We start from the raw sequence: 57,671 nt of genomic DNA on the forward strand, positions 1-57,671 counted from the left end.
ATCTAGGGTTAATGAAAATCGGTATATCTCCTCTAAATAATCTTCTAAGCTGGGTGTTAGCAATTGACACACCTCTTCTAAAACGCACCTTAAATCAAACAAGTGTTTTATCCAAGGAAGTGAAGTGATATTTGATTGATGTCAATTCAAGTTACATTATTATATTCGCTAATTTCATAATTCTTACAAATTATTTGTCGCGTTTAAAAATCTTGTTAAAAAATCGGGTTGTCATTAGGATGACTATCAAGGAGGTACAAATTCCATGAGTGATGGATTGAATATTTCTCAGGGCGTAACTCGTAATGTTTCCATTCCCTTAAAGTTAAATGATACCAACAAAACTATAGAGGCTTGCCGTGCAGCTATCACTGGGAAGAGCAAAGGGATCAGGGCCTTGCTCCCGTTTTTAGGTCCCGCTTTTATCGCCTCTGTAGCTTACATTGATCCAGGAAACTTTGCTACTAACATTCAAAGTGGCTCCTTGTTCGGATATAACATGTTATGGGTTGTGGTACTTGCTAATTTGATGGCGATGCTCTTACAAAACATGTCAGCTAAACTGGGTATTGCAACGGGCAAAAACTTGCCAGAACTTTGCAGAATTCACTTTTCGAAACGAATGTCCTATTCCATGTGGGGAGTATCAGAAATCGCTGCGATGGCGACCGATCTTGCAGAATTCCTAGGTGCAACCCTCGGGTTAAATTTATTGTTTGGCATTCCGATGCTTTACGCCACCATTTTGACCGGTTTGGCCACGTATTTGATTCTGATGCTGGATCGCTTCGGATTCAGGCCCTTGGAAAAATTCATAGCCGCCTTTGCGGTCATGATCGGTGCGTGTTATATGATCGAAACATTCCTTTCTCGTCCTAACTTTTCTCAGGTTGCTTACCATTGTGTTGTGCCTTGGCTTGGTAACAGTGAAAGTATAATGCTTGCCGTGGGAGTTATTGGAGCAACCGTCATGCCCCATGCAATCTATCTCCATTCGGGATTAACCCAAAACAGAGTTGTGCCACAGAATGATCACGAAAAGATTCAACTTCAAAAATTCAACACTAAAGAAGTATTAATAGCCTTGGGCTTTGCCGGATTGATTAATATTGCCATGATGTACATGGCTGCAGCTGCATTCCATTCAACGGGTAATAGCGGTGTCGCTGATATTCAATCGGCATATAAAACATTAACTCCAATTCTCGGATCGGCATCGGCAAGTGTCTTCTTGATATCATTACTTTTCTCCGGTATTTCCAGTTCTGTGGTCGGTACTATGGGCGGTCAAGTGATCATGCAAGGATTCGTAGGATTTAGCATTCCTGTCTGGGTACGCCGTATTGTTACTATGTTGCCCACAGTGATCATTGTGGCATTAGGAGTTGATCCCACCCAGACATTGGTTATTAGCCAAGTAGTATTAAGTATTGTTTTGCCAATCCCAATCATAGCCCTGATATATTTTACGAAACGTAAGGATATTATGGGAGTCTTGGTCAACAAGAGACTGATAACTTCTTTATCAATTATATGTGCCGTGGTCATCTCGTTTCTAAACCTTTTACTGATCTATCAAACACTCGGAGGTAGTATACCATTTATCGGAAACTAATCAAGGAATCAACAAAATGTTAATAAGCCGGGGATACCCCGGCTTTCTTAAAAATACTAGTGATGGTGTGCCTACATGGCTTGGACATTACTCATAGGTGTCTTATTCACGGCACTGATCGGATGGTAGTGGATTGACTCGCTTATTGCTTTAGCCCTTGTATATTTTGTTGTTAATGAGGGCCTGAAAGCCATTCAAGATGCGAAAGGACTCAGTCCTGATACCTGAGGCGATTGTTAAACCTCGGTGAGGTTTATAGTTATGGATAGTAGTTACCCTATTTTTTGATTTGTAAAGTGAGAAAACAAGGAGGATGTATGCTTATGTCTGAACTTAACATTTATCAGAGTCAAAAGAAGATCTTGATATCAGTAGGACTCGTCGGTTTAATTTTATCGACAAAACTGGTTCTCGCATATATCACCAAGAGTCTTGCACTTCTTAGTGACTCTTGGCACTTAATGACCGATTTCGCAGCCCTAATCCTCAGTTGGTGGGGACTCAAAATAGCCTCGAAAAAGGCCGATTGCAAAAACACTTATGGATACCATCGTTATGGTGTGCTCTCGGCATTAGTCAATAATATATCTCTTATCACCATTTCCCTTTTCATATTCTATAAAGCAGTTGATCGTTTTCTTAATCCTGTCACTGTAGAACCTAAAGGAATGATCATAGTGGCAATCGCTGGGATGATTGTTAATCTTCTGATTGTCCTTAATCTTAGGCAAAATACTCAAAATTTAAATGTCAAAAGTGCCTTTCTGCATTTTACTGGAGATGCTCTTGCCGATTTAGGAGTTTTAATAGGTGGCATAATCATCTATTTTACTCACTGGTCAAGGATTGATACCCTATTAAGTGCAATTCTCGCCTGTCTTATCTTAAGAAGTGCTGTTAAGATGACTAAAGAATGTTTACATATCTTCTTAGAATCGGTACCAAACCATATTTCCATTGAAGAACTGCGTACAACAATCTTAGCAATTGACGGCGTCCAAGGAGTAAGTGATATACACGTTTGGGCTATATCGCAGGAGGTAATATCTATGACAGCTCATATCTGGGTTAAGGACTTAAACAAAGAGCATTCGGCTGATCTTTTACATAAAATTCAACATGTAAGTTATGATCAATATAGAATAGAACATACAACGATTCAATTTGAAGATTGTCCCTGCAGTAGTTGTTTTCACAGTAAACAAGATCATCAACATCAATGTTCCTTGTGCATTGATTTGTGTCCAACAGCTTAGTTACGTTTAAACATGTAATTATGAAAAACCGCTTAAGCGGCCATCTTACAATAACTTTATTTTTCCGTACCCTCAAAGAATTTCTGTATCTTTCCAAAGTCATATTCAGAGGCAACCCTGAAAAAGCACAGTTCATAATCAATTTAGCAACGACACTCCGTAATTCTTGTTCCATTGAATACTAATATTCGATCCCTTGCCGTGCCATTATTCCCTTTTGCATAGGATGTTTCCGGGCAGTTATTTCCGAGACATAATCAGCCAGCTCAATCAATTCTAATGGTGCATCCCTTCCGGTCAGGACGAGTTCCACTGTAGGGGGTTTCTCCTTAACGAGCTCGGCTACTTCCTTAAGGGGAAGGAACCCCAGATTCACCGCTGCCATGATCTCGTCCATAATAATCAAATCCCATTCCCCGCTAATCACGGCCTCAATGGCATAATTCATAGTTATCCTTGTTTCCCCTTTAATTCCTCCCAACTCGTTAGCTGTCATTTCCCAAGTGAATTTGTCATTCTTATTATGCCTAAATTGTTGAAACTTCGGACCGAGCTTAGCGATGGTCTCCATTTCGCCTGTTGACTGTCCCTTTAGAAACTGGATCATAAGAACCTTAAGTCCCTGACCACTCGCCCTGCTCCCCAACCCAACCGCTGCTGTCGTTTTTCCTTTTCCTGAGCCTGTGTAAATATGGACTAATCCTTGTTGCATTTTTTGGTCCTCCTTGTTTTTAATCGTTCTACGGAAAAACAGAAAACCTCTCGACAGGTAATGTCAAGAGGTTCCAAAACAACGCAAACCATGTTCAAAGAACACTGCACACACCCCCTATCTGCCGTAGAGTCTTTTGGTGTACAAATACAGGCAGGTTTCCTGACTTAAGTGTCATCACTCTCTAGACCCTTCTCGGTTACCCAGTGGTTTTCTAGGAGGATTCTTCTTTTACAGTGGCGGGACCGCGTGGGATTTTCACCCAACTTCCCTTTTAACCGTTATAAGAACATAAACGGCACCTGATTTGTTTTTATTAAATTATCATTTAGTTTAAATTTAGTACAGTTGCTTGTTCAAATCCTTCTTTTTCGGCCCAACCGCCCTCTGTTAAGAAACGTTTCCATCTCTAAAATTATATAGCATTCAAAGCTTAAACCAGTGATTACATCCAGGATATAACGACAAGGGCTTGGAACTAATGTGCATGTCTATGGTAAATGTCAGGTGTATGTTGGTGTTCATGAATTATTAGTTGGTGTTCATGAATGTGGGAATGGTAGCCCGTTTTTGGTGTTTCCTCATCAGAATGGCAGTGTAAATGGTGTGCATCGTTGTGACAATGCCTATGCTCATGTACGGTTGATTCGTGTTCGTGTAAATGTGCATGCTCTTCCTTGAGCAAGAAAACTGCCCCAATAATCATGCTAAGAAGAGCAAGAAAAAACATTGTGCCTTGGCTTTCTTTGAATAAGAGCAAAGATAATGCCGCTCCAACAAAAGGAGCCGTTCCGAACAAAGCACTTGTCCTGGCAGAACCAAGTTCGCGCATAGCCCATATAAACAATACAATACTCAGCCCGTAGCTGAAAAAGCCTAGAAGCATGGCCAAAAGAACGAAATTCAATGAAGGCAACGAAAACCCTATTTTAAGGGATAGAACGAATGAGAAAGCACCAGCACTCAATCCCTTGATTGTTACAATCGAAAGAGGGTCTTTGGCTGAAACGTTTCGGGTAAAATTGTTGTCTATCCCCCACAAAATGCAAGCGCCAAGTACTCCAATTGCACCCAGCGAAAAACCCCACTGCCCTGATGAATCCCACGAAAGCAAGATACTTGCCGTTGTGATCAATAGTACTGCCATCCATATCCGTTTTCCGATGGCCTCTTTAAATGCAATGGCAGCAATGACGGTCGTTGCTACACCCTCGAAATTGAGCAAAAGGGAGGCTGTAGAAGCCGGTGTATTTTTCAGACCAACCATCAGTACGATGGGGGCTGCAATCCCTCCGGCGAGTACAGCACCAGTGATCCAGGGCCAATCCTTTTTGGTAAGTCCGGCCTCATCACTGAAACGGGTGTCTGAACCTTGGAAGCGTCTCAGGAGGAAAAGCCCAATACCACTGCCTAGGTATAGTAAGGATGCCATTAAAATTGGGGCAATTTCACCTAAAAGGAATTTAGAAATTGGGGCACTCGCTCCAAACAAAGCGGCAGCAATTATGGCTTTTAGCATTGGGGTAATGTTTCTATTCTTCATTTATTTACCCCCAACTACCCATGTGAGAGAAATCTCTCAACCCCGCAATAGATTACGCTATCGATAAATGTTATAAGCAAAGTCAAAAGCTAGTATTATCTTCTAAAAGATGCTTTGCCTGACCAATAGTCAAGGGAAGGTTAGTCATGTTTAAATTACCATCACGGGCGAGCAGTTCCGCTAAATGGGCGACTCTTGGCAATCGCAAATCAATCTGACGAATGGTTTCTTTATGACGAAAAACTTCTGCAGTTGTGCCGTCCAAAACAATTTCACCTTTGCTTAAGAGATAGACCCGATCAGCCAGCAAGGGAACAATATCCACATCATGGGTCGCAAAAATCAGCGTGATGCCCAGATCACGGTTAATGGAATTGAGTAATCGAACAAGTTTGCTGACACCTCGCGGATCTAAGGCTGCAGTAGGCTCATCTAAAACCAAGACTTCCGGTTTCATAGCCAGTACGCTGGCTAAGGCAATTCTCTTTTTTTCACCGCCACTTAAATTATGAGGACTTTTAGCCTCAAAGCCCTGCATACCCACAACTTTTAGAGCCCAGGCGATCGCATCTTCTAATGCCTGGCCGGAAATACGCATGTTCATTAGGCCATAGGCAATTTCCTGGCGAACTGACGAATTAAAAAGTTGGTCATCAGGGTCCTGAAAAACCATACCGATGCTACGGCGAATTTCCGGTAAATTTTCTTTTTGTACAGGTAAGTCTTTTATCGAAACCTTACCTGAAGTTGCTTTTAAGAGACCATTAAAGAGTTGAAAAAGAGTTGATTTTCCGGCACCATTTGGCCCCAGAATAGCAATTCTTTCGCCTTTCCTTATACTCATGTTGATATTTTTGAGTGCCTGGTGACCGTCGTTGTAAATATAGCTAACTTCCGAAACCTTAATAAGTTCCATGTTTGTTCCTTTCTTTCACTAGATTGTTATGTTCAAAACCACTAAGCCAGCCAATAGAGTGACACCAAGCAAACCGATCTGCCAATCCGCTATGGAAATTGATTCAGTAAAAAAGTCAGCACCAGTACTATCTTCGTTGTATCCTCTCGAAAGCATCGCCTTATAAATTCTGATACTGCGATCCAATGAATTTGTTAAGACATAACCTGCCACCTTACCGATATCCCGCGCTTGTTGCAGCCATGAGCTACTGTCACCCATCCTGCTTAATTGTGCCTGTCTCATGTTATGACTGGTTTCAGTCAAAATAAAGACATAGCGATACATCATGGCGGCAAGATCAATCATCATATTAGGAACTCTACATAGGCGTAGGGTTTCCAAAATTTCAATCATGGGAGTGCTAAACGAGAGAATACTACCCAACGTTATCGCAGCCATAATACGCAATGCTATTAGGAAACCTAACTTTATGCCTTCCTGGTACGCAATGAGTCTAAACGGTCCAACAGAAATTGCGAATAAAGCATGACTGCCATTCGTAAAGATTAAGCTGAGGAACACCAACCAAGCTACACCGAAAGGGATGTAAAGGCGGATAAACAAGTGCCGCCATGGCAGGTTCAAGGTACTAAACAATACTAGAGCAATCAACCAGAGGCCTGCTACCAAATACCAATGATTAAGAACCGTTGAAACAATAATGGCACTTAGAAACAAAACGGTTTTAACCCGGCTATCCCAACGATGCAACGGGCTATCAGCGGAGGCAATTTTGTCTAAGACAGCCAATTCCATGTTCATTCCACCTCTAAAGATTGTTCTTCATTCTTTGGTCTGCCGAAAAGTTTTTCCCAGTGGTGACCGACGATTAAACCGGCAAAGAAGTTGGCAACCGAAAAGGCTCCAACTTGGGCATCGCCTGGTAATTCTGCAAAGGGGTGGTGTTCCCCTTTGGTTACCTTGGTCGCCAAGTTATTGACTAAGTCATCCGTCCCACCAGCTTCCATGTTATGACTAGCCATGTATTTACCAGCACCGAAGATAAAGAGTAATAGAACAAACATTACGGAGAGCATGACTTTTGTAAACGAATCGAACCATTTTATTTGTTGGTTTGATGTTTGTTCTTTAGTGATTGACATTTGGTTTTACCTCCCGGCTGGATTTTTGACGTAGTTTAATCCCAGGCAGCAAATCAGGCCGACGATTAACCATGACTTGAAGTACGGCTGCTGTAAAGGCAGCCTCCGCGATGGCCAAAGGCAATTGGGTGGGGCCGTAACCCATAAAAAAGATCATCCATTGTTTAAGCAAAGGCACATGGCCATGTAAACTAAGGGCAAGTTCAAAAGAACTGGTTAAATAGGTTAATATGTCACCAACGAAACCTGCTACCCCAGCGGCCAACCAGAGAGGACTACGGAGGGAACATAATATTTTCCAACTTAAGTAACCAGAAATACCGCCTACAATTCCCATAGAAAAGGTATTAGCACCAATGGTAGTGATACCACCATGGCCCAAAAAGATAGCCTGAAAAAAGAGAACAATCGCGGAAATTACAGCAGTAGCCAGGGGACCGACAATAATTGCCGCTAGGGGCGTACCACAAGGATGGGAACATGAACCAGTCACTGGCACCGGCAAGTGCATCGCCGAAATAACAAATACCGCCACACCAGTCATAGCCAAGAATGGTTTGTAGGATAAGTTTTCTTTAACCTTCTTTTGAATTTCTCTTAAGCCTGGGATAACAAATGCGGTGGTAACAGCGTACCATGAACCCCAGGCCAAAGGTGATAAAATGCCATCTTCAATATGCATATATAAAACCTCCATCAATTGATCTCAAAGTTAAAAACACAAAATAAAAAATCCTTCACCAACAGAAGGATTAAAAAGTTCAACCAGTATCCGGTAGAATTACCAAGAACACAAGTATACACCTCCCTAACATCCCGTAGGTAGTATCGACTTCGAAATAAGCAGGTCTCCTGGCTCAAGATCATCGTTAACTTACGTCTTCCCGGATTATTCCAGTGACAATATGTAAGATAACTCACTCATACAGTGGCGGGTACCGCGTCAGCTTCAACTGACTTCCCTTTTCAATTCTTCCCCTCGGAAAAGAATCACTCATTCCTTGATATTTGATTATACATATATTAACACACAGTCAAACCGACTGTCCAGATAATTCAGTCAAAAATTAGATGTCATTTCCCTAGGATCTTCCTCCCTCAGCCTTAGAATGTACAAGCACCTTTTCAACTATCTGTCAAAATGAACATCAATAATCCTTACTATATTATACAATGTTCTTAATTACACGAGAAGTACTTTCTTTTCCATTTTTCTCGTTGCACTGCGTAACTATAACACTCAATCGTCGTGATTATTAATCCATAAGCTTTCGCTACGAGTCAATTCTTCGAGTTTGTCCTCAATATCTATAAATTTCAATAACCATTTAATTCTATGTTCTTTTTCCAAGTTAAGCTTCTCTAAGATTTTATTCCGCTCCTCCAGCAAGGCTTGTCTCTGTGCTTGAAACTCCCTCTCCTTCTGCTGTTGTCCCAATATCTGTGCCTCCTTTCAGAGTGGATATTTCGCATAGGACTTTATTTTTATTCAGACCAGCTTTTCACATTATGATTACTTATGTCTTGAAGCAAAATCACATCGTTTGTGAGATTAATGGCTTAGGAACACATGAAAGTGATACTGTTTCATATTTACCTTGCACAACTTCGATATCCGGAAACTTTCCTTCAATTAGAACCTGATAGTTATATCTAAAAGCACAATAAAAACTCAAACAATTAGTGAAATGAATTTTGTTAACGTTAAATTTTAGCAGATACTGAATTTGCACAATAATTCTTTCAGGGTCAATTTCAGCAGGACATCCTGGACAATTAATAATTCCGACGAGTTCTAAGTTTCGGGAACTATCATAAATTTTGTAAGGTCCTTTCCCGTTTCTTAGCTCATTCAAACAATCAGAACAGGAACACCCTAGTTTCTTGGTTACTTTTGGACAACTGAAAATTACAATATTAGTCACTAAAAGCACTTCCTTAATTCATGCCTTCTGTTCCATCACACTCTCACAGAACGCACAATGAATCGTTGAATTGAGTATTGAACCTGCAACCAGTTATAAATAACTAGGATTTCTGAAAAGAACCGCCTGTGAACAAGCTTGCAATACTGTCTCCCACTGTTCGAGCAAGCGGCTTCAAAAAGGAGGTGTATTACTAGATTCTGCCTAGCGAATCCAATAACCTAAACATTAGAAACAAACATCAAATGTGTTAAGAATTCTCGTTTTTTAAATAAAGAAACCATGTAAGTCTACAGTTTCTTTGTACTGATAGACCTTCATGGTCATGCTTCTTTATTATTCGAATTCATTTTTAATATCGTTGATACATTGATCTAATGAGTATGCATATGGTCGTGATCGTGCTCGTCACCCGGTTTGTGGTCATGTTCATGACTATTGGTATAGGCCTCGTGAATGTGTTCGTGGTCATGCATTTCTCCATTATGCATATGTGGGTGCTTATGACGGATCTCTGAATGGGTATGATAACTTTATGATCGAAGCTATTATGGACGTTCTTTTAGAATTTTTATACCAAAGAACTCATTTAGGCATCACTTAGGGATCACGACCATTTGATTTTGTATTCTTTCGACGGTAACCGGAACTCCATAGGCCTGAGCGATATTTTCTGCAGTCATTACCTCTAAACCGCCGGCTGCGAAGACCTTGGTATCCTGAAGTAACAAGAATTTATCTGAAAAGCGCAAAGCCAAGTTTAGGTCGTGCATAACGGCTATCACTGCGATATTTTTCTCTTTTGCTGCGGTTTGAATAGTTTTCAATACTTCCATTTGATTTTTTAAATCCAAATTACTTGTTGGCTCGTCTAAAAGCAAAACCTCTGGTTCCTGAGCCAAGGCTCTGGCAATAACCACTTTTTGCAATTCTCCACCACTCAGCTCATCTAAGTAACGCAAGGCAAATTTTCTTAAACCTGTTTTTGCCAAAATACCATGTACCAATGCCAAATCCGCCGCTGTCGCCTCCCACTTGATATGGGGTTTGCGCCCCAAGAGCACTGCATCAAAAACAGTCTGGCGGCAGCTCTCAAAGTTTTGAGCAACATAGGCCATTTTCAAAGCGATAGCTAAACGACCGAGCTTGGTCACTTCCTGTCCATCTAACAAAATACTTCCCTTTTTCGGCAGCAAGATCTTGTTTAAAGTCTTGAGCAACGTCGACTTCCCGGCACCATTATTACCTAAAATTGAAAGGAACTCACCTCTCCGAACTGAGAAACCTACCATTTCTAAGATCGTTCGGCTTCCGTATCTAAACTCAATACCGTTAACCGCCAAGATCATCTCAGCTTAGCCCCCCTTATCAAAAGATAGAGAAAGAGCGGAGCTCCCAGGAAAGAAGTTATCGCTCCAACCGGCAACACAATAGGTGCGATAATTCGCCGTGACAGAGTATCCGCAGCCAAAAGCAACAAAGCTCCCATCACACCGGAAGCAGGGATAAGAAAGCGATTGTCTCCGCCAATGATGCGTTTGACTAGGTGCGGAGCCACTAGACCAATAAAAGCGATAATTCCCAAAAACGAAACAACTGTAGCCGTGATCAATGAAGCAAAAAACATTCCCCACTGCCTCGTTTTTTCTACATTAACCCCTAAGCCTTTGGCTGTCTCAGCCCCACTGTCCAAAGCATTGTAATTCCACCGGTTAAACAAGAAAAAGATCAGTGCGACTAAGACAATACAAGTCATAATCCCCAACTCGCCCCATGATGCCCGCCCGATATCGCCAAAGGTCCAAAAGACGACGGCAGCTACGTTGACATCATTCGTAAAATACTGCAAAAGCATTGTAGAGGCTGAGAAAAGGGAGCCTAAAGCAACACCGGCTAATACCATTGATTCCGGCGACACTCCCTTGTACTGGGCCAGAAAAATAATGATCATAGTTGTTAACATAGCCGCCACAAAGGCAGTTATTGTAACAATATAGGGATTATTAATCAGAAGCTCTCCTCCGCTAGTACTTGAAGAGCTGCCTGCTCCCCAACCGATGATAGCAAGCGCAGCCCCAAAGGCTGCGCCTTGAGCTATCCCTAGGGTGCTCGGAGAAGCTAAAGGATTTCTGAGAATAGTTTGCATGACCGCACCGGCCACCGCTAAGCCTACCCCGGCTACCATGGAGGCTAACACCCTGGGCAAGCGAATTGACCATATAATAATCTCTGCATGCCCATCCGTTTGACCGAGCAGTGTTAGGACCACTTGCCACGGTGAAAGTTCGGCTGAACCGGCACTAATAGCATAAAGGGCAAGCATGCCTGTTAAAATTACCAAAACGCCCAAAATTAATTTCTTCTTCCAGGTATATTTTAAGTAATGTGTAAGCTCGCCTTTATGCACGCTTTCACCGTTAACCAACTCACTCACCTTCCCAATTCAAGCTTCTTAAAGCCGCCTAACTTCTGTTTCATTTCCGCGTACAATGGTTTACCTAACAAAAACTGATAAATCTCATCGCTCTTCTTGATGGGATCAATGTCTTGAAACTGTTTAGGAAATATAATCTTTCCCACAAAATAGGCATCGGCAAACGCCGTGTCAATATTGGCCGTATAGTTGTTATATGGAATCTGGCTATAGACTTGATTATTTTTCACTGCCCGCAATGATTGATAAAAAGCGGGATTCTTTTTATAATCATCCTGTACCAATGAGTATCCGAGTGCATCAAGGAACAAAAAATCCGGATTCCAACTGATAAGTTTCTCTTTATCAATCATTAAGCTGCCGCTTTTTCCCGTTTCATCAACAACATTTTTGGCCCCAATAAGCACAAAGGGAGGATATTGGGCCTGCGAACTTTCAATACCGTGTATCCCTTTCATCCCTACTGCCCCGACATAGACTTTTGCTTTTTCTCCATCAGGAATGTCTTGAGTTCGCTTCGCCAAATTCTTTTCATTTTGTTTAAGATAAGCAACTACATCTTGGGCTCTTTTCTCTTTCCCAATAATCGTGCCAACCAAGATTAAGGAGCGGAAAAGATTATCATCAAAGGACGTTGTCCCACTGCTATAGCTCAAAACGACTACCGGAATACCTGTTTTGGCTTGAAGCTGGTCAGCTTTTTCTTTGTCTAGTAACGTGCTGACTAAAATTACATCGGGTTTGACACTGACCAAGCTTTCTTCATTCGGAACAGTATCAGGTCCTCCCTGTCCAATGCTGGGCAGCTTTTTTAAGTCTGGATAGGCCATCATGTAAGATCTTCCTGGTGAAGCCTTTTTTTCTATGTCTTCAATACCCACAACCAGCGTTGTTCCATAATCATAGGTGACTAACCTCAACGCACCCGGTCCAATCGCCACGACCCTTTGAACAGGAAGCGTCATCTCAACCTCTCGGCCAGCCAAATCTGTAATTTTTTGTTTTTGAACCTGAGCTGTTGCCAAAACTGCTGCTTCTTTCGAGCTTGTTGTCCCGCTACATCCTGCTAAAAGCAACACTGACATAAGCAGAACTAATACTACAGCCGTCGCTTTTCTCATTTCTAACTCATCCTCTCAACTTCGCACAAGTATCTCTTACTTAACTCATTTCGAAATAGCTAATACAGTAGTCCAATATGTTTTTACTACTTATTTAGTACAAGAACTCGTGACTCATATTTTTCTACACATTCTGGACAGGCAATACGCCCATCACGGACTCTCGCCCGCTGTTCCATGACTCCCTCTCCACAGAATGCGCATTGTACCGTTGGATTGAGTTTTGGACCCTTTGGCAGCTCAAAGGAGATTTTTCGCCATTCAAAATGCTCTTCCGGCGGAGCTTCCAGCAGGTGTATGGAAATCTCTTCATGCAGTTTATAAAATTCCTCAGACTCGGCGGTCGTTGCAGCACCTTCCATCAATTTAACCCTCAGAGCTTGGTGCCGTTCATTGTCCATAGCTCCATATTTCAAGGCCACGCGTACACCATGTCCGTCCTGTCGACGAATGAAACTAAAAACATGCTTCCCATGATCTTTAAACATCAAATTTCCCTTGCCAAACGTGCTGGAAAATAAGGCCTGGACTGCATCCACGCCGCAAGCATCATTTTGGACAATGCTGACAATCCCTCTCTTGGAATCGTAGGGTTCGTCTCCTAAATCAGGAAGCATTTTCAAGGCAATCTGAGCTGCCACAAAGCCAATTGCTAACCCCGGGCAGACATGCCCATGAAATGCCACACAACGTTCCCAATCCATCTTAACTTGTTCATCCATCTTTATCCGCTCCTTATTTTTTTGCTTATTCCTAATTTAGAAACCACGTATTTCATTCAAATTAATTCAAAAACTCTTTTACATCTAATATCGTTATAGTTTTCTCCCTGTTAAGAGATAGCGCTGGGGTGCATCTTCGATCGTTATATTTTCAAAACCGGCTTCTAAAAATATTGCGTGCATCACTTCCTTTTCTGGAATCAGGCAATTCTTAACCGCACCGCCAAGAGAAGCGTGTAAATTATTAATATAATCTCTGCTATGGGGATGAATTACAGAAACTCTGCCTCCACGTTTCAAGACTCTGCTCATCTCTTTGGCAGCTTGCCAAAGATCATCAAAATGAGGAAAGGCTGAGTTGCACACGACTTCATTAACTGACTGATCTGCCATCGGGATATTCTCTGCCTTCCCATCCAAGATTTCCAAATTAGGCAATTGATACTTTTTGCGTGCTTCTGCCAACATCTTGGGAGAAAAATCCACAGCGATCACGACTCCCGACGGACCTATGTCCTTAATCAGCATGGGTATAAGCACTCCTGTTCCAGTCCCCAGATCAAGAACGTTGCTTCCCGGGGACAAAGCCAGTTCTTCTACGATACTCTGTAATCTAAGCAGTACCTCATCTTCAATTAAAGAATCCCAATTTGCTGCTTTTTCGTTGAAATAATCTTTTTTAGTATTCATATCCGGCCACCCCGCAATCTTTACTACATGCTCCCAGTTTTCTTTCGCAGCGATATAACGTTTCTTATCGCCTACGAATGAATCAAATCAAGCTTTTTGAATCCGCCATAATCCTTAACCATTTGTTCGTAGACGGGTTTGCCTAATAGAAACGTATAGATTTCATTCACTTTTTTGGCAGGATCAACATCCTGGAATTGTTTAGGGAAAATCACTTTTCCAGCATAATAGGCATCTGCCAAAGCCGTATCAATGTTAGTCGTATAAAAATTATAGGGAATCTGACCGTAAACTTGTCCGTTTTTAACCGCCTGCAGTGACTTGTAAAATTCAGGGTTCTTTTGGGCATCGGCAAGCACTTTACTGTATCCTCCTTCGTCAACAAAGAGAATGTCCGGATCCCAGCTTACCAACTTCTCGCGCTCAATCATCACGCTGCCGCTTTTTCCGGTTTCATCGACAACATTACGAGCCCCAATGTTCAGAAAGGGGGGATACTTAGCCTGAGTACTTTCAATACCCTGAGTTCCTTTTACACCTATAGCTCCCACATAAACTTTCGGCTTCTCTGTGTCGGCGATACCTTGTGTGCGCTCTGCTAAATCCTTCTGACTCTTCTTAAGGTAGTTGATAACTTCCCCGGACCTCTGTTGAGTTCCGATAACCTGTCCTATCAGGTCTAAAGAGCGATAAACTTGATCTTCATCAAAGGTTGCCAAGGGCCCATAACTTAAAACAACGACAGGAATTCCGGTTTTGGCTTGGAGATTGTCAGCCTTAACTTTGTCCACGAGGTAGCTGACAAAAATTACATCCGGTTTGACACTAAGTAACGCTTCTTCATCCAGCACTGAGTCTGCTCCGCCCTGCCCAATTGTCGGTAAATTCTTAAGCTCTGGGTGGGCAAATATATAAGGTCTACCCAGAGGAACTTTCTTTTCCATATCCTCGATTCCGACAACTTTATTTGTTCCATTAGTGTATGTAACCAACCTCAACGCTCCCGGCCCGATGGCCACAATCCGTTGAGCGGGAATTTTCACTTTAACCTCACGACCAACCAGATCAGTCACTACTAGGATTGCAGTGCTTTCTGCTTCTTGCGCTCTTGCAGCAGCTTGTCCTGTCTCAGAATTATTGGGATTACTTCCGGCCCGAGTAGCTGCACAGCCTATTAATGTTTGTCCAACTAGCATCAAGCATAGAAGCCAAATGCTTACCTTTATAATTTTTCTATACATTTTAACGCCTCTTTTCTTTTGCTTAGTATTTAAAAGAACCGCCTGCGAACAAAAACTTATACGTTGTCATGTTCGAGCAGGCGGCTTCAAAAAAGGAGGTGTATTACTAGATTCTGCCTAGTGAATCTAATAAGCAAATTAGTTAGGAACCTACGCCAAACTCTTATGAAATCTTTGCTTCTTCGAAAATGACGATAAAAAACCATAAAAATCTGATCAGCTTCATTGCACTGATAAACCTTCATGGTCAATTTATCCTAATTATTCTGTTTCAGTGCTCAAAAGGCGAGTTAGTTTTTCTGGCTTTCATGTTTAAGTACAAGACGTTGAACTATCACTGCAATGAACCCTATAACAAGCAAACCAACAAAAGCTGATAAAAGGTAACCCAGCGCCTGCTGCCAGAATGTTTGGTCGAACCCAGTAATGCCATAGTCTGGTAAAATTGTATGATGCCAAAAATCACTGAATTTCTGTAAACCACTTGGAATGAATCCAAGTTGCGACTGCAAATCTTCGCCTCCCCATTCACCCCATGCAGTTCCTGATGCCAGGAGTCCCAACGGAGTGAGGACAGCCATGACCAATAACCCTATCACAAAATTTCTTATACGGTAGGAAGCATTCATACTCTGTGATTTATTTCTCAGTTCTAACAAAGCCGGACTAGACCGTTGCAAATAAGCAATCACTAAGGCATTAACTACAGCCTCTACAGGACCTGCCACTGTCAAATGAGCAAAGAGCATTGCCGGTAATGCTACATTCAGCCCGTACGGGCTATAGAGTGGGTTCCGTTGGCCGAGTGGAAAAGAAGTGGCTGTAATCCGAACTCCGTTCCTGCAGATACTGCAGCAACTGTAAGCCCGATATAACCGGCTATAGCCGCACCTATCCAACGACGTTTTGATGAAATCTCGCTTTTCCCAGCAATTATGCTAAATATGGCATAACTTACAAAAGGCAGGATAATGCCCATGTTGAAGATATTAGCACCTAATGCCAAGATCCCACCGTCACCGAAAAAGATTGCTTGAATCACTAAAGCAATCGTAACGCCAATTGCGGCTGTCCAAGGCCCAAAGAGGATCGCTAATAACGAACCACCGATCGCGTGAGCTGTTGTACCGTCTGGAATGGGAACATTAAACATCATAATGGTGAAAGAAAATGCGGCACCAATAGACAATAGAGGGATGTTTTTAGCACTGAATGTTTTAGAGGTTTTCTTTGCTGCGGCTGCCAGAACAGATGCACTGATTAAACCGAGTACCGCGTCTGTTTGTGGACTTAAATACCCATCTGGAATATGCATAAATAATTCCTCCTTCGTAAAATAAAAAGACCATGAAAAATTGGGCACGACTTCTGTCATGACAAAACCTTCATGGTCTAATTTTCTGTAATTTACTTATAATGGGGACCATATTGATGAATGCCTAAATTGGAATACTACATTTTTTCAATAACGATTCTATGTTCCACCAAGGTCATCTCCACGATCTTTCCCTTAATGATTTTTCTTTGGCCAAAGATGTCTTCTAACACTAGAGTATCTGCTTCAGGAATAATTTTATCAACGGACTCTAAGATAAGCTCCTCTATGTCGCCATTTCTTATGTAAGCATTTGCTTCACACATTGGACTCAGACCTTTCAGACATTATTTTTTGTAACTGTTTAACCAACATCTCAGCCTGATGAGGGAGTGGTTCTGATTGAGAACCGATCACATTAACCTTAGAACGGTTAAGCGGAAGAAGTAACTTAACTGCTGTACTTGACCCAATTGCGGCAGCAATGTCAGGAGTCAACTCTCCCATCATAGAGTTTGCTATTATAATAGATATTGTACCTACAATGAAATCAACGTTATTTATATTATATTTTATTGCGTTTTCTCCTGTAGCACCTTGGTTTGCGCCGGCTTTAACCATTATCATCGTAGCAACAGAGTTCGTACCTAACCCCAAAATCTCTATTTTCTCCTGGAATGTTTGCCTTATCTTTGCTACTAAAACCTTCCCGATTCCTCCACCTTGCCCATCGATTACAGCTACTTTCATCTATTTATCGTATCCCCTCCAAAAATAAAACCATGAAAATCCGCCCCTTCCTGTAGGCAAGACCTTCATGGTCATGTTCTAAATTATAATTTTCTTTTAAAACGACTAGGATAAGAAATTGGTATCTTCTTGATACCTAATATTTTACTATTTTTATATTCTATATTTCTTTTAAAATTCCTTCTTAAAATTTGGCAAATTAATAAAAATGTACAAACCACAATTTTGTGGAGTTAATAGTCTGGTATTGACTCAAATCAGTGCTATTTTAGGCATTTTCCAACCTTAATACTTTCCATAATAGGAATGAGACTCCCCACGATAATACGAAAAGCCCAACCAGTATATAACCAATCCCGCCAAAATTAAGATTCTGAATCCATCCCCAGATTCCACCAGTAAGTCCTAGTTTCGGAATCATAATTTGGGCTAATTCGATAAATCCAATAAACAAGGCGGCTACAACAGATATACCAGTCACAGATAAATTATAATAAACCTTTCTAAGCGGTGTAGAGAAGGCCCAGTTATAGGCAGTCGTCATAAAAACCCCGTCGGCGGTATCCATTAGGCTCATACCGGCAGCAAATAAAATCGGTAACGATAAAATTGCTGTAAACGGCATTGCTTGACTAGCAGCATTAGCAGAAATAGCCAGTAAAGCTACTTCCGATGCTGTATCAAATCCTAAACCAAAGAGAAATCCAAGCGGATATACATGCCAACTTTTACTAATAAACCGGTACAGGGGTCCAAAAAACCGAGATATAAAGCCACGGTTTAAAAGGAGTTGCTCTAAATTCCCTTCATCCATTTCCCCTCTATGCATTTTTATGAACAATCGGTAAATATCAAACCAAATATATAGGTTAAATAGTCCAATCAGGAGAAGGAACCCTCCTGAGACTGCTGTTCCAATTAGGCCGCCTATGGTTTGAAGCTGTGGGATATTGTCCTTGGCCCAAGCCATTGAAAAAGCCGTCACCAAAGCCATTATAAAAACGACTGAAGAGTGACCGATCGAGAAAAAGAATCCTACCCCCGTTGGTTCTTGTTTCTGTTGCATCATTTTTCGCACTGTATTATCAATAGCTGCTATATGGTCAGCATCAAAAGCATGACGTAATCCTAATGTATAAGCTAACAAGGCAATTCCCATCAATTGCGGATATTCTCTTACTGCCGGGAATAAAAGAGCCAGGCCTAATAGGTGTATTCCTAGGACAGCCCCACCATATCGAAGCCATTTTGGACGGTTAATGACAGTTGTTGCAGTTGTATTTTCCATATACTTACTCCCCCTCAAGCCTTTAGACCATTTTTATACTATTTAACCGCGACCGTCTGTAATTTCTCCAAAATAATTCGGTGGTTAAGGAGATTCATATCCTTAATTTTTGCGTTAATAAATTTTTGCTTGCCAAAGATATCGACTAACCGTAGCCCTTCTTCAAAAGGTTCAATTATGTCTACCTGTTCAAAAAACAATTCTTCTTGGTCGTCCCCTGTTCTGATATAGACATTAGCTTCGCACATCTTTTTCCCTCCACACGCAAAAAGGCCATGAAAAATCGTTCTGAGTTTCTACTCAGTTCAACCTCCATGGTCTCATGTTTTTTTAAATTCATTTTCCCGAGAATCCAGAATCCACTTCGTATTCTCTATATCCAAATATTCGACATTAATTTTAAATTACCTTCTCAAAAACAAACAATTTTTACTACTTTTCATATACACAGCTTTAGATTGTTCTTCTCATCTCAAGACCTCCGAATAAGAAACATATCGAACTTAATGTCTTGGCAATCGAAGCAATAAACAAAACCGTACGTTTTCTAAAATGATCTGCAATCTAACTACTTGGAATATTAAGCAGCACTAAGGTCAAAAAGTATACTGCATTACCTGAGCCAACCAGTGCTGCACTATAAATAAGATGCAACAAATAAATAAACCAAAGAAAATTATCAACAATTAAAGATTGAAATAATCCGTATACATAAATTCGAAGCCACATATCCCGTCATCCTCTCTAAACTTTGACAGGCAGTGCGGCCGCTTCAAATGATGCAACGCTGCCAGCAATCTAGAATAATTACACCAGTTTGCGGGCTTTGACTTCTATGAGAATCATAATGAATGTCCTACCTTTCTATAAAGACTCAAAATGTCACCAAGCAAATAATCTCGCTGTCCACTATCGACACTCGTACCTACCTTCGGACGGAGCCTTCTTTTCGAAATCGTGGGGACTTGATGGCATCACTCTGAAACATGAAATACTAATATCTTGGCATTTTGTTTTGTTCAATAAAAAAATTCTCTACTCCAATTTCTTTCATTCTGTTATTTCTTTCAATCCAACGTTCTCTGAGCTTGCCCTGGAATTGCTTATCACAAGGGAATTCGTCACATTCAAAACAAAAATCAATGCTACGTTCCACACGACAGATTTTTGCCTGACAATCTAACGGGCATTTTACATTATCACTTCTGCAACCACCACAAGTCCCCTCTGCAAAATGGCTGAGAATCTTAATAAATTCAGGATATCCATTAAAAATAGGTTCGTTTTCTGCTTTCATCTTCGCTAGTCTTTCGTACCCATTCAATAGCTCGGAAAATTTTGAACTCAGATTCCTTATCTCACCATTCTCGTAATCTGCACATCTTGAACAGTCTAATCCACATACAGATAATTTTTGAATGACTTCACTTTTCTCCATTTTAACACCTCTCTTCACAAAAAAGACCCACCACAGCACTTCCAGCAGGGTCCTAGGGAAAACACTATATCACTTCAAATAATTAGAGCATGTGATTGTAATATGTATAACTCCAAATATAACGCACGGAATTAGGGCGACATAGTTTTTCACCCAAAGCCCAACAAATAAGAAATTCAAATGCGGCATGGCCGCAATTACTATGATCAGTAGCCATTGAGACACTACACCTTTATAGTAGAAAATTCATGAAAGTATGATGAACGGAGAAAATAAGTTCTCCAGTCTTTTCTTCATTCCCAACTCTGTTTTTTGTCATATTAACCATCTACACTCTACGTTTATTTAGTCTAAAAAAACTACTGACATATAGTCAATAGTCTTTTTATAAATTAGCATATTAATCTGCCCATTTAAGGAGCTGCCCATATTGCTTTTTGATTTTAACTTTTTCTTCTATCGAAACAGGATGCAAAGGCATGTTATTAATTTCGTTAATTTCTTGGAGATAAATACTCTTAATTGACCGGTTAATCCTAGCTTGGTGGCGAATCATTATTATATTATCTTTTTTAATTCCTGAATGATTTAAAGTATTTATCCTTCTTTTGTTTCTTTTAGACCGCATCTTCTCTTGAGAACGATTTCGAGTTATCATTCTATCACTCCTTTAATCGAAAATATTCAAAGCATCTTCACCAAATTTATCAATTACTTTTGGTTTCTCACCTTTATTTACATCTGTAGATATTTTTAGATAAGTTTTGAAATTATTATCCTTTCTCAATCTATAATATGTAAGAACTGGATCATTGCTATAACTATCAAAGACTAATGATAAAGGAACATATCTACCTGTTTCAATAAAACGATTAAGCGCACGTAAAGTAGCTTTTCTCCTATCAAGACTTACTAAAACTAAATGAATTTCATAGCCATCACCCATAATTTTTTCTGTAAATTTCCGTATTGAATCTACGTCGTGACCAATTTTTGGAATAATCATGTTATATCCAATTGAAACACAAATTTTATACAACTCTGTAAATTGGTCATTTACCCTCATGTCCCCAAAAATAATAGCAGAAGATTCCTCGTGTACAAGTGATGCTCCATTATCCAGGTAAAATTCAGGCAATTTTCTTTTAGCATAATCAGAGTCAAGTATAATTGCACCGATATTATCAGCTATTGTATTAGAAATAAACGATTTGCCAGAAGCAGGTGCCCCAATTATTATATATGCTTTATTTTCTGATTTAACATTTCCATTTAAAGGCAAAGCGCCGCCATTACCCAGCCTAATATCATCGTCATTTTTGCAACGTGGCAAGGTTAATAATTCATTTATAATTTGTTCCCTAAGTTCCTTTCTATCGCTTTCATCTCTGTAACTATGATCTCTGTAAGAGTCGTACATCAAAGTGGAACGCTTATTTGTTTTATCCAATTTTATTTCTGCGGATACAATATTATTAACAATATCAGAGAATTGGGGATCACGTCTATTTAAATTCAATACATTTATTAAAAAGTTCTCTGTTAATAGGTTGTCAAAGAGAGGTCTCGCATAATTACTTGACAATCCTAACCCTCCCAGAAATATTTTTAGTATATCATACATTTCCATTATTTTCTATTTTTATAATCCGAGATTTTATGAAATTACAGAAATACTATTCCATACGCAATTATCAAAAGCTAGTTTTCTAGTATATTATTTAATATTCCACATTCTTCCTAGGTTTCCTCCTAAATTTGCAAAATTAATATTCTCTATTAACAACGAACTATCAATTCTCACAGAGGCGTACCATGTTGAAGATGACTGCTTATCATATTATTTTCGCCTTTCTCCGTCCGCACTGTGTAAGGAAGTTTCCCCTCACACTGCATTGGATCGTAATCATGAACAAAAAAGCCAGACCGACTAAACGATCTCGCTAAACTACGAGCCCCGCGGATATAGGATAAATTACCACCCTAATCTCCACAAATTACATAAAACGACCTTTTCACAGTCTCAAGCCCCCCTTGACACTATGACCACATTTTTCCGTGTTCTATCTCTAAATACATTATTTTCAATACGACTATGTTATTTTATGGGTACATTTAATTAACAATTCCTTAAACCTTTTAACCATTCCATATTTTTAAACGAAAAAAGGGGATGCATTTTTCAAACAATTCGGGTGCAAAACAGAAAAATCACCTCCCAAAGTGATGCTTAAACTACCCATAAACGCCGTAAAGCCCAGCATTGCTGGACTTCATATGTTCAAAAATTTGTATCAATTATTGAGTACTTATTTGTCTAATGACTCAATCTTTGATACAAATTAACGATGCACCTCCGCTTTTCGTCGTATTAATATTTCTAGTTGTCACTAATAGTAAAAAAAATCAGCCAAGAGCATTAAGCCCTGGTTGATTTTTTTGAAGTATATCGTTACAAATAAGCTGTTTCGCCGTGCAGAGTGACATCCAGTCCTTTTATTTCCACTTCCTTAGGCACACGCACAGATTCAAAGACATTTATAATTTTTAAGATAAGATAAGTTACACCAAAAGCATAAAGAGCCGTGAAGGCAACCCCAAGTAATTGAATTATAAATTGGTGCAGATTTCCTTGAACTAGACCGCTCGTATGATTTACGCTGGATATAGCAAATACGCCAACTAAAATAGATCCAAGAATACCGCCGACTCCATGCACTCCCCATACATCAAGAGCATCATCCCAATCAAGTTTTATGCGTATTTGAACCGCTGCATAACAAACGCCCGCAGCCAGTAACCCGATGATAGCAGCTCCCCAAGGCCGGACATAGCCTGCAGCAGGCGTGATAGTTGCTAAGCCGGCAACTGCACCAGTAAGAACACCTAACATGGTCGGTTTTTTCTCGTGAATCCAAGAAATGACAAGCCAGGCGATCATCGCTAGTGAACCTGCAATATCGGTATTGACGCATGCTGTTGCAGCAACGCCATTTGCAGCTAACGCACTGCCGCCATTAAACCCAAACCAACCGAACCATAAAAGTCCTGTCCCCAAAGCAACAAAGGCTATGTTATGCGGCGCAGTGCTCTCTCCTGGTTGCAAAACTCGTTTTCCAACAAAAAACACTGAGGCCAAAGCAGCAATTCCGGCAGTAACATGAACAACAATACCGCCTGCAAAATCAACAAGCCCCATTTGAGCCAGAAAGCCTCCTCCCCAGACCCAATGAGCTACGGGTATATAGACAAAAATACTCCATAATACTAAAAACTTAAGATAACTTTTAAAACTTATCCTATCGGCAAAGGCTCCAGTAATTAAAGCTGGTGTAATTACGGCAAACATCTCTTGATAAAAGAAAAATACTAGGAAAGGTATGGTTGGCCCATATGCCGGGTTTGGGGTCATGCCCACTCCGCTCAAACCAAAATATTGTAAATTACCTATAATACCATGAAAATCTTTACCAAAGGCTAGACTAAATCCCCCCAGGACCCAAATAGCCGTCACGATTCCCATAGAAACAAAGTTCTGAATCATGATTGTCAATACGTTCTTCTTTCGTACCAGGCCACCGTAAAAAAATGCTAAACCCGGGGTCATAAGACATACCAAAGCGGCACTTATTAAAACAAACGCCGTATCCCCTGTATTAATCATCATAATCCTCCCATTTATTAATTTTTAAAGTCAAATAAATCTTAAACTAAAACGGAGGATTAATTAATACAGGATTTACTGTATTATACGGCAATTTTCACTGTATTTAATTTTCACTCAATGAAATTATAGCTCAATGATATGATTTCGAACTGCATATAAAACTAAATCCGCCAGGCTTTTAAATTCCAGTTTATGCATGATATTAGACCTATGAGTTTCTACGGTTTTCAAACTCAAATTTAACATGTTGGCTATTTGTTTGTTACTGTTTCCTTCCGCAAGAAGTTGGATTATTTCTCTTTCTCTTGAAGAAATAAGTTCATCTGGCTCCCCTTTTTTAAGATTAAAATTCTTCACAAAGCCGGCAACGACTGTGGAAGTGATATCTGTTGAAAGATATATTCCACCTGATTGTACTATTCTAATAGCCTTTAATAATTCTTCGAGGGCATTATCCTTTAAAACATAGCCACTAACCTGAGACTGATAGGCCCGAGCTACAAATTCTTCATTTTTATGCATAGTTAAGATTATTATTTTTATTTCCGGGCAATCTCTTTTAATTCGTTCAGCCACTTCCAAACCATTAAGCCGGGGAAGGGAAATATCAAGAATAGCGATATCCGGCTTTAAGCGTAGAATTTCATGTAGTGCCATCTGCCCATCAGGGGCCTCACCAATTATTTCTATATCATTTTCTTGCTGGAGTAAAATAAGTAATGATTCTCGGAGTATTTTATGATCATCTGCTAAAAATACTTTAATATTCAAATGGCACCTCCATCATCAATGAAGTTCCTTGGTCCTCTGCCGTTATAATCTGAAGCCTCCCGCCCAGCATTTGTAATCTTTCCTGAATCGAATTCAATCCCAAACCAGTATGCACTCCATCAGCTTCAAAACCTACTCCATTATCGCTGACTTGAAACAAGTACAAATTCTTTTTAAGCTCTACAAAATTAACCTTTACCATGGTTGCGTGAGCATGTTTTAAGATATTTGTTAAACATTCCTGAATTACTCGATAAATATTCAAGATCGCAGCATCCTCCCAAGACGGCATTTCCGATAATAAATTGAATTCTGATTTGATCCCTGTAGTCTTTTCAAAGTTCTTTATTAATACTTCAATTGCAGTATTAAGACCCTTTTCACTTAAAAAAGCTGGCTTTAAATTAAATAGCACAGCCCTAATATCCTCAATAGTCTGGGTTGCAAGGCTAACAGTTCCTTCAACCTGATTACTTAATCCATTATCTTTGTACTCTGTTTTAACCCTATTGGCAATCATACCTAATTGCAATTTTAAAGCTGCCAAGGATTGGCCAACCCCATCATGAATATCTCTAGCCAACTTAATCCGTTCATGTTCCTGCGTTTCCACCAAAAGTTTAGCCTGTTTCTGCAATAATTGATTTTGAGCATGAATTTTAAGGTTGAGATCTTGTGTTAAATTTTCATAATGTGTCATCTTCAAATAGTCTTGCCATGAATAAATATCAGCAAATTCAACAATGTTTAACCCTTTGTCTTCTTCTTCTTCGGTTACCCTCAAGCCAAGTGTTTTTTTAATTGTATAAAACAATAACAGTCCTAAACCAAAAGCCCAGACAAAATTAAGTATCACCCCTGATACCTGAACTAGTATCTTAACTATACGTGTTTGGCCTCCAAGAAATTCTGCGGGAGTAAATAAAGCTAATAATATGGTCCCAGCAGCACCTCCAAAACCGTGAATAGGTACTGCACCCACAGCATCATCTAATCCTAGTTTTTCTAGCAATAAGCTAGCTAAAACAACGACCGCCCCTGCGATAAACCCTACCATAACCGCTTGAAAAGGATAAAGATAATTAGACCCAGCCGTTATCGCCACTAATCCACCCAAGGCGCCAGAGAAAACAGCTTCCATATAACTATGATCTTTTATAAAGATACTGGTTGTCAATACAGCGCCAGCAACACCTGCTGCTGCCGAAAAATTAGTATTTAAGAGGATTAGCCCAACTCGATCATTAAATTCCAAAAGGCTTCCTCCATTAAACCCAAACCAACTAAACCATAAAATAAATGTTCCTAGTACAGCAAAAGGTATATTTGATCTTCCTAATTTCTTAATTTTCCCATGAGCATCCCATTTGTCCTTACGCGGTCCCACAATAATGATTCCTGCTAAAGAGACCCAGCCCGCAGTGCAATGTACGACTGTAGCTCCAGCAAAGTCCATAAATCCCATCTGTTTCAGCCAGGCTGACTGATTGGTATACAAGTCTGCCCACACCCAATGCCCATATAAAGGATAAATTAATCCTGCCAGAAAAACGTCGGCAATTAATAGAGGTAAAAGTCGGGTTCTCTCTGTCATACTCCCGGATACAATAGTTACCGCTGTTCCAGCAAACATTAATTCAAAAAACACAAAAACAAAGCCCAGAGAATTATGCGCTTGAAATAGGTTATTGAGAAACCAGAAATTGCTGCCAAAGAACGCCCAATGACTGTTTCCGAACATAAGTGCAAATCCTATAAAGCAATAAACTAAAGTTGTAATGACAAATGTAATGATATTTTCAATGGCTACGCTAATTACATTTTTTGATTGAATGAAGCCAACTTCATAACAGACAAACCCCGCTTGCATAAAGAAAACAAAACATGCACTGACAATAATCCATAAATGATTAATACTCATGTCTTATATTTCACTCCAACATAAACATTAAAAATTCACAAAAAGGTTATCCATGTAATGGAATGGAATGGATTAGTAAGATTACATTTCGCTTTATAATTAGCTTATCAGGAAGCATTTCACTAAACATCCGAAATCATTATAGTCCTTTATCATCTCCAGCAATTTAATAAATATCCAAAACTATCTTTACAAACGACTTAATGCCTAACTGTATAATATTAGCCCTCTCTAGCATTTTCATCCCATGACGTTTAGAAAATCCACAGTCAGATCATCAAATTGATCTGGCTGTGGATTTATTATATTCACTGGTCCTTTCAAGACTAGTATTAAAACATAATCTAAATTATCATTGCTATTTCCATTAACATCAAGCCTTAAGGCACCATTGACCCTATGCCGCATTATTGAGCGTTTTTAGGCCTGTTTACCTTAAATTTGTTAAGAAAATATTTGGACATATTTTCATTTAATTCCGTATATTCTCAGGCTATACAACCAGCACCACAGGCGTCTTTATAGTTCTGATTCTTTGACAAGTCACGGTCTCAACGTGCCTCGGGTTGCCAAAATGTCGGCTTTGAAAACACATAACTTCTTATAATGACGGTTTATTGTTTTGTCCCAAACTGTTCCATTAATACATCTTGTTGTGGTCAAACTTCTCCAGCCAAATCTCTTTAAGTATTCCGAAATCTTCGCCCGTGCCGCATCTGTGATGCCTCAATTACCTGCAATAAAAATGCAAAAAGAGCGCCAAAAAACGCTCTGTAAAATTTACCTCGCACGGTTTCCATCACACAAATTTCTGACCACGCAAGACTTGGTACTTCTCGCCTCTTATCTTGTTAACTATTCAGTGAAAATACCTAAAAAGAACAAGACCAAAAGGCACCAAAATAAAAACCCACGAAATTGGGTTTGCCCAGTTTAATGTCCAACCGATTCCGAGGGCTTTAGGAACAAAAATATTGGAATCCTCTTTGTTATAGTAAATGACACCATGTTCTTTTCTATACTCTTCAATTTCTTTATTTGTCCATTTTCTCCCAGCCATCTTTAAATCCCCTTTAATTAGCATCTCAAATCATAATACTACAAAAGTCCCCACCAGCATACGTCCAAAACGATCGTGGCGCAACACTCCCCATCTGACGCATCCCTTCAGCTTCCCTGTTCGGTGAGCGTCTTTGGCTAGGTAAGGACATCCCACAGGATTAGTTGTTGTTTTTTTCCCTCCAGCTCGATGGGCTACTTCCGGTGCCAGCACCTCCACTTCGACTCACAGCTAGCCTTTATTCGATGCGGCTTCTTGAACTTGGCAAGGGGGGCAAGTGGCGTGGGGTGGTAGTTTGATATCGGTTGAGGTCGGAATGAATAAAAAATATCTTGAGTTTGGAGGCCGTCATTAATCATTTATTCCCCTGTTAGCGTGGACCGTGTAATATCTCATTATGGGTTTTGATTTGGACCTTCTTTCTACTTCAACAAAACCAGCTTTTTCAAAAGCAGAAGGAATGCCTGTCCACTCAAAGGCATCTGGAACTTGGTCTCCGTATGGTACAACTGGATAGCCTTCGATTATCTTAACATTGTTAAGCTCGCAGTATTTTATAACCCCGTTTAATAATTCAGTAGATATACCTTTTCTCCTTAAGTATTTTGCAATAAAGAAACAGGTTACAGACCAAACTAGTTCATTATCAATTCTTTTTAAAACTCGTGAATTTTCGAGTCTTGAATATTCTTCCCTCGGCGCAACTGCACACCATCCAATTGGTTCATTATTCATATATGCCAAAACGCCTGTTTTCCTATTCTGTTCAACCAGTGTTTTCATAGCCATTCTATTTTGATTACCTTTTTGACGCTCAAAGTCAGATCTTTTTAAACGCCATGACATGCACCAACAGCCACCACATGCTCCTCGTTCTCCAAATAGGATCTCAAAATCGTTCCAACGAGTAGAATCTAAAGGGTAAATCTCTAAGTCCAACTCTTTGTTTGAATAGAGAAGCATAATAAGTCCTTTCCTTTGCTACCTGCCGTTTGAAGATTGATATATAACAACGTGTTTAAGGGCAAAACTTGATCCAAAAAGCAGGATTAAGTGGTTCTCAACACCGTGATAAATCCCTCAAGTATTTGGTGACTAATACTAAAACCCTTACTCAAATAGAATTTTAACGCATTATTGTTCCCATTTGACACAAAGATAAACACATCATTTATTGACTTAAATGAATTTAACCAATCCATGGACCTTTCAAAAAGAACGCTACCGATGCCAGCATTTCGATAAGCGTCTTTAATAAAAAACTGGGACAAACAGCCCACATCAGCATTTTTAACCGAATCAAAATCAAAGAAAGAGTCACATTGCAAAGTTGCAAAGCCACCCGAATATATCTTTTTGGGCGAGATATTGCTGTAAGCATATCCAACAATATCGTTATTCTCTTTAGCTATAACTATATAATTAGCCTTTGCACTCTTTACGGATGGAATTACCCTACTCTCAAAGCACATGTTATCAAAAAACTCAGGGTGAATTTGTGCTTTAGATTTTTGATAAGCCATTAAATCATTGCATAAATCCTTAATACAAATTGTATTATCTTCGGTAATTACTTCATAACGGATACTACTCATTAAATATTCCTTTCAATAACAAAAATTATGAAACCCGGTTATGCTCTCCAAAATCATTTAAATTCTTTCTCTTAATTCTTTTGGAGTCAATCCAATCTGCTCCTTGAAGCATTTATAAAAGTTAGACAAACTTATAAAGCCAGTCAAGTGGGCAATCTCAAGAATATTTAAATCTTGTTGGCCTAATAATTCAATAGCTTTGTCAACTCTTAATTTAGTTATATATTGGGTGGGAGTTATACCATATTGTCCTTTAAAGAGTCTAGCAAAGTGGTTTGAACTAATACCAAGTTGTTTTGAAAAATGATTCAAGTTTATTTCTTTACTAAAATTATTATTAAAAAACTCCGTAGCTTCTTTTACCAATTCTAAATCCGGCATAACTATTTTGTCCGGACAGCACCTTTTACAAGGGCGAAATCCTGCCTCTATGGCAATTGTCGCATTCTTAAAGAAAACTACATTTGTTCTTACGGGTATTTTTGATTTACATGAAGGCCGGCAAAAGATTTCCGTTGTCGTTACCCCATACAAAAATATATCATCATAGTTTTTATCACAGTTCACAACTGCTCGCCATTTTTCATCATCCGATATTTGTATAACCTTGGTCATCAGGGGTTCTCCTTAGATTAATGTGTATCTATAAATTTTTGCAATTGATTATGCCATGCATCAGGCTCACATATCCCAATCCTCGTGGTCTCTCCAAACAAAAGATCAATAATGTAACGTGGCTTTTTACCGCCAATGTGCATTGATTTAATGCAGGAAACACAATAAACTACGACATTGTCACAGGGCATTTCATCAGCGCGTCTTTTCATCTGCTCCTTGACTTGTTCAACTGACAATACCCCGTAAAAACTGTCACCGCAACAAACCGCTTTAGTGCAAGTGTTTCTGGACTCAATAACTTTAATATTCATTTTCTGAAGGAGTTTTCTAATTGCCAAATGTACCCTTTCCTCAGTACGTGTTGGACAGGCATCATGTATGGACATTTTTATGCCACTATAATCAGGGAAAGGAAAAGTATTACTTTCGGCCAATATTTCCCATAGAGATACGGTTGATATCCCCTCATCAAGTTCTCTATATCGCCTATCGCAACCAGCACACGTATTAATTACCTGTGTACCATTTTCGAGATTATGTTTATGTCTGCAGCAAATTGTGTGTTCGGCAATATTGCCTAATCCTTCATTTAAAACCTTAAGTATTTTTTGGGCAAGTTCTGGCTTATAAATTAATAGGGCGCAACCGGGTGCATAGACTTGCTTCATTTTATAATTCCTCCATAAGTATAATCTCTATGGAGATATTCTACGACAATTGCTCTCGGAAATCTTCCTAAATTTGAACAAGTAATTTTGAACCCCGCCGCGAATTCCTCGTATCAGGCTTTCGCCACCCGCCTGGTAGGTCGGAGGAATTTCACCTCTAGTTCCTGCCAGTACTTCCTCCTGTCTGTGTTCGGAAATCCTTATGACTATTATACGCCTTCAGCCAATGCTCAAGTTGCCTTCGGGAGAAGCCCTGAGGGACCGTCTGTTTTGTATCTGATGAGCCACTTCCTGAATGCCTCGTCAGATACGCCTGCCTCCTTATATGCTGACGTAAATCCTATTTTCCCCGAGAGATACAATTCTACGATTCGTATCATTTCTTTCTACTGGTATTTTTCTCTGCTGTGACATAATTACCCCCAGACTGAACAGTTTTTTTTCACTGTTGTCTGGGGGTAGCATACCACTTCTATATTCTCACGATAACGCATTAAATATCTCAATCGTATTATAGGTATAGGATCTAACAAACTTACAATGTAGTAACACCAACGTGGGTTGACTTGTACAAAGTCTTAATATGTCTCGGCATAAACAAAAAGCCAGATCTCAAACATCCGGCTGAAAACTACTGATGGTTTATTTCATTCATAATAAACTATTGTACAAATCACTATATATTTGTTAAAAAAACATAAATCTGCTGCTGGCAACAGTCATGCCATTCTTATTTTTCCAGTTCCTCAGCTATCGTTCTTAAGTTTTCAATAATACCAATATGCTGAGGACAGACCCGCTCGCAGTTTCCGCAGGCAACACAGTCCGAGGCTTTACCGTTAAACCTGGTTTCAAGTCCATAGCGGCTCTTCGCACTGGCCAAATCATTATAAACCAACTTGCGGTTATATGTTGCAAATACATTGGGAATAAGTATACCCTGCGGACAGCCCTTTACACAGTATTGACAGGCCGTACAGGGAATACTGGGAATTTCACTGATCGCTTTCCGCGCCTTCTCAATTACAGCAAGCTCGTCTTGATCAAGCGGTTTAAACTTTTCCATAAAAGATACGTTGTCACGCACCTGGTCTATTGTCGACATTCCACTCAGCACCGTGATGATATTATCCAAAGAGGCCGCATATCGTATAGCCCATGATGCCAGCGAAACACTTGGATTGGCTTCTTCAAATATTTTTCGGACGCTTGTAGCAGGGTTCGCCAAAAGGCCGCCCTTAACCGGTTCCATCACGACGATCGGCTTGTGATGCTTGAGGGCCACTTCATAGCATTTTCGAGCCTGAATGGTGGGGCTCTCCCAGTCATCGTAATTCAGCTGGAATTGGACAAACTCCATCTCAGGATGCTCGGTCAAAATTTTATCCAGCGCGTCCGCATTGTCATGGATTGAAAACCCGATATGTCGCACTAGTCCTTTTGCTTTAAGTTCATGTACATAATCCCACATCCCAAAATCATCAAAGCTTTGAGTGCGGCTGTCTCCCAGATTATGCAGCAAATAGAAATCGATATATCCCGCCCCAGTGCGCTTTAATGAAGTCCAGATCATATTCTCGGCTTCTTCTTTCGTTTTCACAATCCAAACGGGGCACTTTGTCGCAATTTGAAAGCTCTCGCGTGGATAACGGTCAACGATTGCGGCCTTCATCGCCTCTTCAGATTTTCCGCCATTATAGGCCCAGGAGGAATCAAAATAGCTGAAACCTTTGGACATAAACAGATCGACCATTTCCTTTGTCTGCTCGATATCAATTTTTTCACCGATCATCGGAAGCCGCATAAACCCAAAACCAAGTTTCGGGATGTTTTCACCTAAATATAACATACGATACCATCCTCCAGTACTTAACATCTCTGACTACAGATTTATACTATTTACCAAACACATTATATTGGTAAGATTATTTTAAAACTTCGAGTATACTCTATGTCAACAACAAATTGATGATCAAAAGTGTAAAATGAAAGACAAAGGCATCAGAATTTCAATGTTCCTCTACCTTTGTCTATATCTAAGAAGTGAGCAGCAAGCACAAAAGACAGCGGTGGCCTTAACGGTTATCAGCCTTGCACCGCCCTTGGCACATGCTGTGTTGAGCTTCTTCCTATTATGAAAATGTATTGTAGAATACGGTTTCTTCAATCGGTTTTCTATGGCAATGTAACTGTTCGTTTGGAGCCGCATCCTCTGCCGGGTAACCTAGCGGCAACAGGGCAACCGGGACATAATGTTCCGGTAGTGAAAATTCTTGTCTGACAGTGGCTGGATTAAAATGTGCAACCCAAGTGCTCCCCAGCCCAAGTTCGGCTATTTGCAGCATCAGATGTGTTGCGACAATACTAGCGTCGGCTTCTCCGGTATTATAGTTGTCATAGTTGCGTTTAGCGGAGGCAGTCTCATCATAACAGACAAGCAAAGCCATGGGAGCATTAAAGTGGCAAGGTGTACATCTCTTTAATTTTTCCAATGCCTCGCTGCTTTCGATGACAAGGATACGCTGCGGCTGAAAATTTGCGGCAGTCGGTGCAAGCTGGCCTGCTCTGAGTACAAGATCAACCTTTTCTTTTTCCACCGGTCTTGAACTGAATTTACGAAGGGAGTACCGGTCTTCTGCAAGTTTTACAAAGTTCATTTTAATCTCTCCAGCTTTCTCAATTCAAATTCATTTCATTATTCGGGCCAATTTCAGCAAATTCGAGGAAATATATCTTCTAATTAAGTTTTGCTAACTTGAATTTATAAGCTTGCCTACTAGGCTGTTCATTGGCGATTTTTCAAAATCGATCCTAATATTTTGCCAATTCTTTCGGCATGGTATTTTTCTGTTGCATGTTCTTGGAAATCCTGAGGAATCTGTTCAGGTTCTATCTTATCGAGAAAACCATGTTTTCTAACAACATAACCAACTCCACATTCATGACCGTAACCACAGGTATAACATTGGGAATATCCATGTCCCTCCATAGAGTCGACTATGGCCATTTTATTTCTTAACATAAAATCTTCTATTTCCGGCCGTACAAAATCATTGTTTTCGTATTCCACACTAACAATGACTCCCAGCTTACCTGCCAAGCTAAAAACTTCTCTATGCCTGAAACTAAAGGTCCTCTCCCAACACGCATGTCCTAATGCGTTCATCCTTCCGAAATAATTGGGCGCTCCGAAAACAATTGCATCTGCTTCAAGCATCTTTTCTCCTATAGCATTCCAATCATCCTGCACTTTACATTTGTTATCAGAAGCACAGAGCGTGCAGCCAATACAACCATTGATTCGTTTTCCTGCAAGCGAAATATACTCGTTTTCTGGCCCTGCAGCTTCTAAAATCGCTTTTACAATCTTACTTGTCACACCGTCTTTTCTACCGCTTGCACTAATCCCTAAAATCATATTAATACCCCTTTCTAAATTGCCAAGGGCAACTATGTTAAAGGCCTATGGAAATACTCTATGATTCGGAGACTAGTTTGCCTGCTTTAGCCAGATCGGTTTTCTGAATGTCGTTAAATATTACGGACACAGCTTCTGGCTGGCTGTTTGTAATCTTAACGAAAGCTTCTGTGATAGCTTTAGCAAGTGCTGCTTTTTGTTCAACCGTTCTTCCCGCCAGCATCTGAACATTGACGAAGGGCATACTTTTCACTTCCTCTTCTCGTTTACTGATTCTTCCAGCAAGATGTTTGTTCTCACCCGCTGTGAACATTTCTTTCGCGTTAAAATTTAATCATTTAGGACTTCAAAATAGAGATCTCTAGTTTTATACAATTTGATGAAACTGAACTTCTTCTTGATCATCAAATAAGAAAAACTTCCATGCTCATCATGTTTTATAGAGAATCCTTTTTTCTATACTCGTCACGCATGCAATATACGATCACTGGTTTAGCACGGTGAAACTGAACGCATTCGTAACATTTCCCATGCCTTTCGCAGTTGGTTTTTGGGCAAGGACAATTCGTCGCTTCTTGGGAGCTTTTTATCATGATAATTCCTCTTTCTTTTAACAACTGTTATTTTCTCAAAAATCGTCATTCAAGTTCATTTACGACCTCGTTCTTGTTCTTTTTCGGAAAACAGGCTTTTTAAAAAGTAATCAGTTTGGCGTCCCGTTTCAATATGTTAGTAAGCGGTTGCCCCATATATTTTACTTCAATACCCAGTTTCTCTAAAGTATTGGTAATCCCGTAACTGTCTGTACAAGCCTTGCATGCAACCACTTCTACACCAGCTTCGATCATCTTGGCCATATAAGCCTGAAGCTCTTGGTCTTCAGATAAAAGTTTGCTTGAAGGACCCCAAACTATCAAACAGACATCTTCCCACCATCCTTTAGTTTTTGCATTAAATGTATACATAAATACCATTTTCAATGCAACTTCACGGTCCGCACTGGTCCAGAGCACAACCAGCTCGTTTGCTTCCTGTGGATTTACTGTTAAATTCTCCACGATAAATTACTCCTTTCTTTCTCGTAATCACCGAATGTCCTTAGATACTCACTAACTCGCCAGATGACAATATCTTTCATACAGCAGAGTGATCTTGTACAAAAGAATTAACCAAATACCTAACCAAATCGGTCACGTCAATTAGAACTTTGATATCCTGTTGGCTTTTCATCATAAGAATTCCGCCTTCGAGCATAGCTACAATCCCATGTGCCAACTTGTCAATCCCTTCGGGCTCTGATTGAGACGATCCTTTAAGCATTCCTGCCAGCACCGGTTTCAATTTATCCACCCAAGTATCGAAAACTGCTTTTATTTTTAGACGGAACCTTTCATCATGTTCACTCATTTCAATAGCAAGGTTGCCGAACACACATCCGCATTTAGCCTGGTTAGATATATGATTCTGAACCACCCATTCCAGCATCTCATCGAACTTAATGTTCGGATCTTTTTCAGAGCCTAGGATGTCTTCCAACAGTCGTCGATTCCAATTATCAAAAAAATAATCAATAACTGCCAGACCAAACTCATGTTTAGAGGAAAAATAGTGGTAAAACTGACCTTTGCCAATCTGGGCTGCCTCTAGAATATCGCTGAGTTTAGTGTTTTCATACCCTTTTGAGTGCATTAGAGCTGCCGTTGCTTCAACTATCTCTTGACGTTTATCTATTTCATATAGTATGATGATCAAGGAAAAAAGATGACCATGGAAAGAATCTCAACACATCAATTTCTGTCTTTAGGTTCAGCTGTACTTATGGGAGGAAGTTTTATCCTCATAGGAAATTTTGTTACAGTAGCAAGTGGACGGGACGGCTGGATGGCTGTTTTACCGGCATTTGTAACGGCGATTCCTTACGGTCTAATGGTATTTTCACTTTCGTCACAATATCCGAACGTAAATATGTTGCAGATTTCAGAAAATCTCTTTGGAAAATGGATAGGGAAAATTATAGGAATACTATATATTTTGATCTCGGGTTACTATAGCGGCTTAGCGTTGGGTGCGATAGGGCTCACCTATGAGCAATCAATTATGCCGTTAACGCCTCGTTGGGTGTTCAATCTAGGTGGTCTTCTTATCGCACTCTACTTATTAAACTCTGGAATTGAAACGTTTGCCCGTTTTTGCGAGGTTATCTTCCCTATCATTGCAATCTCACAGATTCTGAATTTTTGTCTTGGCATACCAAAGATTGAACAAGGAGAACTTTTGCCTCTTTTAAGCGAAGGATTAAAACCTCTTTTTTTCGGGGCTCTTAGAGTAATCCAATTTCCAATGGAATATATCCTCTTTATATCGGGACTGCTTACCTTTCTACCAAACGGTAAGCAAGAGCTTGCCCAATTGAAAACCGGGGTTTGGCGCGCTGCTTTCCTGGTTGGAAGTTTAGAAACTTTGGTCGTGTTGATCCAAATTCTTGTCTTTGGGCCAGAAGAAACTAATCGTTTAGCATTTGGCATCCTTTCACTCGGAAAAATAGTGGAATTAAGTCGGACGATTTCTGGAGTTGAGTCTCTATTTATGGGGGTCTGGCTTGGAGCCTTGATTATAAAATGTTGTGCTTTTATCTTTATGACAACTTGGGGCATCGAAACCGTGTTTAACTTAAAGGGGTTGAAATGGAGACTTACAGTAAGTGCTATTTCTTTGGGAATCGCTTTATGGTTTACTGAAGGAACTGTTTTAACTAGAGAACTCTTTTTTGTAGAAAATTATCTAATGTTTCCTTTTGCGTTCGTTTGGATACCTATCCTTTGGGGAGTCTCGCTATGGAAGGAGAGGTCCGATGTTAAACGAAAAAGGATAGGATAAATATTTAATTGCTATCCTGGATTTTCCATTAAACCACGTAGTCAATTCCCATTAATGCTACCCTGGATTTTTCTCCCATACTCAACTGCCCTATCTTCTTAAAAACATCATTTTTCTTAAAGAGAAAGCAGGCGAGAAGGGTCCTTATATCTTCTGTCGATTTATTTGCTGTCCCAACATTATCAAGGATAGTTTCATCAGCGTTAAGTTCCTCAAACTCTTGTGAAAAGTATCCAATTTTAAGGGCCGAATCTAAGGATAAGTAACCTTGAAAACATTGGTCAATACCGCAAATTAGTTTTAAGAGCGTTGTTTTGCCTGCTCCGTTATCACCTAACAGGGCTCTGCCAATCGCAAAAGACTGGTCTTTTAACACGACATGATCTCCGTAGGCCTTGGATATTTGGTTTCCCCGTATAATAACAGGGGAAAGTTTATTAATCTGACCATGAGATTTATTAACAAAGTCAAAAGCCGGCAGTGGAACTTGTAACGGCTTTTCTATTCTATTGCTTAATAAACGCGCAAGTTCTTTCTCTTTGGCTTTTAGGGCGCTGGCTTGCGTTCTGGCGGCATTTTTATAATCGGAACTTTTTTGGGCGCTTGCCAACCAATTTTCTCACCATTACTGATTCCACCGCTGATGTTGGAAAGCACCATCTTGTCATGATAGCTCTTGTACAATCCCTCAAATATTAAATTCATTAGCCCTAACTCCTTTTCTAACAATCTACGGAGGAGGGCATAAAAAAAGACGACAGAGAATATCTTCGCCTTTAGTCCTGAATTTGTTGATTAGATCTCAGAGTATAAGATAAACATTCAGCAATAAAGATGCGCCTCCTCCTGAATTTCAAAATTAAGTTTGTGTTGATTCCAGAGAAATTCAGTTTTACCCATCTTTTTGTACCTCCTGTTCTAAATGATATACTATATAATACCAGATTTAACTTAGTATAGCAAATAGTGTAAAGCCACCTATTTTGTTCCCCATTATTTTTACAAACCATAGATACCCGTCAGTTCCTCTACAAATCCCAACCGGCCAGAGGCTGGAGTAGGTATATTAAATTCAATATAGTAATTCTCCCTATTAATTTCCTGAGCTCAGGTGAAGGGGGTATTGATTACATGATCGACCAGGTCTAAGAAACCATCTGATTAATCCGCTTCATTCGAGTTTCGATTTTTTTAGCGCAGCCGTTCAAACTCTTTGATTATATAAAGTATCACGCTTTGATAAATTACAAAATAGGAACCAAACAGCAAGCCAACTCCGATTAACTGCTGTAAAGTCATTTTCTATGCGATTACCTAATTTTTTTGTTTTGTCTTATTGTTAATCTTCGATGAGTTCTACTTGATTCTCTGTTTAAAGTTATTAGTTTTAGTTAACCTATACTATATCCTGTTTATAAAAAGGTGGTAATACCGTGATCCCTGAAATAGACATCATTCTCAGGCTAGTAACGGCAGTTGTTTTGGGTGGTGTTGTTGGTTTCGAACGACAAAAGCGACATAAATCAGCTGGCCTCAGAACACACATTTTGGTATCGTTGGGCGCTTGCCTTACAATGATCGTCTCTATAAATGTTTCTTTGAGTTTATTTTTCACTTATAAATTAACTAATACTGACGCTGAAAGAATTGCTGCTCAGGTAGTTAGTGGCATTGGTTTTCTTGGGGCAGGCACTATATTAGCAAATAGGAAGGGACTTATTGTTGGATTGACGACGGCAGCAAGTCTTTGGGTAGTAGCTGCAATAGGATTGGCAACAGGTGCTGGTTTTTGGATATCTGCTATCGTAACAACTTCCTTAGTCTATCTCACTTTAACTGTGATGTCTCGTTTAGAAACACATCTTAAATGTTCTACAACTGCATGTCAGTATGATTTTATAATTACAACGATTGCTTTGCCGGGGCAAATTGGTAAGATTGGCGAATATTTTGGAAATGCTGGCATTAATATCCGAGAGTTACATACAGAGATAGTATCTGAGGATGAGGATAATAGGTACTTAGATATCTTTGTTAGTGTTGAGGCACCAAACAATATAACTGCCCCTCAAATTATTTCCGGACTTTTAACTGTCGAAGGAATCGTAGGCGTAAAGAAAGACTAGCATATTTATAAATTCCCTATAATCTTTGGCTCTTTTTGGCGGTCAAGGATTTAACCTAACTAATATTGGTCTTTGATTCGCTGCCGTTATGTCAGCGATTAAATCTTCTTGAGCTTAGCGGAGCGCAGGTGGCGAGGGGGGATAGCTTGATTAAATGATGGTTTAAATTCTCACTTCGGTCTTAAACACAATAACAGCTTTTCCTCCAACTTTGACTTGTTCCGGTTTTCCGTTATTCAATTTAACAGTCACCTCAACAACGCCGCTCCGGCCTATTGCTTCTCCTTGTTCAGCTTTGAAGGAAAAGACAGAATCATTATGTTTTACTAAACCATGTTCCACTAAATATGCGCCAAGAGGGCCATTGGCATTTCCTGTCACTGGGTCTTCATTAATACCTATAGCTGGTGCAAACATTCTTCCGTGTGTTAAAATTTCCTTTTCTGTTGAATCCATTGTAAAAACAAAATATCCATTGCATTTGATTAATTTACTGATGTCGGCTAATGCAAGCATGTTTGGTGCCAAGGAATTCAACTTATCTCTAGTATTGATTCCGATAATAACCTTGGAATGTCCAGTAGATACAATTTGAATTGGACATCTCATATCTAATTCTTTCTCAAGAATACCCAAAGCCTTAAGTATTAGTCCTCTTTCTTGCATACCGAGTATCGGAGAAAATTCGACATTTCCTTGAGTCATTACTACAGAGTAGTCATTTCCATCTTTATTTATTTCAACTGGTAAAATTCCGATTTTAATTTTATGTATCACGGTAGTAGAATCCAGTTTATATTCTAGAGCCCTAATGTAATGTGCTGCGATAGTGGCATGCCCACAAACCGGAACTTCAGCTTTTGGAGTAAAATATCTAAGCCTCACATCATGATCATCACTATCGGGCGACAAAATAAATGCTGTTTCTGAATTGTTCAGTTCTCTGGCGATTTGCAACATTTCTTTCTCGGAAAGCCCGTCTGCATTTAAGACAACACCGGCCGGATTACCTTTGAATCTTTCAGTAGTAAACGAATCAACCTGATAAATTTTCACAGCTTTCAACTGGTTTTCTCCTCCTCCTACGTACTCCGTTTAGGTATTGCTACGATAGCAATGCATCTTGCCTTCCACACGCTCTCCGACTACAAGAGCCAGCATCGCTGAACCCATGTCTAACACTCCCCATTCGACCAGCATGTTCTGAAACTATAACTTTTGCAAATACTTTGCTGCAATCTACTTAAATTGAAATACCCTCCCAAATAGAATCTGAAGGGTATTTCAAAAATCATAAGACTTAACGATTAATTTCTAAAAACTCAAGAGCTAGATTGTCAAATTCTCTGCTATTACTGAACATGGCCGGATGAGAAACAGACAGCCCTCTCAAACTGACTGCTGCTTCTCCGGAAGATCTGACAGCACAAGTCAACTCCTTATTAGAATCAGGCAAAATTTCACAGCAAATGGCCGATAAAATTTTGACGGGAAGTAAATCAATAACTTCGTCACAAGGCAATAAACTTTCCGTCAGTAAAAAATCAATCTCCTTTATGCTTAAGAACGGATCAGGAGATCCTGTCACCTTTTCCGCTTCCTCGGCGGCAGACGTGAAAACTCAAGTTGAATCCCTCTTAAGTTCCGGTAAAATCACCCAGCAGCAGGCTGATAAAATATTTCAACTCATTAAATAAGCTTCAGTTGGGGAATAATTAAGCTATCCCTAAATCTGAACCAGCGGTCCGGGTACTTTGGTGCTCGGGCCATCATTATTAAAATCCGGTGAGAAATGAAATCTTATCTTATACCAAAGGAAAACTCTAGCAATAGCTTAGTAAGAAGGGATTAATTGTGTCTGCGTTTCTGCTCCTGATCGAAGATGACCTTGATCTGGCAAATGCCATTAAAATGGGAATAGAAGACGGGATTCGATCTCTGTCGGGAACTTAGGCGCACCAGCAATATACCCGTACTGTTTCTTACTGCCCGCAGCTCAGAAACGGACAAAGTGGTCGGCTTGGAATTAGGCGGAGACGACTACATACGGTCTTACAGGTTTTTAAGAACAAAAACGATCTTAGTTATAGAGCTCAAGACAAATTGATCGTGCCATCTCACGAATTTTTTCATTTTCATCATCACAGGCAGCTGTGATATAAGGTTTATATGCTTCTTGGTAGTTATTTCTCATAAAACACAATGTGTTAACTTTCCATTTCCAAATTTCATCTGACGACAAGTAAAAAAACTTCGGTTGTACTCGCTCCCTATAAAAATCCAAATGCATATTCATGATGTTTTCAGGAGTAAGTTTAGGAGCAAGATTAGACAAGCCTGGAAAATCTTCATTCTCCTGCCATTTTCCTTTGTTCATGGGACAGACATCTTGACAAATATCACAGCCGTAAATGCAATTTGCAAAATGTTTATTGAGAGGTTCATGAGGCAGATCTCGGCCGCCAAAGGTCGTCAAGAAAGAAATACAGGCAGTTGGAAGCATAGTATATTCTGCAGACAGCGAGTGAGTTGGGCACGACTCCATACATCGTTTACAACCCTTGGGGCACTGGGGAAGACTGGAAGTTTCGATCAACTCCATTTCCTTGTCCGTTAGCCATGCTTTCAAACCCACCCACGAACCAGACTGAGTGTAAAAGAAATTGTTACGGCGTATGATTCCAAGTCCTGCTTGCATGGCAGCCCACCGCATCCCAACAATACCAAATTTCGAGTTAGTTTCGATTCGCAGGCCCAGTTCCTGCATGTATTTTTCTATGTCCTGATTAGCCTGATACTCTTTTGTATTGGTGTCAACGCGAGCATCAAATAAAAATGATTTTGCGATATGACCTTTCACCGATGGTGGGATTTTATACTTACCATAACGTGATACAACAACTACTACTGACTTAGCCCACGGATATTCAGCTCGAGGATCAACCAGACGGCGTTGTCTTTGGTAAAATGGCTCTGAGGCGGGAACTTTCTGAATGCGTTCCTCAAATCTTTCAGCATATCCTTCCATCGCCTTGAGTGGAATAATGCCACACTTTTCATAACCTAATTCATAAGCCTTACTTTGAATCATTTGTTCCATTTTACCTAACATCTGATCACCCCTACTTATTATTTTCCGCATGTTTTCCTCTCCTTCAGGCAAAATAAATAATTTTTGTCAAACCTTAAATTAGGTTAATTAATATGTGTATATACACATATTAATTAACCTAATTTCATTCTATTTATTAAATCCAACCACTTTCCGTAGATCTTACTAAACTAATAATTCTAGTTTTGATAGTAATCGTTCAAAATCATCTAATTCCGCCGCTCCAAAATATTCCTCCAGTGATGCTTGGGCTTCTCTCCATAATACCATAGCGTCAGTCAGTGCGGCTTTGCCAGCTTCGGTGAGTGTCACCAACCTAGAGCGCGAATCTTTACCGATGGTAACCCTTATTAAGCCGACATTAATCAGAGGTTTCATATTCCTATTCAAAGTAGTTCTGTCAATGTTCATGTTCCGAGCTAGCTCGCTAATATTCAAAGCCTCAACCATTTTTAAATTTTGCAATAGTGAATACTGGGTAACTTTAAGCCTGCTTGGTTCCAATACCTTGTCATAAAACTGGGTTACAGCCCGGGACGCTCGTCTTAAGTTCAAACAGTGACAAGGACTTTTAGCTTTGGGCATGCGTTTAACAATTTGATTCATTTGACCTATCGCCTTTCAGCATTAAGGATTTTGAAAGTGTATATGCACATAAATTATTATAATAATATACCTAACCTCAAATCCTGTCAATGTTCAGCATGAATAGGTAGCTTTCTTCTAACTCTGCATTTGGATTGGCTTCTTCAAATATTTTTCGGACGCTTGTAGCCGGCTCCATCGCATAACGAATATCTATCCGTTTTTATAAATAAAGCCCTGCATATTAGTGGATTTGAACCACTATTTATGCAGGGTTTTGTTTAATGAGGGGCGTTTATGCATTTTGCATCAACCCCTTCGTTAATTTTTGCAGTATATAAACAGTTTTATATCTTAGGACTGGTTTGCTTTAGCAGAAGCATTCTGATAACCAGAACCGGCCCGGTTCTTAATTGCAGAATCCAAGTTCGGTCCTTGAAGGACGGTCCAGTAATATTTTGCCGCAATTGCGTAGGAAGTAGCATTATTCTCTAACACCAAAGCATCCGCTGAGTCTAAGAGTTTGTTATAGGTGTTAAGGATTTTCTGAGAGGCTGTCGTCTTATCCCCTGACGAGACCAATGGGCTCTCATAAAGAGTATTGTAAAATGCTAAAGCTTGTACATAGAAATCGCCCCTGGGCTGCTGAGGGATTTCATAGTTATACCAATAATCTCCGTTCGTCATCAATGACTGAGGATCAAACGCCAGGTCCCCGCTGTGCATAGGATGATCAATATTAAGGCTTACTTTTAGTATTTGCCTGCGTGACGAACTTTCCTTCTGGTAATATTTGTGAGGATTTGAACTAAGTTTATTCTCTCCCCATACAGCGTAATTTTTCTGTTTGCTCTTGATCAATGCCCTTATCTGTTAAGACTACTCCATAATCTTGTCTGGCCTTAAGTAAGGAAATAATTCCATCTCGAACATCCTGTCTAACCAACTCAGGATCTCGCTGATAAGGGTCTCCCCAACCGCCGCCACCTGAAGAAATAATTGTGAGAACTTCCCCATTTGGCAACGAACGAGCTCCTTCTTTGCTTCTTAGGTAAATAGTTTGTTCCTCTATTGATGTTAATTCAACCTGATTCAAACTTCCCGGTTTACCCGTAGAAGAGCCAAAAGGTGGTATTTTCATTCCATCGCCAAACATGACAATATTTGTATTATCGCCATAAAATTTGAGGCTATATCGGATACCTGGTCCTCCGCGCCACATTCCTGAACCTGCGCTATCCATTTCAAGTTCATGGCACAAGGTCAGATGGGGATATTGGATCTCATTGACCTCAATATTGGGCGCGCGCACACCTCCATAGTTTGAAAGCGGAGCCATGTAAGGATTGCCGTCCCGGCCTTCTATTCCTCCTCCGGAACCCAACGCACAGAAAGCAAAACCTACGTAGAATTCATGATTCCTCGGATCGATACCATAGAAAGACGGACCGCAATAACGTCCAAAACCGGCTGGCAGTTGTTCACAGGCTACAGGTTCCAAAGCTTGAAAAATAGCACTAATGATCTCACTTGCGGGAGTCAACGTACTCAAGGTCACAGGAGCGGGATCTGCGGGATTTAGGAGGCTTCCCCTAGGCAAGAATACATGTATTGCTCTAAAGGCCCCGCTATTACGTGGAATATGAGAACCCAAGGCCCATAGAGCACCGATCCAAGCGGCAGATGTACTTGTCACTGAGGCAGAGTTGACGAAACCTAGAACCTGCGAATCAGTTCCGGAAAAGTCGAGAGTCATCTTTTCCTCTACAACCTTAACCGTAACCTTAATTTTAATCGGATCAGCTTGAAAGCCGTCGTCGTCTACCCATTCTTCGCCGGAATATTCTCCATCCGGGATTCGTTTTATAGCTTGGAGCGTGAGTTCTTCCGCATGATTCAAAAGGTATTCCACCGTTTCTTTGATTCGGTCCGCAGAGTAGTGATTCAATAATTCCCTTAAACGGGCAATTCCGATATTGTTTGCACCAATTTGCGACCACAAATCACTTTGAAGCATTTGCGGATTTCTGACATTGCGCAGGATCAACTCCTGAACCTCAGGGATTATCTGGCCCCGACTTATTAATTTGATGGGAGGTATACGTAAACCTTCCTGGAAAATCTCAGTTGCTTTGGGATTATAACTACCGGCGACAGAACCTCCGATATCTCCATGGTGAGCTCTGCTAACACAATAAAAGAGAATCTCTCCATTTTCAATTAACGGTGAAATAATTCCTATATCCGGCAGATGATTTCCACCTTGATAAGGATCATTGATGATAAAGACATCACCTTCATGAATCTGACCATGGTACTTTTTAATGACTTCCTGAACGCTAAAAGTTCCTGCTGCGGCTAAAATTGGGATGCCATTGATCTGGGAAACTAACTCTCCTTTTCCGTTGCATATACCACAGGCAAAATCGCATGCCTCGGCAAAAATCGGGGATCTGGATGACCTTTCCAATGCCCAGCCCATTTCTTTGGTGATCGTATCCAAGCGATTCGCAATTACAGAACGCTCAATAACCTCATCCACTTTGGCATTCATTTAGAGCATCCCTTCCTAAATAGATTAACAAGTTTCCTAACTGATCGATGTAAGCCTGACAATTGTACTCTAATAAAACAGTGGTGTACTCTTTTTTAATGACAGCGGGTCCCTTTAAGCACATCCCTGGCTTCAAATTTTTCCGCCGATAACTCTTGAGCGTTTGAAACTTCCCGTTTAGATATAATGAACACATGCCATCGTCTGGCGTTTCCAGAATTGTATAATGCTCTGTTTGGGCCGAAGGAATTTTTTCCTTCTCTTTGACGAGCAGTTTTAAATTAACCAGTGTTAATGATTTCTCAGTCTGACAATAACCGTAAAGCCTTTGATGTTGGGCATGGAATTCCTGACCCAACTGCTGCCAAACCGGAAAGTCCGAAACGTCGCAAGGCAATTCGATGCTAATTTCATGATGTTGATCAGGATATTTTAAATCTGCTGACCAAACATAACTATGCTGATCCTTAGTAATACCAAGCCGAGACATTTCCTGATCCGCCTGATCCTTAAGTTTACGCAGCGTTTGCTGCAAATTCGAGTTAACGCTTTCACCTAAAGGTTCGAAGATGGTACTCGATACCTCAACTTGAAAAGGAGCATAATGCAACCCTTGAGCACAAAAAACCGGAGCCATTTCGGGGACCACGACCTTATTTATACCAATTCCAGCCGCCAATGCTGTTGCAAATAAGGGCAGAGCACCTCCAACTGCTGCCAAGGAGAACAAACGTGGATCATATCCTTTTTTGACAGTCATGAGATAGACCGCATCAATCATGAGCGAGAGGGCTACCTTATAAATGGCGTAGGCTGCTTCAGGCACAGATAACCCTAAGGGATGGGCAATTTTTGTTTCAATGGCCTTAAAGGCTTGCTCCACATCTAATATCATTCGTCCACCCAAGAAATCATGAGCATCAATTAAACCCATCACGAGAGCAGCATCAGTAATCGTCGGTTCTGCCCCTCCTAAGCCATAACAAGCCGGTCCTGGATTAGCCCCTGCAGAATGAGGTCCAACCCGCAGCATCCCACCATGATCCAGCCAGGCAACACTTCCCCCGCCCGCACCTACAGTATGAATATCTAACATCGGTAATTGGAGCGGGTATCCAGCAACCTCTGACTGGGGTGTTACTTCCATCTTGCCTCGGCGGATTAGGGAAACATCGAAGCTGGTTCCCCCCATATCTGTTACGACCAATTCTGAAAGTGATAACTCATGAGCTAAGGCCCAGCCCCCTTTTACTCCTCCGGCCGGACCGGAAAAAAGGGTAGAAACTGCTTTCTTTCTTGCTTGGAACAGATCTGTCAGCCCGCCATTATTCTGGGCGATTGATATAGGTACTTTTAGACCGAAATCCTGCAGATGATTGCTTATTTCCAGTAAATAATTGCTTAACAACGGGCTGAGCCGAGCATTTAAGACTGTTGTAGAGGTTCGTTCATATTCCCCTACTTGTGAGGAAAGTTCTGATGACAACGATATAAAAACGTTGGGCAGGAGAGCCTGCAATAAATACTTAAACTCTTTTTCATGCGCAGGATTACGGCAGGCAAACAGCAAACATACGGCAACAGATTCAATCTCTTCTTGTGCTAAAAACTCAGCGATTTCCGCTATTTGCGCTTGATCAATACTTATTAGCGGCACTCCTCGATAATCCATCCTCTCCCGCAAACCAATCCGCAGATACCTGGGAACTAAAACGGGAGGTAAAGGCTGGCTGAAATTCCATTGTTCCGACAGTTGAGAGCGCCGTAATTCTATCGCATCACGAAAACCTGCGGTGGTAATCAAGGCCGTCTTTGCTCCCTGCCCCTGGAGCAAAGCGTTAATTCCCACAGTTGTACCATGCACAAATTTATCAATTTGCGGCATAAATTCTTTAAGTTGAAGGTCTAATTTTCGAGCCAAGTCACTTAATCCTGAGATTATGGTTTCTTTTGGGTCTTCCCGCTTAGAAGGAATCTTTGCTGTCATTGCGCGCCCTTGTTTGTCCCTCACAATAAAATCAGCAAACGTTCCTCCGATGTCTACAGCGATTTCGTACATTCCTTGCCTCCTCTATAAACCAAAAGATCCCATGAAACGACGAATCTGTTGTTGAACTTCTGCTGACATTTCAACGGTCGGTGCAAACCCTGAGAGAGGTTTCGTCGCATCTATACCCATTTTTGAGGTGCGGCTTAACTCATCGGATGACGGATCGAGGGTACAGCCCATACCCATATGCTGTGGTACAATCGTCACACCCCGATCGGCTTGCAGTCGGGTGGCCATGGCCCAGAGAACCTGGCGTTCATCAAAAACATCCACATCCTCATCGACAACCACCACCATTTTCAGATTATGATCAACCGAAAAGGCCGTAAAAATTGCTTGCTGGGCTTGCCCCTCGGCAATCTTTTTCAGGGAAATATAGCAGTGAAATAACCCGCAGGCCGAAACCGGAGCATGGACATTTTTGACATTAGGGAGAGTTCTGTTCAGTGCATTTAAGACATCCCCTTCTCTTTGGACCGCAACAATGGTAATATGTTCAGAACTCATTCCCGGTGTTATGTCTTGAAAGAGAGGTTTCGTTCGGTATTGTATTGCTTTTACCCGGAAAACATTTTCCGTACTGCGATAACAAGCATAATTCGTAAATTCTGCAAATGGCCCTTCAGATTCCCGCTCTCCGGCGACAATTTCTCCCTCAATAACTATCTCGGCGAATGCAGGAACCATTAGATCGACTGTTTTACAGCGGGCGACTTCCAAAGGAGCACCGAATAATCCTCCCATAGCCGCAAATTTACCGAGATGATATGGGACTAAGGCCATAGAACCCATAGATATGTTCGGATGAATGCCCAGAACTACCGCTGCTTCGAGAGATTTGCCCAGTTCTTCCGAACGACGGAAATACTCCCAAAGACGTTGACGGGAATGAAGACTTATCCCTAATTTGTCCTTCCCTTTTAGCTGCATCCGATGATATCCTGCGGTTTCAACTCCTGTTTCCGGGTCTTTGGCAATGACTAAGCCCGCAGTGATATAAGGTCCGGCATCAATCGGAAAGTGAGTTAAAATTGGCAATTTAAAAAGGTCTGCCTCGGAACCAATAAATACATTCTCCCGGAAAGGTGCTTCATCTACCTCCACAGGGTCAATTCGCTGATTAATACGTTTAGAATATTCAGCTGCCAGTTCATGAGGTGCAACCTCCAGCGCTAAAGCCAGACGTTCACGAGGAGCCAGGACATTGGCAGCCACAGAAATAGCATGACCTTTTATGTTGTCAAAAATCGTTAACGGGTACCGGCGGGCTTTCTCCAGTTCCATTATCAAAGTACTTATCTCATACTTAGGGTCTATCTCCTCTTGAACCCGGATAACCTCCGACGGATTTTGAGATTTAACGCGTTCAATGAATCCTCTCAAATCCTGTTCCAACTAAAATACCTCCTTTAGTATCAAACGCTTTTTTGGCCTATTTTCCGTTGAGGATCTACTTTAAATTGTTTTTAGAGTAATGCTGATTTCTGTAAAGAACCATAAACACTCTTCGTCAGGCTTCCTGCGACGATGGTTCCTACTAAAGCTGTCAGCGCAGAAGACAAAAAGGCAATTTTCCAGTCAAGATGGATAACATAAATCAAGCCGATTGTAACGCATAGGTTGCCGATAACATTACAGCCCAACATAGCTACAAGGTGGTGGCTTAATTTCGTCATAGATAACTTAACAGCAATCAATGAGTAAACAATGGATCCGATAGTATTGGCAAATAAGAAGAAAAATGCTAAAGGGGAATAGGCTGTTGCCATGGCTACAATAGCTTCCACTAATCCTGCAATAATACCCGCTGGTTGTTTGTACATTAAAACAATGAGTCCCGTAAAGAATGCCCAACATGTACCATTAAGCAGTAAGAGAGTGGGATCTAAAATACCGTCGATTCGTCCCGTTATCTGCTCCATGATCACAAATACAATCCCGATAATGACAGCTCCTACAAGTGCTTTGGTGTCAGTCCTAAACAATTTTTCTTTCACGTTATTCTCCTCCTAAATCATTAATTATGGTCTTATATTAATGGCAACAGCCTTGTTGTTATGCTGAGGCTTATTACCAAGAACATCGCGACAATTATTACAACATCGTAAGACTTCAGAGCTATATCCGATGAAAACGTTCGGTTTTTGCTCCGCCCGTAACCTCTTAACTCCATTGCTAAGGCTATTTCCGTTGAGCGACGAACAGCACGATACAAAAAAGGCAGGAACGTTGGAATAATTGCTTTCAGATCGTCCCAAACGCTATCCATTTTGAGGCCCCGGGTTCGCTGGCTGTCGATGATCGACTGATATTCTTCCTTCATAAGGGGTAAAAAACGGACAGCTAGTCCCACCAGCATGGCAAAACGATAGGGAATTTCAAATTTCACGAGCATTAGGGTAAAGTCTTGAGCTGAGGCGGAGGTAAAGAACTGTAGACTGGCATAGAAAATAAGTGTCGCTTTCAGTATGCCGGTAATCGCCAGCGGCAGAGAATCGCTGTAGATTTTAATGATGCCCCATTGATAGATTAAAGTACCCTCCCGGCAAAACAGTAACTGAATAATCAAGATCTGAAGTCCCAAAAGCAAAAGAATGATGACCATAGCCTTAGAGTGTTTAAATGAACCACTTAGAATTAACGAGGACGTAATACACACTAGTAACGTAATTCCTAATTGAGCAGCAGTTTGACTGAGCAGTGCAAAGTAAATCATCAAAATATACCAGACAAGCTTAGTGCGGGGATCAAACTTCGGAAGTGCCAGTGTCATCATAACCCTCCTTGAAAGTTACAGTGTTTGGGAAATCCAGACCAATCGCCTTCAGTTCCTCACGATGTCTCTCTATGTCTTTTGTCTCAATATCCAGCCTGATGCGATGCTTATATAGGGCAACTAAGCGGTTTGAATAGTCTTTTGCCATGGCCAGATCATGGGTAATTAACAGAATGGTTTTGCCATTGTTCGATAAGTCGTAGAGTTTCTCCATAATCACGTAACCTTGGTTCTCATCCAGGCCAGAGGTAGGCTCATCAGCAATAATGAACTCCGGATCACCGGCAAGTATCGATGCTAATGCCAGAAGTTGACGCTGACCACGGCTTAGACGCTGGGGATGCATTTCCTTGTAATCCGCCAGTCCTACGAATTGCAAACATTCATCAACTTTCTGATTTAGAAAATCATTTCGTTCACCCCTTAGCTTTAAGGAAAAACCCACCTCTTCCTCCAATGTGCTAGCAAAAATCTGGTGGTCTGGGTTTTGAAATAAAAACCCCACACGAGCCCGAATCATTCCAAGGTTTTTTTTATGGATAATCTGATCAAATAAGCGAATTTCACCCTTTGCAGGCTTTAGCAAACCTATAAGCAATTTCGCCAAGGTCGATTTTCCCGAACCATTCAAACCGACAACTGACAAAAAATCACCCTTATAAACTTCTAAATTAATATCTTCACAACCCGGTAATTGATTATTGTACTGATAGGAAACATCACTGATTTTAGCTATAGTCTCCCTGGGTTTTTTTCTGTCAAGATTATAATGCATGCTATCTCTGAACATTTCTTTTCGGTCCTTAATTTGAACCTGGTAATATTCCCCGGGTGAGTACTCTTTTATAATTTCACCGCCTTTAAGCATTAAAACTCTATTAGCATAGTTAAGCACTTCCTCAATTCGGTCCATAACCAAGACAATCGTGAGATTTTGAGTTTTATTTAACTCCCCAAGCCGCTTATATATCTCATGGCGGCCCTGTGGGTCCAGTTCGGCAGTCGGTTGATCAAGAATTAAAATCGGAACTTTGAGGGCTAATACTCCTGCTAAAACAACGCGTTGGGCCTGCCCGCCTGAAAGAGAAGAAGTTTGTCTATTTTCGTAACCACGCAAACCCACAAACTCCAGCGTATTTTTAACAACCTGATCAATTTGTTCATAAGGAAGTTCTTGATTTTCGAGTCCGAAGGCAACGTTCTCGCAGACATTTAAACTAATAATTTGATTATCGGGTTCCTGCATCATGTATCCCATATAGTCCGACATTCTATTGAGCGGCATTTCTTTAATGTCTTGTCCCAAAATTGTTACTGTTCCTGTTAATTCTGCGTTATGGTAATGAGGAATCGCACCAGTAATGACGTGTAATAATGCTGATTTTCCCGAAGCCACCCCCCCGGTAATGACGATAAAATCTCCTTGATTAATTTCTAAATTAATGTTTTTAAGTACGGGCTTATCATTATTCGGAAACTTGAGTTTATCAATTTTAATTTTGGCAATTACTTTCATGGCAATTTCAATCTCCTGTAATTTTGACTAAGAACAAAAAAGTCCTAGCTTAAAAAAGCTAGAACTTTACCTTTGTCCTCTTTGCATTATTTTATAGGCAGGTTTCCTGACTTATAGACTCAAATGTACGCCTTCCCAGTTACCCAGTGGCATATGTACATTTTCAACGTCTAATTACAGTGGTGGGTCCGTCCAGGATTTTTACCTGGTTCCCTATTATCCCCGATTTGGGGCACCTATAAAAAATTGTATTTAATTTGCTAACTATAAAAATAATAGAATAGTTTGTTTAGTTTGTCAATGAATTTCTACGCCAGATGCCTGACTTTCAGTTGCCTCAATTAGACAATTCACTTCGCAAAAAGAATGATTTATTATCAATCGCTCTCATCGTAGCCAAGATCCCGTCGAGGTGGTCATACTCATGTTGTAGTAACTCTGACAAATCACCCTCTAGCATCATTTTTTGAGGTTTCCATTGCAGATCTAGGTATTCAATCATACATCTTTTATACCTCTTTACCCTAACCAGGAGTTGCGGAAAGCTCATACAATCGTCAATAATCTCCATCATTTCAGCATCGATAAACTCTAACGTTGGATTGATGAAAATGACAGGTTCATCAATATACATATATAATAGTCGTTTAAATATGCCTATCTGAGGAGCCGCAATAGCTCTACCTGCGCCGTATTTATTTCTAAAATCGATCAGTGTATCATGCAAATCATTGACAATCGGCGCTAATTCTTTTAGTTCGCTTTCTTGTACTGTTTCACTAACTTTATATAACTTTGAATTACCGAGTAAGAGAATCTCTCTGATTGCCATCCCTAAATTTTCACCTTTCTTTCAGTCTGCCAACATTTAATCTTTGCAACGCACTCCAGGTACGAATTTCCCACTCCGGAACTAAACTACCACCAAGACTTTATCGCAGCGGTCATTTTTTCTTGAACTTAGCGGGCGCAAGCGGCGGGAGGGATTTAGTTTCAATAATTTGACAGGTTTAGCTCTCCAAGTTAAGTTCCGAAGAAATTACATTTTTAAAGTCTTCTTCTGTATAAACCCTAATACCATTATCCAATAATAATTTAGCAGTGAATCCATTACCATTTAACAGAGTTCTGCTAAACGTCCCATCGTAAACCTGACCAAATCCACATGAGGGACTCCTTGCTTTCAAGATGGCGGTATTTATTCCGATGATTTTGGCAATAGTTAATGTTTGCTCTGCGCCACGTTTGTAAGCTTCAGTAAAATCTTCATTGTCTCTACTGATAACCTTTTTCTCACCATCATCGGTAACTAAAATTTCACAACTATCTCTCGGAATATTTAGACCGGCAATTACTTCCGGACATATTGGGATTGCTTTGCCATCTTTAACGAGTTTTTCTATCTCTTCAATTTTAGTATTTTTGCCATCATATCTACAATTAATTCCCGCAAGGCAGGCACTAACTAAAAGCAAACTCTACCCCCCCATTTTTGATAATATTTTCTAAAGCTTAAGACGCTTGCCAGAGTCCCGAGACTAAAACCCTCATCAAACGCCCTCCAGCTTGAAAACCGTCTCCGATGACCCTGACCCTACACAACACTCCTCACTCGACTATCAGCTAACCTTTATCGAGACGGTTACTTCGTCTTAAAGTTAACAGTACGCGTATATCATGGGGTGAGTGATTATTGAGGAAAGTATGGAAAATTTAGCTACTAATTAAGCTCAGGCTTTTCGCTAATCCTAAAGTTAATTCATAATCAAGTCAGACAAAAAGCTGCACATAAAATTTTAGAGGGGTGCTCCATGATGACAAATTACAAAATTCATCCTAAAGTTGAGGAATTTTTGAGTAAAGCCCAAAAGTGGCAAGATGAATATGAGAAGTTGAGAAATATTGTTCTTAGCTGTGGGTTGACCGAAGAATTTAAGTGGATGCATCCTTGTTACACATTTGAGGGAAAAAACATAGTTTTAATCCATGGATTTAAAGAATACTGTGCTCTTCTGTTTACCAAAGGTGCCTTGTTAAAAGATCCAAATGGTATCCTAATCCAACAAACGGAAAATGTTCAGCAGGGGCGCCAGATTCGCTTCACCAATGTTCAGGAAATAGTCGCTTTGGAAGCCATCTTAAAAGCCTATATCTATGAAGCCATTGAGGCGGAAAAAGCCGGCTTGAAGGTGACTAAAAAAGAGACTTCAGATTTCACTATTCCTGAAGAATTCCAGAAAAAATTAGATGAAAATCCTGCCTTAAAAGCTGCTTTTGAAACATTGACCCCTGGACGACAAAGGGCATACATTTTTTACTTTGCTCAGCCTAAACAATCTAAAACTCGGGAGTCAAGAGTTGAAAAATATATCCTGCAAATTCTCAATGGAAAGGGATTAAATGATTAGTACTTTTATACCTCCTTTTATTAACTCCTCACTTGACCACCAGCAAGGCTTTAGCCAAGCGGCTATTCTTTAGCTTTATAAGAATAGTAATGAACTAGTTTGCTCATCTATTGTCCGAAATGACTTGATTTATGATTTTATGATAGCGTTTCGCCTTTTCTTCCATAAATTCAACTCTTCTTGTTGCCTCCTCCAATTGCTCCCGTGCAATCTCCCTGTATTTTAAAATAATTTCATAACGAAGAGGAATTGAAGAATCTCCTTCCAGGTACAGATCAACAAAGTGTTTGACGTCCTTTATCGACATACCGCAATCCTTAAGATACTTCACCCTTATCAGCCAATTAAGCGATTCTTCGTCAAAAAGGCGATTGTTATATTTGTCGCGTTGTATGTTCGGTACCAAACCCTTGTCAGTATAATATCTGATGGTATGCTCTGTAAGGTTTGTTTTCTGAGCTATTTCTTTGACTGTGTACATTACTTTGCCCCCTCTTTGAAAAAAGTCTTGACTTCGTGTTACTCGAAGGCACTATAGTAACCATATCAAGAAAGGGAGGCGAAGTAAAGTACCCGACTACCCTCGAATAAGAGTACTTCTATCTTAATCACTTGGTGGAGAGAAACTTTCAAAAGTCAGAGACTGTTTCCACAATAATGATAAATTATAAGAGGAGAAAATCAATGACAATGCGTATCATAACTCTTGAAGAGCATTTTGCCTTTCCGGGCTTTTTGGACAGAATTGGCCAACAATCCTTTCATAACAAGGGTGAACAACTGTGCGACCTCAACGAACGTCGGATCACCGAAATGGATGCCGCCGGTATTGACATGCAGATGCTCTCACTGACCTCTCCCGGTACAGAGTCGTTAACTGGTGAGGAAGCCGTGAAAATGGCCATCAACGCCAATGAAATCCTGGCAGCGGCGATAGAACGTCATCCCAGTCGCTTCGCGGGCTTTGCCGCCCTGCCGACAGCTGCTCCCGACCTCGCCGCCGCTGAACTGGAACGTATGGTTTGCCAACATGGTTTCAAGGGTGCGGTGATCAATGGTCACATTCAGGGTCGCTACCTGGACGACAGATTCTTTTGGCCCATCATGGAACGGGCTGAAGCGCTTCAAGTGCCAATCCACCTGCATCCAGCGCCACCGCCGCAGCCGGTAATCGACGCCTACTACACCGGCAACTTCTCATCGGAGGTGACCAGTATACTTTCGACGGCAGGCTGGGGATGGCACATCGAAACTGCTGTCCATATCCTGCGTCTTATTCTCAGCGGAGTATTCGACCGCTATCCCAAACTGCAGATCATTATTGGCCACTTGGGCGAAGCTTTGCCTTTCATGTTGCCAAGGATCAATCAAGTTCTGCAGCCGAATCTAACCAAATTGCAGCGCCCGATGGCGTCCTACCTGAGAGAGAATATCCATTACACGTTCAGTGGCTTTAATTTTACCGCTGCTTTTCTCAATTTGTTGTTGGAAGTCGGCAGCGACCGCATTATGTTCTCAGTAGACTATCCTTACGGCTCGATGGAAAAGGGGCAAGCTTTCCTTTCTCAGTTGCCGGTCAGCAATTCTGAGAGGGAAAAGATCGCTCACGGCAATGCTGAACTACTCCTGCGTTTGTAAATAGTGCGGTTATTTAACATGATCGGTGGTCATCTAGTCAAGTGCCTCAAGTATCTTATGTTGTTCAATCATGCTTAAAGGAATTGGTTCGGTGGGTTCAGATGAATGATGTTTAAGAAACAATTCCCACCACCCTACATCATGCCATTGGCCAAATTTATATCCCGCTTTATTATATTGAGCTATCTTCTTAAAGCCAAAATACTCATGGATTCCAACACTTGATTCATTAGGCAAACAGATCCCTGCGTAAGCATTGCAATAACCTTGGAGTTTTAAGAGGGAAAGCAAGGCTGTATATAACGCCTTGCCGATTCCCTTTCCTCTACATTCCTTCCCAACATAGATAGAAACGTCGATCGCCCACCCGTAGGCAGCACGTTCACGATGCTTAGAAGCGTATGTATAGCCTAAAATTGTATTACTTTCTTCGTAAACTAACCATGGATTTTTCTGCAATACACGGTCAATTCTTGTCTCCATTTCATCATGGGAAGGAACATCGGTTTCAAAAGAAATTGATGTATTTTCAACGTATGGCCTATAAACGTCGAGAATTTGTAACGCGTCTTGCTTATTAGCAAGTCTAATCATAAGTGACACCTCTTTTTAAGTATGAAAAAGGCGCCGTCAGTTATCGTAACTGTCACGGCGCCTTTGCCTTATATTACTATGATAATTTTGAATTTCCGGTTTGTCAATTAGATCCTTCTTGCACCTCCACCAAGACCAACCAAGCCTCGGAAAGGACCTTCTTTTAGAGAACCGGTTTGATCACCATCTAGCAGAGTTTTTCCAATAACTTACCTTTGAAAATTGTGACAGCATTCCCTCTTAATAATACCCTATCTTCTAACACTTCTATATTTATTTCTCCGCCACGTTCAGAACACTGGTACGCTTTGAATTTGGCAATACCTAATTTGTCCCTCCAAAATGGGGCCAGAACACAATGTGCCGAGCCCGTTACTGGATCTTCAGGAACTCCAACTTCGGGCGCAAAAAATCTTGATACAAAATCATACTTACCTGAACTTTTAGCTGTTACAATGACTCCGTGCATCTCACATTCTAACAGTTTGGAAAGGTCAATCTGTATACCTCTAACTTCTTCTTCGGTTGCAACTTCAATTAAATAATTTTCTCTTGATATACCTTTAAAAATCGGTATTATTCCTCCTAAACCGTCTATTAGTAAACTCGGAACTTCATCTACCTCTGAATACTCTAGACGTGGAAAATCCATTTCAATTTTATCATCATTTATAAGATTAACAGTAAGCTTTCCACTTCGAGTATTGAATATAATAGGTTTCTCTTTTTCCCAAAATCCTTCTGTCCATAAGATATGGGCTGTTGCTAAAGTAGCATGCCCGCATAGATCTATCTCAAATGTAGGAGTGAACCACCTAAGTTTAAACTCATTGTTATCTCTTACCACAAAAGCGGTCTCAGATAAGTTCATCTCCTTAGCCATTTTAAGCATACTTTTAGCATCAGGAAATTCATCTAAAACGCATACTCCTGCTGGATTGCCCTTGAATCTTTCAGTAGTAAAAGAGTCTACTTGGTAAATATCAGTCATAATTAACCTCCATTATTAACGAAATCGAAATATGCCTAAACCCTTCCTTTCTCCCTGGCCATTCTTGTGAATTTTTCTCGTGTGTTCCGGGGGGGAACATACAAAACCGGTCGTCGGCTCATGGTTAATGCGCCTGTTGGGCAGCCGGAGGCACATACGCCGCATCCTATACAAACCTCTTTATTTACAACTGGAATTTCCGTTCCATTTCCGTCATTCTGCATGGTAATAGCTTCAATAGGACAGCGGCCGGTGCAGGTACCGCAGCCCGCACAATTTTCAGATTCTAATGCAGGAATAAAATTGCTGGGGTGCGTGACATATGTTCCGAATTCTTTAATGCCAGTCAGAATCACGCAGCAGCAGCTACAGCAGTGGCACATATAAGCAGGCTTATTCATCACATTATCGCAATTATGGACCAACCCAAGCTTTTCTGTTTCATCAAGCACCCGCAGCAAATCGTCCACTGTGGCTGGTTTTCCCATACCTCTGCGTATGACCCACTCTGCGGCGCTGCCCATGGAAGTACATACCTCTAAGGGAGCCTCACAGGCTTTACCAAGATGAGCTGCCTTATGACGGCAGGGGCATATGGAGATAGCACCTCCACCG

At 40.5% G+C, this 57,671-nt stretch carries 62 protein-coding genes and 3 riboswitches (2 of these 65 only partly in view); of the genes, 6 read left to right on the forward strand and 56 right to left on the reverse strand.

Going from position 1 to position 57,671, the window contains the following annotated elements:
* A protein-coding gene (locus B5Y67_RS15860) for an iron dependent repressor, metal binding and dimerization domain protein (protein WP_088227400.1) crosses the window boundary here: on the reverse strand, positions 1 to 63 show its 5' portion. The gene continues 360 nt to the left of window position 1, outside the view; the window shows 63 of its 423 coding nt (coding positions 1-63); the start codon lies at positions 61 to 63; its stop codon lies beyond the left edge, outside the window.
* 202 nt (positions 64 to 265) lie between these two features.
* On the opposite strand from B5Y67_RS15860, the gene B5Y67_RS15865 reads away from it, so the two are divergent.
* On the forward strand, positions 266 to 1,615 hold the full coding sequence (locus B5Y67_RS15865) for an Nramp family divalent metal transporter (RefSeq protein ID WP_088227401.1): 1,350 nt from the start codon (positions 266 to 268) through the stop codon (positions 1,613 to 1,615).
* Positions 1,616 to 1,938: 323 nt separating this feature from the next.
* Entirely contained in the window at positions 1,939 to 2,871 is a 933-nt protein-coding gene (locus B5Y67_RS15870; RefSeq protein WP_088227402.1) for a cation diffusion facilitator family transporter, read from the forward strand.
* A 181-nt stretch (positions 2,872 to 3,052) separates the two neighbouring features.
* On the opposite strand, the gene B5Y67_RS15875 is transcribed toward B5Y67_RS15870, so the two are convergent.
* From B5Y67_RS15875 to B5Y67_RS16055, 37 genes are all read right to left on the reverse strand, one after another.
* On the reverse strand, positions 3,053 to 3,583 hold the full coding sequence (locus tag B5Y67_RS15875) for a cob(I)yrinic acid a,c-diamide adenosyltransferase (protein ID WP_088227403.1): 531 nt from the start codon (positions 3,581 to 3,583) through the stop codon (positions 3,053 to 3,055).
* Positions 3,584 to 3,717: 134 nt separating this feature from the next.
* A riboswitch (cobalamin riboswitch) is annotated at positions 3,718 to 3,904 on the reverse strand.
* A 157-nt stretch (positions 3,905 to 4,061) separates the two neighbouring features.
* Positions 4,062 to 5,126, reverse strand: coding sequence for a DMT family transporter (locus B5Y67_RS15880; protein WP_088227404.1), 1,065 nt, complete (start codon positions 5,124 to 5,126; stop codon positions 4,062 to 4,064).
* Between the two features lie 82 nt (positions 5,127 to 5,208).
* Complete coding sequence (locus B5Y67_RS15885) at positions 5,209 to 6,042, reverse strand: ATP-binding cassette domain-containing protein (RefSeq protein ID WP_088227405.1); 834 nt, start codon at positions 6,040 to 6,042, stop codon at positions 5,209 to 5,211.
* An 18-nt stretch (positions 6,043 to 6,060) separates the two neighbouring features.
* Positions 6,061 to 6,840 carry a cobalt ECF transporter T component CbiQ gene (gene cbiQ, locus B5Y67_RS15890; protein ID WP_088227406.1) on the reverse strand — a complete coding sequence of 260 codons (780 nt, stop codon included), beginning with the start codon at positions 6,838 to 6,840 and terminating at the stop codon, positions 6,061 to 6,063.
* Positions 6,841 to 6,842: 2 nt separating this feature from the next.
* Positions 6,843 to 7,187 carry a hypothetical protein gene (locus B5Y67_RS15895; protein ID WP_088227407.1) on the reverse strand — a complete coding sequence of 115 codons (345 nt, stop codon included), beginning with the start codon at positions 7,185 to 7,187 and terminating at the stop codon, positions 6,843 to 6,845.
* On the reverse strand, positions 7,174 to 7,869 hold the full coding sequence (locus B5Y67_RS15900; RefSeq protein WP_088227408.1) for an energy-coupling factor ABC transporter permease: 696 nt from the start codon (positions 7,867 to 7,869) through the stop codon (positions 7,174 to 7,176). Before B5Y67_RS15900 ends, B5Y67_RS15895 begins: the two co-directional genes overlap by 14 nt.
* 142 nt (positions 7,870 to 8,011) lie before the next feature.
* Positions 8,012 to 8,200: riboswitch (cobalamin riboswitch) on the reverse strand.
* Positions 8,201 to 8,427: 227 nt separating this feature from the next.
* Positions 8,428 to 8,625, reverse strand: coding sequence for a hypothetical protein (locus B5Y67_RS15905; protein ID WP_088227409.1), 198 nt, complete (start codon positions 8,623 to 8,625; stop codon positions 8,428 to 8,430).
* 97 nt (positions 8,626 to 8,722) lie between these two features.
* The gene (locus B5Y67_RS15910; RefSeq protein ID WP_088227410.1) at positions 8,723 to 9,112 is read right to left on the reverse strand and encodes a CGGC domain-containing protein; all 390 of its coding nucleotides are present in this window, start codon (positions 9,110 to 9,112) and stop codon (positions 8,723 to 8,725) included.
* A gap of 596 nt (positions 9,113 to 9,708) precedes the next feature.
* Complete coding sequence (locus tag B5Y67_RS15915) at positions 9,709 to 10,461, reverse strand: ABC transporter ATP-binding protein (RefSeq protein ID WP_088227411.1); 753 nt, start codon at positions 10,459 to 10,461, stop codon at positions 9,709 to 9,711.
* Complete coding sequence (locus B5Y67_RS15920; protein ID WP_088227412.1) at positions 10,458 to 11,537, reverse strand: iron ABC transporter permease; 1,080 nt, start codon at positions 11,535 to 11,537, stop codon at positions 10,458 to 10,460. Before B5Y67_RS15920 ends, B5Y67_RS15915 begins: the two co-directional genes overlap by 4 nt.
* 5 nt (positions 11,538 to 11,542) lie before the next feature.
* A complete protein-coding gene (locus B5Y67_RS15925; protein WP_088227413.1) occupies positions 11,543 to 12,667 on the reverse strand; it encodes an iron ABC transporter substrate-binding protein in 1,125 nt (374 codons plus the stop codon).
* An 86-nt stretch (positions 12,668 to 12,753) separates the two neighbouring features.
* Entirely contained in the window at positions 12,754 to 13,389 is a 636-nt protein-coding gene (locus B5Y67_RS15930; RefSeq protein WP_088227414.1) for an FmdE family protein, read from the reverse strand.
* 93 nt (positions 13,390 to 13,482) lie between these two features.
* A complete protein-coding gene (locus B5Y67_RS15935) occupies positions 13,483 to 14,079 on the reverse strand; it encodes a methyltransferase domain-containing protein (RefSeq protein ID WP_088227415.1) in 597 nt (198 codons plus the stop codon).
* Between the two features lie 71 nt (positions 14,080 to 14,150).
* Positions 14,151 to 15,320 (reverse strand): iron ABC transporter substrate-binding protein, encoded by a 1,170-nt coding sequence (locus B5Y67_RS15940; RefSeq protein ID WP_088227416.1) that lies wholly within the window; start codon positions 15,318 to 15,320, stop codon positions 14,151 to 14,153.
* A gap of 290 nt (positions 15,321 to 15,610) precedes the next feature.
* Positions 15,611 to 16,069, reverse strand: a complete 459-nt coding sequence (locus tag B5Y67_RS25960) for a PDGLE domain-containing protein (protein ID WP_242975995.1) — start codon at positions 16,067 to 16,069, stop codon at positions 15,611 to 15,613.
* A 17-nt stretch (positions 16,070 to 16,086) separates the two neighbouring features.
* Positions 16,087 to 16,695, reverse strand: a complete 609-nt coding sequence (cbiM, locus tag B5Y67_RS25965; protein WP_242975996.1) for a cobalt transporter CbiM — start codon at positions 16,693 to 16,695, stop codon at positions 16,087 to 16,089.
* Between the two features lie 77 nt (positions 16,696 to 16,772).
* On the reverse strand, positions 16,773 to 16,961 hold the full coding sequence (locus tag B5Y67_RS15950; protein WP_088227417.1) for a CooT family nickel-binding protein: 189 nt from the start codon (positions 16,959 to 16,961) through the stop codon (positions 16,773 to 16,775).
* Positions 16,954 to 17,385: a DUF3842 family protein gene (locus tag B5Y67_RS15955; protein ID WP_088227418.1), complete on the reverse strand. Its 432-nt coding sequence runs from the start codon at positions 17,383 to 17,385 to the stop codon at positions 16,954 to 16,956. Before B5Y67_RS15955 ends, B5Y67_RS15950 begins: the two co-directional genes overlap by 8 nt.
* 268 nt (positions 17,386 to 17,653) lie before the next feature.
* Positions 17,654 to 18,673 carry a HoxN/HupN/NixA family nickel/cobalt transporter gene (locus B5Y67_RS15960; RefSeq protein WP_088227419.1) on the reverse strand — a complete coding sequence of 340 codons (1,020 nt, stop codon included), beginning with the start codon at positions 18,671 to 18,673 and terminating at the stop codon, positions 17,654 to 17,656.
* A gap of 38 nt (positions 18,674 to 18,711) precedes the next feature.
* The gene (locus tag B5Y67_RS15965; RefSeq protein ID WP_088227420.1) at positions 18,712 to 18,921 is read right to left on the reverse strand and encodes a CooT family nickel-binding protein; all 210 of its coding nucleotides are present in this window, start codon (positions 18,919 to 18,921) and stop codon (positions 18,712 to 18,714) included.
* A gap of 746 nt (positions 18,922 to 19,667) precedes the next feature.
* Positions 19,668 to 20,111 carry a DUF3795 domain-containing protein gene (locus B5Y67_RS15970; protein WP_088227421.1) on the reverse strand — a complete coding sequence of 148 codons (444 nt, stop codon included), beginning with the start codon at positions 20,109 to 20,111 and terminating at the stop codon, positions 19,668 to 19,670.
* 400 nt (positions 20,112 to 20,511) lie between these two features.
* Positions 20,512 to 20,769, reverse strand: a complete 258-nt coding sequence (locus B5Y67_RS15980) for a hypothetical protein (RefSeq protein WP_088227422.1) — start codon at positions 20,767 to 20,769, stop codon at positions 20,512 to 20,514.
* 12 nt (positions 20,770 to 20,781) lie between these two features.
* A complete protein-coding gene (locus tag B5Y67_RS15985) occupies positions 20,782 to 21,696 on the reverse strand; it encodes a zeta toxin family protein (RefSeq protein ID WP_170932713.1) in 915 nt (304 codons plus the stop codon).
* Between the two features lie 867 nt (positions 21,697 to 22,563).
* The gene (locus tag B5Y67_RS15990) at positions 22,564 to 23,775 is read right to left on the reverse strand and encodes an ammonium transporter (RefSeq protein ID WP_088227424.1); all 1,212 of its coding nucleotides are present in this window, start codon (positions 23,773 to 23,775) and stop codon (positions 22,564 to 22,566) included.
* A 126-nt stretch (positions 23,776 to 23,901) separates the two neighbouring features.
* Positions 23,902 to 24,549: a response regulator transcription factor gene (locus tag B5Y67_RS15995; protein WP_088227425.1), complete on the reverse strand. Its 648-nt coding sequence runs from the start codon at positions 24,547 to 24,549 to the stop codon at positions 23,902 to 23,904.
* On the reverse strand, positions 24,539 to 26,470 hold the full coding sequence (gene amt / locus B5Y67_RS16000) for an ammonium transporter (protein ID WP_088227426.1): 1,932 nt from the start codon (positions 26,468 to 26,470) through the stop codon (positions 24,539 to 24,541). The genes B5Y67_RS15995 and amt overlap by 11 nt, the downstream gene beginning before the upstream one ends.
* A gap of 859 nt (positions 26,471 to 27,329) precedes the next feature.
* Entirely contained in the window at positions 27,330 to 27,530 is a 201-nt protein-coding gene (locus B5Y67_RS16005) for a DUF5808 domain-containing protein (protein WP_088227427.1), read from the reverse strand.
* A gap of 351 nt (positions 27,531 to 27,881) precedes the next feature.
* Positions 27,882 to 28,493, reverse strand: coding sequence for a GNAT family N-acetyltransferase (locus tag B5Y67_RS16010; protein ID WP_088227428.1), 612 nt, complete (start codon positions 28,491 to 28,493; stop codon positions 27,882 to 27,884).
* A gap of 86 nt (positions 28,494 to 28,579) precedes the next feature.
* On the reverse strand, positions 28,580 to 29,125 hold the full coding sequence (locus B5Y67_RS16015; RefSeq protein WP_088227429.1) for a GNAT family N-acetyltransferase: 546 nt from the start codon (positions 29,123 to 29,125) through the stop codon (positions 28,580 to 28,582).
* A 57-nt stretch (positions 29,126 to 29,182) separates the two neighbouring features.
* Positions 29,183 to 29,740 (reverse strand): Ada metal-binding domain-containing protein, encoded by a 558-nt coding sequence (locus tag B5Y67_RS16020; protein WP_088227430.1) that lies wholly within the window; start codon positions 29,738 to 29,740, stop codon positions 29,183 to 29,185.
* Between the two features lie 17 nt (positions 29,741 to 29,757).
* The gene (locus tag B5Y67_RS16025; RefSeq protein WP_088227431.1) at positions 29,758 to 30,411 is read right to left on the reverse strand and encodes a (Fe-S)-binding protein; all 654 of its coding nucleotides are present in this window, start codon (positions 30,409 to 30,411) and stop codon (positions 29,758 to 29,760) included.
* Positions 30,412 to 31,141: 730 nt separating this feature from the next.
* Positions 31,142 to 32,260, reverse strand: a complete 1,119-nt coding sequence (locus B5Y67_RS16030) for an aldo/keto reductase (RefSeq protein WP_088227432.1) — start codon at positions 32,258 to 32,260, stop codon at positions 31,142 to 31,144.
* Positions 32,261 to 32,543: 283 nt separating this feature from the next.
* A complete protein-coding gene (locus B5Y67_RS16035; RefSeq protein ID WP_088227433.1) occupies positions 32,544 to 33,068 on the reverse strand; it encodes a nitroreductase family protein in 525 nt (174 codons plus the stop codon).
* A gap of 128 nt (positions 33,069 to 33,196) precedes the next feature.
* Positions 33,197 to 33,829 carry a flavodoxin family protein gene (locus tag B5Y67_RS16040; RefSeq protein WP_088188885.1) on the reverse strand — a complete coding sequence of 211 codons (633 nt, stop codon included), beginning with the start codon at positions 33,827 to 33,829 and terminating at the stop codon, positions 33,197 to 33,199.
* A gap of 58 nt (positions 33,830 to 33,887) precedes the next feature.
* The gene (locus B5Y67_RS16045; protein WP_088227434.1) at positions 33,888 to 34,073 is read right to left on the reverse strand and encodes a 2-hydroxymuconate tautomerase; all 186 of its coding nucleotides are present in this window, start codon (positions 34,071 to 34,073) and stop codon (positions 33,888 to 33,890) included.
* A gap of 448 nt (positions 34,074 to 34,521) precedes the next feature.
* The gene (locus B5Y67_RS16050) at positions 34,522 to 34,887 is read right to left on the reverse strand and encodes a DsrE family protein (protein ID WP_242975997.1); all 366 of its coding nucleotides are present in this window, start codon (positions 34,885 to 34,887) and stop codon (positions 34,522 to 34,524) included.
* Positions 34,888 to 34,963: 76 nt separating this feature from the next.
* Positions 34,964 to 35,581 carry a TetR/AcrR family transcriptional regulator gene (locus tag B5Y67_RS16055; protein ID WP_242975998.1) on the reverse strand — a complete coding sequence of 206 codons (618 nt, stop codon included), beginning with the start codon at positions 35,579 to 35,581 and terminating at the stop codon, positions 34,964 to 34,966.
* Between the two features lie 15 nt (positions 35,582 to 35,596).
* On the opposite strand from B5Y67_RS16055, the gene B5Y67_RS16060 reads away from it, so the two are divergent.
* On the forward strand, positions 35,597 to 36,706 hold the full coding sequence (locus tag B5Y67_RS16060) for an endospore germination permease (protein ID WP_170932714.1): 1,110 nt from the start codon (positions 35,597 to 35,599) through the stop codon (positions 36,704 to 36,706).
* 28 nt (positions 36,707 to 36,734) lie between these two features.
* On the opposite strand, the gene B5Y67_RS16065 is transcribed toward B5Y67_RS16060, so the two are convergent.
* The gene (locus B5Y67_RS16065; RefSeq protein ID WP_088227436.1) at positions 36,735 to 37,316 is read right to left on the reverse strand and encodes an ATP-binding cassette domain-containing protein; all 582 of its coding nucleotides are present in this window, start codon (positions 37,314 to 37,316) and stop codon (positions 36,735 to 36,737) included.
* An 823-nt stretch (positions 37,317 to 38,139) separates the two neighbouring features.
* Between B5Y67_RS16065 and B5Y67_RS16070 the strand changes: the two genes are divergently transcribed.
* The gene (locus B5Y67_RS16070) at positions 38,140 to 38,832 is read left to right on the forward strand and encodes an MgtC/SapB family protein (RefSeq protein ID WP_088227437.1); all 693 of its coding nucleotides are present in this window, start codon (positions 38,140 to 38,142) and stop codon (positions 38,830 to 38,832) included.
* Between the two features lie 162 nt (positions 38,833 to 38,994).
* On the opposite strand, the gene B5Y67_RS16075 is transcribed toward B5Y67_RS16070, so the two are convergent.
* The 13 genes from B5Y67_RS16075 to B5Y67_RS16140 form a co-directional block, all read right to left on the reverse strand.
* Complete coding sequence (locus B5Y67_RS16075) at positions 38,995 to 39,897, reverse strand: PhzF family isomerase (protein WP_088227438.1); 903 nt, start codon at positions 39,895 to 39,897, stop codon at positions 38,995 to 38,997.
* Between the two features lie 235 nt (positions 39,898 to 40,132).
* The gene (locus B5Y67_RS16080; protein WP_088227439.1) at positions 40,133 to 40,420 is read right to left on the reverse strand and encodes a hypothetical protein; all 288 of its coding nucleotides are present in this window, start codon (positions 40,418 to 40,420) and stop codon (positions 40,133 to 40,135) included.
* A 492-nt stretch (positions 40,421 to 40,912) separates the two neighbouring features.
* Entirely contained in the window at positions 40,913 to 41,944 is a 1,032-nt protein-coding gene (locus B5Y67_RS16090; RefSeq protein WP_088227534.1) for an epoxyqueuosine reductase, read from the reverse strand.
* Positions 41,945 to 42,109: 165 nt separating this feature from the next.
* Positions 42,110 to 42,550, reverse strand: coding sequence for a MarR family winged helix-turn-helix transcriptional regulator (locus B5Y67_RS16095; RefSeq protein ID WP_088227441.1), 441 nt, complete (start codon positions 42,548 to 42,550; stop codon positions 42,110 to 42,112).
* A 333-nt stretch (positions 42,551 to 42,883) separates the two neighbouring features.
* A complete protein-coding gene (locus B5Y67_RS16100) occupies positions 42,884 to 43,390 on the reverse strand; it encodes a hypothetical protein (protein ID WP_242975999.1) in 507 nt (168 codons plus the stop codon).
* The gene (locus tag B5Y67_RS16105) at positions 43,344 to 45,083 is read right to left on the reverse strand and encodes a hydantoinase B/oxoprolinase family protein (protein ID WP_088227442.1); all 1,740 of its coding nucleotides are present in this window, start codon (positions 45,081 to 45,083) and stop codon (positions 43,344 to 43,346) included. Before B5Y67_RS16105 ends, B5Y67_RS16100 begins: the two co-directional genes overlap by 47 nt.
* Positions 45,064 to 47,142, reverse strand: coding sequence for a hydantoinase/oxoprolinase family protein (locus B5Y67_RS16110; RefSeq protein ID WP_088227443.1), 2,079 nt, complete (start codon positions 47,140 to 47,142; stop codon positions 45,064 to 45,066). Before B5Y67_RS16110 ends, B5Y67_RS16105 begins: the two co-directional genes overlap by 20 nt.
* A gap of 12 nt (positions 47,143 to 47,154) precedes the next feature.
* Positions 47,155 to 48,528, reverse strand: coding sequence for a UbiD family decarboxylase (locus tag B5Y67_RS16115; RefSeq protein WP_088227444.1), 1,374 nt, complete (start codon positions 48,526 to 48,528; stop codon positions 47,155 to 47,157).
* A 71-nt stretch (positions 48,529 to 48,599) separates the two neighbouring features.
* Positions 48,600 to 49,130: a hypothetical protein gene (locus tag B5Y67_RS16120; protein ID WP_088227445.1), complete on the reverse strand. Its 531-nt coding sequence runs from the start codon at positions 49,128 to 49,130 to the stop codon at positions 48,600 to 48,602.
* Between the two features lie 32 nt (positions 49,131 to 49,162).
* Entirely contained in the window at positions 49,163 to 49,906 is a 744-nt protein-coding gene (locus tag B5Y67_RS16125; protein WP_088227446.1) for an energy-coupling factor transporter transmembrane component T, read from the reverse strand.
* Positions 49,881 to 51,425, reverse strand: coding sequence for an ABC transporter ATP-binding protein (locus tag B5Y67_RS16130; protein WP_088227447.1), 1,545 nt, complete (start codon positions 51,423 to 51,425; stop codon positions 49,881 to 49,883). The genes B5Y67_RS16125 and B5Y67_RS16130 overlap by 26 nt, the downstream gene beginning before the upstream one ends.
* 78 nt (positions 51,426 to 51,503) lie before the next feature.
* Positions 51,504 to 51,680, reverse strand: a riboswitch (cobalamin riboswitch).
* Between the two features lie 82 nt (positions 51,681 to 51,762).
* Positions 51,763 to 52,257: a peptide deformylase gene (locus B5Y67_RS16135; RefSeq protein WP_088227448.1), complete on the reverse strand. Its 495-nt coding sequence runs from the start codon at positions 52,255 to 52,257 to the stop codon at positions 51,763 to 51,765.
* A gap of 178 nt (positions 52,258 to 52,435) precedes the next feature.
* Positions 52,436 to 52,900 carry a DUF523 domain-containing protein gene (locus B5Y67_RS16140; protein ID WP_088227449.1) on the reverse strand — a complete coding sequence of 155 codons (465 nt, stop codon included), beginning with the start codon at positions 52,898 to 52,900 and terminating at the stop codon, positions 52,436 to 52,438.
* 336 nt (positions 52,901 to 53,236) lie between these two features.
* On the opposite strand from B5Y67_RS16140, the gene B5Y67_RS16145 reads away from it, so the two are divergent.
* Positions 53,237 to 53,833 carry a YdeI family protein gene (locus B5Y67_RS16145; RefSeq protein WP_242976000.1) on the forward strand — a complete coding sequence of 199 codons (597 nt, stop codon included), beginning with the start codon at positions 53,237 to 53,239 and terminating at the stop codon, positions 53,831 to 53,833.
* A gap of 103 nt (positions 53,834 to 53,936) precedes the next feature.
* Here B5Y67_RS16145 and B5Y67_RS16150 read toward each other — a convergent pair whose 3' ends face one another.
* On the reverse strand, positions 53,937 to 54,314 hold the full coding sequence (locus B5Y67_RS16150) for a MerR family transcriptional regulator (RefSeq protein ID WP_088227450.1): 378 nt from the start codon (positions 54,312 to 54,314) through the stop codon (positions 53,937 to 53,939).
* 203 nt (positions 54,315 to 54,517) lie between these two features.
* Here B5Y67_RS16150 and B5Y67_RS16155 point away from each other — a divergent pair, with 203 nt between their 5' ends.
* The gene (locus B5Y67_RS16155) at positions 54,518 to 55,471 is read left to right on the forward strand and encodes an amidohydrolase family protein (protein ID WP_207652425.1); all 954 of its coding nucleotides are present in this window, start codon (positions 54,518 to 54,520) and stop codon (positions 55,469 to 55,471) included.
* Between the two features lie 33 nt (positions 55,472 to 55,504).
* Here B5Y67_RS16155 and B5Y67_RS16160 read toward each other — a convergent pair whose 3' ends face one another.
* The 3 genes from B5Y67_RS16160 to B5Y67_RS16170 all read right to left on the reverse strand — a co-directional run.
* A complete protein-coding gene (locus tag B5Y67_RS16160) occupies positions 55,505 to 56,065 on the reverse strand; it encodes an arsinothricin resistance N-acetyltransferase ArsN1 family B (RefSeq protein WP_088227451.1) in 561 nt (186 codons plus the stop codon).
* A gap of 187 nt (positions 56,066 to 56,252) precedes the next feature.
* Positions 56,253 to 57,056: a PhzF family phenazine biosynthesis protein gene (locus B5Y67_RS16165; RefSeq protein WP_088227452.1), complete on the reverse strand. Its 804-nt coding sequence runs from the start codon at positions 57,054 to 57,056 to the stop codon at positions 56,253 to 56,255.
* Positions 57,057 to 57,091: 35 nt separating this feature from the next.
* A protein-coding gene (locus tag B5Y67_RS16170; protein WP_088227453.1) for a 4Fe-4S binding protein crosses the window boundary here: on the reverse strand, positions 57,092 to 57,671 show its 3' portion. 530 nt of this gene lie beyond the right edge of the window; the window shows 580 of its 1,110 coding nt (coding positions 531-1,110); the start codon falls outside the window, past its right edge; the stop codon is at positions 57,092 to 57,094.

The organism is Desulfosporosinus sp. FKB (genome assembly GCF_002196705.1).
In the GTDB taxonomy this organism is placed as follows: domain Bacteria; phylum Bacillota; class Desulfitobacteriia; order Desulfitobacteriales; family Desulfitobacteriaceae; genus Desulfosporosinus.

Bases quoted from the DNA above. Each gene is read 5' to 3' on its own strand.
- B5Y67_RS16010 (WP_088227428.1), bottom strand. From the start codon at position 28,493: ATGCTTCTCTATTCAAACAAAGAGTTGGACTTAGAGATTTACCCTTTA.
- B5Y67_RS16015 (WP_088227429.1), bottom strand. From the start codon at position 29,125: ATGAGTAGTATCCGTTATGAAGTAATTACCGAAGATAATACAATTTGT.
- B5Y67_RS15900 (WP_088227408.1), bottom strand. From the start codon at position 7,869: ATGCATATTGAAGATGGCATTTTATCACCTTTGGCCTGGGGTTCATGG.
- B5Y67_RS16150 (WP_088227450.1), bottom strand. From the start codon at position 54,314: ATGTACACAGTCAAAGAAATAGCTCAGAAAACAAACCTTACAGAGCAT.
- B5Y67_RS15955 (WP_088227418.1), bottom strand. From the start codon at position 17,385: ATGAAAGTAGCTGTAATCGATGGGCAAGGTGGAGGAATCGGGAAGGTT.
- B5Y67_RS15875 (WP_088227403.1), bottom strand. From the start codon at position 3,583: ATGCAACAAGGATTAGTCCATATTTACACAGGCTCAGGAAAAGGAAAA.
- B5Y67_RS16125 (WP_088227446.1), bottom strand. From the start codon at position 49,906: ATGACACTGGCACTTCCGAAGTTTGATCCCCGCACTAAGCTTGTCTGG.
- B5Y67_RS16005 (WP_088227427.1), bottom strand. From the start codon at position 27,530: ATGGCTGGGAGAAAATGGACAAATAAAGAAATTGAAGAGTATAGAAAA.
- B5Y67_RS16040 (WP_088188885.1), bottom strand. From the start codon at position 33,829: ATGATTTTAGGGATTAGTGCAAGCGGTAGAAAAGACGGTGTGACAAGT.
- B5Y67_RS16110 (WP_088227443.1), bottom strand. From the start codon at position 47,142: ATGTACGAAATCGCTGTAGACATCGGAGGAACGTTTGCTGATTTTATT.
- B5Y67_RS16130 (WP_088227447.1), bottom strand. From the start codon at position 51,425: ATGAAAGTAATTGCCAAAATTAAAATTGATAAACTCAAGTTTCCGAAT.
- B5Y67_RS16165 (WP_088227452.1), bottom strand. From the start codon at position 57,056: ATGACTGATATTTACCAAGTAGACTCTTTTACTACTGAAAGATTCAAG.
- B5Y67_RS15870 (WP_088227402.1), top strand. From the start codon at position 1,939: ATGTCTGAACTTAACATTTATCAGAGTCAAAAGAAGATCTTGATATCA.
- B5Y67_RS15885 (WP_088227405.1), bottom strand. From the start codon at position 6,042: ATGGAACTTATTAAGGTTTCGGAAGTTAGCTATATTTACAACGACGGT.
- amt (WP_088227426.1), bottom strand. From the start codon at position 26,470: ATGAGTATTAATCATTTATGGATTATTGTCAGTGCATGTTTTGTTTTC.
- B5Y67_RS16020 (WP_088227430.1), bottom strand. From the start codon at position 29,740: ATGACCAAGGTTATACAAATATCGGATGATGAAAAATGGCGAGCAGTT.
- B5Y67_RS16135 (WP_088227448.1), bottom strand. From the start codon at position 52,257: ATGGCAATCAGAGAGATTCTCTTACTCGGTAATTCAAAGTTATATAAA.
- B5Y67_RS15895 (WP_088227407.1), bottom strand. From the start codon at position 7,187: ATGTCAATCACTAAAGAACAAACATCAAACCAACAAATAAAATGGTTC.
- B5Y67_RS15865 (WP_088227401.1), top strand. From the start codon at position 266: ATGAGTGATGGATTGAATATTTCTCAGGGCGTAACTCGTAATGTTTCC.
- B5Y67_RS16160 (WP_088227451.1), bottom strand. From the start codon at position 56,065: ATGATTAGACTTGCTAATAAGCAAGACGCGTTACAAATTCTCGACGTT.
- B5Y67_RS15935 (WP_088227415.1), bottom strand. From the start codon at position 14,079: ATGAATACTAAAAAAGATTATTTCAACGAAAAAGCAGCAAATTGGGAT.
- B5Y67_RS15990 (WP_088227424.1), bottom strand. From the start codon at position 23,775: ATGATTAATACAGGGGATACGGCGTTTGTTTTAATAAGTGCCGCTTTG.
- cbiM (WP_242975996.1), bottom strand. From the start codon at position 16,695: ATGACAGAAGTCGTGCCCAATTTTTCATGGTCTTTTTATTTTACGAAG.
- B5Y67_RS16095 (WP_088227441.1), bottom strand. From the start codon at position 42,550: ATGAATCAAATTGTTAAACGCATGCCCAAAGCTAAAAGTCCTTGTCAC.
- cbiQ (WP_088227406.1), bottom strand. From the start codon at position 6,840: ATGGAATTGGCTGTCTTAGACAAAATTGCCTCCGCTGATAGCCCGTTG.
- B5Y67_RS15930 (WP_088227414.1), bottom strand. From the start codon at position 13,389: ATGGATGAACAAGTTAAGATGGATTGGGAACGTTGTGTGGCATTTCAT.
- B5Y67_RS15880 (WP_088227404.1), bottom strand. From the start codon at position 5,126: ATGAAGAATAGAAACATTACCCCAATGCTAAAAGCCATAATTGCTGCC.
- B5Y67_RS16025 (WP_088227431.1), bottom strand. From the start codon at position 30,411: ATGAAGCAAGTCTATGCACCCGGTTGCGCCCTATTAATTTATAAGCCA.
- B5Y67_RS16030 (WP_088227432.1), bottom strand. From the start codon at position 32,260: ATGTTATATTTAGGTGAAAACATCCCGAAACTTGGTTTTGGGTTTATG.
- B5Y67_RS15925 (WP_088227413.1), bottom strand. From the start codon at position 12,667: ATGAGAAAAGCGACGGCTGTAGTATTAGTTCTGCTTATGTCAGTGTTG.
- B5Y67_RS16035 (WP_088227433.1), bottom strand. From the start codon at position 33,068: ATGAACTTTGTAAAACTTGCAGAAGACCGGTACTCCCTTCGTAAATTC.
- B5Y67_RS16045 (WP_088227434.1), bottom strand. From the start codon at position 34,073: ATGCCCTTCGTCAATGTTCAGATGCTGGCGGGAAGAACGGTTGAACAA.
- B5Y67_RS16060 (WP_170932714.1), top strand. From the start codon at position 35,597: ATGGAAAGAATCTCAACACATCAATTTCTGTCTTTAGGTTCAGCTGTA.
- B5Y67_RS16145 (WP_242976000.1), top strand. From the start codon at position 53,237: ATGATGACAAATTACAAAATTCATCCTAAAGTTGAGGAATTTTTGAGT.
- B5Y67_RS15960 (WP_088227419.1), bottom strand. From the start codon at position 18,673: ATGGAAAATACAACTGCAACAACTGTCATTAACCGTCCAAAATGGCTT.
- B5Y67_RS16105 (WP_088227442.1), bottom strand. From the start codon at position 45,083: ATGAATGCCAAAGTGGATGAGGTTATTGAGCGTTCTGTAATTGCGAAT.
- B5Y67_RS15940 (WP_088227416.1), bottom strand. From the start codon at position 15,320: ATGTATAGAAAAATTATAAAGGTAAGCATTTGGCTTCTATGCTTGATG.
- B5Y67_RS16090 (WP_088227534.1), bottom strand. From the start codon at position 41,944: ATGTTAGGTAAAATGGAACAAATGATTCAAAGTAAGGCTTATGAATTA.
- B5Y67_RS25960 (WP_242975995.1), bottom strand. From the start codon at position 16,069: ATGCTCTTTGCTCATTTGACAGTGGCAGGTCCTGTAGAGGCTGTAGTT.
- B5Y67_RS15950 (WP_088227417.1), bottom strand. From the start codon at position 16,961: ATGTGTGAAGCAAATGCTTACATAAGAAATGGCGACATAGAGGAGCTT.
- B5Y67_RS15915 (WP_088227411.1), bottom strand. From the start codon at position 10,461: ATGATCTTGGCGGTTAACGGTATTGAGTTTAGATACGGAAGCCGAACG.
- B5Y67_RS15980 (WP_088227422.1), bottom strand. From the start codon at position 20,769: ATGATAACTCGAAATCGTTCTCAAGAGAAGATGCGGTCTAAAAGAAAC.
- B5Y67_RS16155 (WP_207652425.1), top strand. From the start codon at position 54,518: ATGACAATGCGTATCATAACTCTTGAAGAGCATTTTGCCTTTCCGGGC.
- B5Y67_RS15970 (WP_088227421.1), bottom strand. From the start codon at position 20,111: ATGGAGAAAAGTGAAGTCATTCAAAAATTATCTGTATGTGGATTAGAC.
- B5Y67_RS15965 (WP_088227420.1), bottom strand. From the start codon at position 18,921: ATGTGCGAAGCTAATGTCTATATCAGAACAGGGGACGACCAAGAAGAA.